This is a genomic window from Amycolatopsis sp. NPDC049253 (assembly GCF_040678995.1).
Lineage (GTDB): Bacteria > Actinomycetota > Actinomycetes > Mycobacteriales > Pseudonocardiaceae > Amycolatopsis.
The window spans coordinates 55,371-111,687 of sequence record NZ_JBFAQX010000009.1; the positions used below are offsets into that span (position 1 = coordinate 55,371).

The window sequence follows — 56,317 nt, forward strand, 5'->3', positions numbered from 1 at the left end:
GAAGAACCGCGCCTTCACCGACGAGTGCAGCACGGGGTCGGTGAAGAACGTCGCGTCGTGCAGCGTCACGACCGAAGCCGCGCCGCTCGCGAGGGGCATCGTGTAGTGCGGCGAGTGCACGACGTCGGCCGCCAGCCGCCGCACGAGCCGCGGCAACGTCGCCTGTTCCCAGGTCAGGCGAGCTGTGCGGGTGGACGTCGCGGGCGACGCGGGCACCACGCGCGCACCGGGAGCCAGCCGGTCGTACAGCGACAGGTCACGGGGCTGGCACACAACCGTGAGCCGCGCACCGTCCTGGTCGAGCGCCGCGACGAGCGAGTCCACGTACCGGCCGACGCCACCCCGGTCCGCGGGCACCGCGGTCGCGTCGATCAGCACACGGGGATCACCGGTCACGTGAGCAGAGTACGGCGATCACCCTGCGCGCAGGTGAGGAACCGACGAACTGTGGTGCCCGCTGTGTTGTTCGCCTCGGCGCCGTGGTGCCGCCGAGGCGATGCCGAGCGGGAGATCGCACACCGGCACCCACGCGGACCAGCGGCGAACCTGCGCTCGCATCGGGGCAGCAGCTCACGGAGGGTGCTCACGCAGAGCGACGGTCCTCGCCGCACCGGTCCCAGCTCACTCCGGCGACCCGCCCGTGATCACGTCCGCTTCCGGTGCGCCGCCCACACGGCCTCCGCCGCGGCGCGCCACGTGAACTCGCGCGCGCGGTCGCGGCCGAGGCGCACCAGTTCCGCCGCGCGCGCCGGCGACCCGAGGACCTCGCGCAGCCCCGCCGCCAGCGCCACCGCATCACCCCGCGGAACGACCACCCCCGCGCCGCCGGCGACCTCCACCAGAGCCGGCACGTCGGTGTGCACCACGGGGACCCCGGAGGCCATCGCTTCCAGGAGCGGCAGCCCGAAGCCCTCCGCCAAGCTGGGTACCGCCAGCACGCTCGCGCCGCGCAGGGCCGTGGCCAGTTCGGCGTCGGTGACCTTGCCCAGCACGTGCACGTCCGTCAGGCCGCGCGAAGCGGCGAGCGCGACCGGGTCGATGTCGCCCCAGCCGGGCTGGCCGGCGAGTACCAAGGCGACATCGCCGACCGCGGCGACGGCGTCCACCAGCACGTCGATGCCCTTGCGCGGCTCGATGGTCCCCACCGCCAGCACGTACTTCGACGGCAGGTCCAGCGCCGCCGAACCCTGGGGCACCGTCACGCCGTGGGGCACCACGCGCACCGGCGCCGTCACGTCCACCAGCACGGCCAGCTCGTCGGCCACCGCCCGCGTCGGCACGATCAAGGTCGACGCCCGGCGCGCGGCGCGCGCGATCATCGACCGGTGCCAGCTCACGCCGCGGGCGGTCAGGGTCTCGGGGTGGGTCCACGGCACGGTGTCGTGCACGGTCACGGTCAGCGTCTTGCCCGCGGGCGGGCGCGGCGGGGCGAACGGCGTCGGCGCGTGCACCGCGTCGCCGCCCGGCCACCACCGCACGCCCAGCTGCCACAGGCCGACCAGGGCGCGTGGCGGTATCGGGAGCACGCGCGGCCCCTCGACACCTTCCACCACCGCGCTCGAAGTATCCGCGTGGCGCGCGACCACGCTCGACACCGTCCAGCCCGGCGGCGCGGTGCGCGCCAGCGCGGGCAGCAGTTCGGCGGTGTACCGGCCCGTACCACCCGGGACGGGGGCGAGCAGCTGCTCGGCGAGCACTACCAGTTCGGGCACGCCGCTATTCTCACCCAGGTGACCAGCGCGGAAACCGGCAGCACCGTCGTCGTGGTCACCTGGCGTGGCGCGGCTCACGTCGAAACCTGCCTCGACGCCCTCGCCGCCCAGACGCGTCCACATCGGACGCTCGTGATCGACAACGCCTCCGACGACGGCACCGCCGCCCTCCTGCGCCGCCACCCGTCGAAACCGCAGGTCATCCGGCTCAGGCGCAACACCGGCTACGCGGGCGCGATGGCCGTGGCCCTCGACCGCACGACAACCCCGCACATGGCCTGGCTCAACGACGACGCCGCCCCCGAGCCCACCTGGCTCGCCGAGCTCGAAGACACCCTCGCCGAACAGCCGCTGGCCGCCGCCGCCACGAGCCGACTGGAGCTGGCCGACGGCACCACCCAGTCGACCGGCGTCCGCCTCACCGCCGACGGCCACGGCGCCGACCTCACCGAACCCGCCGACGAGGTCTTCGGCTTCTGCGGCGGCGCCGCGCTCCTGCGGACCGACGCCGTGCGCGCCGTCGGCGGCGTGCCCGCGAGCTTCTTCTGCTACTACGAGGACACCGACACCGCGTGGCGCCTGCGCCTCGCCGGCTGGCACGTCGTCTCCGCCCCGAAGGCCCGCGTCCGCCACCTGCACGGCGCCAGCACCAAACCCGGCTCGCCGCTGTTCCACCGCTGGAACGAACGCAACCGCCTGCTGATGCTCCTCAGATGCGCCCCGGCCATGATCGCCGTGCGCGAGATCGTCCGCTTCGCCCTGATCACCGCACTGCTCCCCCTCCGCCGCGCCAAGCCCGGCGCCGCCAACTTCCACGTCGGCCTCCGCGCTCGCGTGCTGGCCGAAGTCGCGCTGAAACTGCCCGCCACCCTGCGCGCCCGCAGACGCACAGGCGAGATCACCACCCTCGGCCGAGGGGCGATCTGGGACGCCTGGGCGGGCCTTTAAGCTGGGCAAGGCCCGACATCACGGACAGGAGCTCGTTTTGGCGCTGGGGGAACCGCAACCGCTCGTCTCGGTGATCGTGGTGAACTACCGCGGCGCGGAGGACACGATCACCTGCCTTCGCGCACTGTCGGCCGACCTGGACTACGAGCACGTCGAGCTGATCTGCGTCGAGAACGCCTCCGGGGGCGACGACGCCGAGCGCATCCGCGCCGCCGTGCCGGACGTGAAGCTGATCGAGTCGCCCGTGAACAGCGGCTTCGCCGGGGGCTGCAACCTCGGTGCGAAGCACGCGGGCGGCACCGTCCTCGCGTTCCTCAACAACGACGCCCGCCCGGCGCCCGCGTGGGTCTCCGCGGCTGTCGCCCAGCTGCAGGCGCAGCCGACCGTCGCGGCGGTGGCGAGCAAGGTCGTCGACTGGGACGGCACCGGCACCGACTTCGTCGACGCGGGCCTGACCTGGTTCGGCATGGGCTACAAGCGCCACGCGGGCAGCCCGCTGGCCGACGTGCCCGAGGCCGAGCGCGACGTCGCCAAGGACGTGCTCTTCGGCACCGGCTCGGCGATGTTCGTGCGCGCCTCGGTGTTCGCCGAGCTCGGCGGGTTCGACGAACGATTCTTCATGTTCTACGAGGACGTCGACCTCGGCTGGCGGCTGAACCTGCGCGGCTGGCGCGTGCGCTATGTGCCGGAATCGCTGGCGTACCACCGTCACCACGGCACGATGTCGGCCGTCGACGCGCCCGAGACCGGCCGCGAGACCTTCCTGCTGGAACGCAACGCGCTCGCCGCCCTGTACAAGAACCTCTCCGACGAGTCGCTGGCGAAGGCCCTGCCCGCGGCGCTCGCGCTGGCCGTCCGGCGCGCGACCGCCCGCGGCGGGCTGGACCCCGAGCAGCTGAACCTCGAAAAGGGCGTCGGCCCGGTCGAGACGGGTGACCTCGCGGTGCCGCGGACGACCGTGGCGGGGATGCTGGCCATCGACCGGTTCGTGGAGATGATGCCGTCGCTGGCCGAGTCCCGCGCCGAGGAGCAGGCCGCCCGCGTCCGCACCGACGCCGACCTGCTTCCCTTGCTGCGCAAGGCTTTGGAGCCCGCGTATCCCCTGCCGGACTACCTGCGCGCCCACGACATCCTCGTCGAGGCCTTCGGCATCGAGGCCGTGTTCGGGCAGCGCCGCAAGATCCTCGTGCTCACGGGCGACTCGATCACCGAGCGCATGGCCGGCCCCGCGATCCGCGCGTGGAACATCGCCGCCACGCTCGCCGCCGAGCACGAAGTGCACCTGATGACCACCAACCCGCTGCTCTCGCCGCCGGCCGCGGCGTTCCGCATCAGCTCGGGCAAGTTCCGCGACCTCGACGCCCCCATCGAGTGGGCCGACGTGATCATCCTGCAGGGTCACGTGCTGGAGCTCGCACCGACGCTGAAGAAGCAGCACGCGAACAAGATCGTGGTCGCCGACGTCTACGACCCCATGCACCTGGAGCTGCTGGAGCAGGGCAAGGGCGTGGCCGACGATCAGCGCGCGCTCGACCTCGCGGGCGTCACGAAGGTGCTCGACGCACAGCTGGAACGCGCTGACTTCTTCCTCTGCGCTTCGGAGCGGCAGCGCCATTTCTGGCTGGGCCACCTCGCCGCGCTGGGCCGGCTCTCGCCGCGCCTCTACGACGCCGACCCGACCACGCAGTCGCTGCTGGCCGTGGTGCCGTTCGGCCTTTCGCCGCAGGAACCCGTGCGCACCGGCCCCGGCCTGCGCGCGTCGCTGGGCCTCGGCGAGTCCGACCGCGTGGTGCTGTGGGCCGGCGGCGTGTACAGCTGGTTCGACCCGCTCACGCTCATCCGCGCGATGGATCTGCTCCGCCAGAACCGGGACGACGCGCGGCTCGTGTTCCTGGGTATGAAGCACCCGAACCCCGAAGTCGCCGAGATGGACATCGGCGCGCGCACCATCCGCCTGGCCGACTCGCTGGGCCTCACCGACAAGCACGTGTTCTTCAACGAGCAGTGGGTGCCCTACGACGAGCGCCAGAACTGGCTGCTCGACGCCAACTGCGGCGTGACCACGCACTACGAACACGTCGAGACCACCTTCGCCTTCCGCACCCGCGTGCTCGACTACCTGTGGGCGGGCCTGCCGATCGTCACCACGGACGGCGACGCGTTCGCCGACCTCGTCCGCACCGAACGGCTCGGGGTCGTCGTGCCGGCCGAAGACGCGGAGGCGCTGGCGGCCGCGCTGGAGAAGTCGCTCTACGACGAGGAGTTCGCGGCCGGCTGCGTCGAACGGATCGCCGAGGTCGCGCGCCGCTACGCGTGGCCGGAGGCGCTGAAGCCACTGGTGGAGTTCTGCCGCAACCCGCGGCCCGCCGCCGACCGGCTGCCCGGCGGAGCGGACCTCACGACCACCGCCCCCGTCCGCGGCACGGCCCTGGTCCGCCGCGACGTCGACCTCGTCCGCGAGTACCTCGCGCAGGGCGGCCCGAGCGAGCTGGCCCGCCGCGTCGGCGGCCGCGTCGTGAAGGTCGCCCGGCAACGGTTGCGCCGTGGCTGACCGACCGTTGCGCGTGCTGCTCGACGGCACCCCGCTGCTCGGCTCCCGCACCGGCATCGGCCGGTACACGGCGGCGCTGAGCGAGGAACTGGCGTCGATGTCCGAAGTGGACCCTCGCGCCGTGGCGTTCACGTTGCGCGGCTGGCGAAAGCTGCGCGGGGTGCTGCCCCACGGCGCTCGGGCTCGCGGTATGCCGGTGCCCGCGCGGCTGTTGCGACGCGCGTGGCTGCGGTCCGAGCTCCCGCCGGTCGAGCTGTTCGCCGGCCCGACCGACGTCGTCCACGGCACCAACTTCGTCCTCCCCGGCCGCCTGCGCGCCGCCGGCGTGCTGACCATCCACGACCTGGCCTTCCTCGACGAACCCGGCGAGCTCGCGCCGTCCGACCGGACGCTGCCGGAGCTGGTGCGGCGCGGCGCCCACCGCGCCGACGTCATCTGCACCCCCACGGCGGCCGTCGCGGACTCGGTCGCCGAGCGGCTCGACGTCTCCCGGGACAAGATCGTCGTCACCCCGCTCGGGGTGAACCCGGCGTGGTTCACCGCGCGTCCGCCGGACGACGGCCAGCGCGCAAAGCTCCGCCTGCCCGAGAAGTACCTGCTGTTCGCCGGCGCAGCCGGGCCGCGCAAGGGCCTCGACTGGCTGGCCCGCACGCACGCGTCGGCACCCGATCTGCCCCCGCTGGTCTTCGCCGGGCCGGGTCCGTTCCCGCGGCTGCCCCGCTCCGGGCAGACGGGGTATCTGTCCGATGTGGACCTCAGGACCGTCGTCGCCGGGGCCGCCGCGTTGGTGCTGCCGTCGCGCGACGAGGGCTTCGGGCTGCCAGTGCTGGAGGCCATGGCGTCCGACGTTCCCGTGGTGTGCACGGACATTCCGGCGCTGCGGGAAGTGGCCGGTCCGTGTGCGACGCTCGTGCCCTACGACGACGTCGACGGCTTGGCGACGGCCCTGCGGCAAGCCGTGCTCGATCCCCACGCGACGGCCACGTCCACGGCCCGCCGCACGCACGCCGCCGGCTTCACCTGGCGCAACTGCGCGACACTGACCGTCGAGGCCTACCGCCGGGCCGCCAATCGCTGAACCCTCGGTGAGGGCGCACGCCGCGTGCGCCCTCACGAGTCAGCTCCGGAAGTACTCGGCCAGCGCCTCGCGCCACGGCCGCAACGGCGTCAGCCCCGCCTCGCGCCAGGACGCGTTGGACAGCACCGAATACGCGGGCCGCGGTGCCGGCCGCGGAAACTCCTCGGTCGTGCACGGCCGCACCCGCTCGGGATCCGCGCCGATCTCCTCGAAGATCGCCTTCGCGAACCCGCACCACGTCACCTCGCCCCCGCCGGTGCAGTGCAGCACTCGCGACGACGGCCCCTCACCGGCCGCGATCCGGCCGGCCAGCTCCACGAGCCCACCGGCCAGGTCCGCGGACCACGTCGGCGACCCGACCTGGTCGTCCACCACGGTCAGCTGGTCCTTCTCGCTCTCCAGCCGCTGGATGGTCTTGACGAAGTTGGTCCCGCTCTTGCCGTAGACCCAGCTCGTGCGCACCACCCAGGCCGACGCGCCGGACCCCAGCACCGCGTCCTCGCCGGCCGCCTTGGTCCGCCCGTACGCGCTCTTCGGGCCCAGCTCGTCCGTGACCTCGTACGGCCGCGAAGCGTCACCCGGGAACACGTAGTCCGTGGACACGTGCACCAGCGGCACCCGCCGCGACGAGCACACCGCGGCGAGCACCCGCGGCCCGTCGGCGTTGACCCCGAACGCGCGGACCTCGTCCTGCTCGGCCGCGTCGACCGCCGTGTAGGCCGCCGCGTTCACGACCACCGGGGCCGCGCCCGAGGCGGCGGCACGGGAGACCAGCGCGGCGAGCGCCCCGACCACCTCGCCGGCCGAGCGGAGATCCAGCTCCGCCGAAGCCGGCGCGACCACCTCCACCTCGGGACCCGCGAGCGCTGCCAGGTCGCGGCCGAGCTGGCCGGAACCGCCGGGGACGAGCAGAGCGAGCCGCACCGTCTTACCTCCACACGAAAAACTTCACGAGCACGAAAAAAGTTCAGGATGTGCCGAGCGCGGCGCGGCCCTTCAGCGGCTCCCACCACGCGCGGTTGTCGGTGTACCAGCGCACCGTACCCGCCAGACCGTCCTCGAAGGACACCCGCGGAGCGTAACCGAGCTCGGAGCTGATCTTGGTGATGTCGACGCTGTAGCGCCGGTCGTGGCCCTTGCGGTCTTCAACCGGCTCCACGCGCTCCCAGCCGACGCCCACCGCGTCGAGCAGCCGCCCGGTCAGCTCGCGGTTGGTGAGCTCCGTGCCACCGCCGATGTTGTAGATCTCGCCCGCCCGCCCGCCGTCGGCGACGAGCTGGATGCCGTGGCAGTGGTCGTCGACGTGGAGCCAGTCGCGCACGTTCAGGCCGTCGCCGTAGAGAGGCACTTTCAGCCCGTCGAGGAGGTTGGTGGTGAACAGCGGGATGACCTTTTCAGGGAACTGGTACGGCCCGTAGTTGTTCGAGCACCGGGTGACGCACACGGGCAGCCCGTGCGTGCGGAAGAAGGAGCGCGCGATCAGGTCCGAGGACGCTTTCGACGCCGAGTACGGCGAATTCGGCTCCAGCACGTGGTCTTCCGACCACGAACCGTCCGCGATGGACCCGTAGACCTCGTCGGTGGACACGTGCACGAACTTGCCGACGCCGGCCTCCAGCGCGGCCTGCAGCAGCGTCTGGGTGCCCAGCACGTTGGTGAGCACGAAGTCGGCCGAGCCCAGGATCGAACGGTCCACATGCGACTCCGCAGCGAAGTGCACCACCAGGTCGACGCCGCGCATCAGGTCCGAGACCAGGGGGGCGTCGCAGATGTCGCCGCGGACGAACCGCAGGCGGGGGCTGCCGGCGACCGGGTCGAGGTTCGCCTCGTTGCCGGCGTACGTGAGCTTGTCCAGCACCACGACCTCGGCGTCACGCAGAGTCGGGTAGGCACCCGAAACCACCTGCCGGACGTAGTGCGATCCGATGAACCCCGCACCGCCCGTGACCAGGACTCGCATCCTTCTCCACCCTTCGTGCCCGCTTCTCGTGCCCGACCGGGCAATCCGACCACCAGACTACGGATGACTCACACGAGACTCGGTAGAGTCTCCCGGAGGCACTCCGGTGCCCACGGGGGCATGGGTGGGGGAGGAACGCGTGACCGAGTGGCCTGGGTCGCCGCTGCCGTCGCAGCGGGTACCCGCAGCACGCGGCCGCGGCGTGCTCGTGGGGCTGCGCCGCGGTGGCAAGGTCGTGCTCTCGGTCCTCTCGATCGTGGTCCTCGCGCTGACCTGGTACGGCTGGCAGTTCATCGGCGACCCGCAGGCCGGGTTCACGACCACGCAGATCTTCGACCAGCCCGAGGCGCACGCCAGACCGCTCGACGGCGCCATCGACATCCTCCTCGTGGGCCAGGACAGCCGCACCGACGCGCAGGGCAACCCGCTGCCGCGCGAGGTGCTCGACATGCTCCACGCCGGCATCGCGGACGGTGAAAAGCAGACCGACACGATGATCCTGGTGCACATCCCCCAGAACGGTCAGCACGCCGTCGCGATCTCCTTCCCGCGCGACTCCTGGGTGGAGATCACCGGCGGCTTCGGCAAGCACAAGCTCAACAGCGCGTATGTGTACGCCTACAACGACACGTTCAAGACGCTGCAGAACCAGGGCGACACCGACCTCAAGGACGTCGACCAGAAGTCCAAGGTGGCCGGTCGCAAGAACCTCGTCGCCACGCTGGAGAAGTTCATCGGCAAGCCGGGCATGATCGACCGCTACGCCGAGGTGAACCTCGCGAGCTTCTACGAGATCACGAAGGCCATCGACGGCGTGGACGTGTGCCTGAACAAGGCCGTGAAGGAGAAGAAGTCCGGCGTGGACCTGCCGGCGGGCCGCCAGAGCATCTCGGGCGTGCAGGCGCTCGCGTTCGTGCGCCAGCGCTACGGCCTGCCCAACGGCGACCTCGACCGCATCGCGCGCCAGCAGGCGTTCCTCTCCGGCCTGGCCAACAAGGTGCTTTCCGGCGACGTGCTGACCAACCCGGCCAAGATCGCGCAGCTCGTGGCCGCGGTGAAGAAGTCCGTGGTGCTCTCCGAGGGCTGGGACCTCACCGAGTTCGCCGAGCAGATGCGCGGCCTGACGGGCGGCAACGTCGAGTTCCACACCATCCCCACGCAGGGCAACGCGGTGATCGGCGGCGCCGACGTGCTGCGCGTCGACCCGGCCCAGGTGCAGGCGGAGGTCGACCGGCTCACCTCCGACGGCACGCCCGACACCCCCACCTCGGCGCCGGCCACCCTGCCCGGCGCCGGCGCCGTCACGGTCGAGCTGTTCGACGGCAGCGGCGCCGACGTCGCCACGCAGACCCGCGCCCTGTTGCAGGGCAAGGGCTTCAAGCTCACCGGCGACACGAAGCTGTCCACCCGGTCGAGCACGGTGGTCCGCTACAACCCTGCCGACGACGCCGCGCTCACGCTCGTCCGCCAGGCCCTCGGCGGCGACCTCGAGGCCGAGCCGGACTCCGACGTCACCGCCGGGCACGTGCGCGTACTGCTGGGCAAGGACCGCCTCGGCGCCGGTGCCGGATCGGGGTCGGCGGTCACGACCACCCCGACGAAGCCGAGCACGCCGCCCGCACCACCCGCTCCGCCGATTACGGCCGGCGGAGTGCCCTGCGTCAACTAGAGTCGGGCACTCAGCGTGGTGGCCGGGGGCGGCCTCTAGGCTGGGCTATGGGGAGGTACGTGGGGTGGACGAGAACGAGGACAAGCCGGACCGGGCCGAGAGCTCGGAGCCGTCGGAGCCGCCAGCGCCGTCTTCGGAAGAGACTTCGAAAGAGGCTTCGGAAGAAACTGCCGAGCCGGCCGCAGCCGACGAGACCCCGGACACGGACAGTGACGAATCCACGGAGTCTTCCGAGTGGAAGCCGTCGCCCTACCCCCGGTTGGACCTGCCACAGCCGACGGTGCGGACCCCGCGTGTCCGTCCGGGCCGAGCCGGCCGGATCACCCGGCGGATCGCGCTCGGGCTCGTCTCGGTGCTGGCGCTGGGCGCCACCGGCTACGCGTACGTGACGAAGGACCAGCTGCAGAGCAACGTCCCCACCACCGACGTCCTCACCCCCCGCGCGGGCGAACCGCCGGCCCCGCCGGCCGACGACGGCGCCACCGACATCCTGCTCGTCGGCAGCGACGCGCGCACCGACGCGCAGGGCAACCCGCTGCCGCCGAGCATGCTGAAGTCGCTGCGCACCGAGGAGAAAGCGGGGATCAACACCGACACGATCATCCTGCTGCGCTTCCCGAAGGACGGCAGCAAGCCGTCGGGCGTCTCGATTCCGCGCGACAGCTGGGTCGACATCCCAGGCCGCGGCCAGGCGAAGATCAACTCGGCGTATGGCGTGGCGAAGGCCCAGTTCGCCGAGGCCGAGCGCGCCAAGGGCGAGCGGGACCAGGCGAAGATCGAGCGCGACTCCGACAGCGAGGGCCGGCGCGTACTGGTCCAGACCGTGCAGGACCTCACGCAGATCCGGGTGGACCACTACGCCGAGATCAACCTGCTGGGCTTCTACCTCCTCACCGAGGCCCTCGGCGGCGTGAAGGTGTGCCTGAACCACTCGACGTCGGACAAGGACTCGGGCGCGGACTTCCGCCGCGGCGTGCAGACGGTGTCGGGCGGCGAGGCGCTGTCGTTCGTGCGCCAGCGCAAGAACCTGCCCCACGGCGACCTCGACCGAATCGTGCGGCAGCAGGCGTTCCTGTCCTCGGCGCTGCACCAGGTGCTGTCGGCGGGCACGCTGACCAGCCCGTCGACGATGAGCAGCCTCATGGACGCCGTGCACCGCTCGATCACGCTCGACGACGGCCTCGACGTGCTCGACTTCGCGCAGCAGGTGAAGGGCGTGGCGTCCGGCGACCTGAACTTCACGACCGTGCCGGTGATCACGGCCAACGGCCGCAGCGCCGACGGGCAGAGCATCGTCGAGATCGACCCGACGGCAGTGCGCAAGTTCGTCGCCGGCCTGGTCGGGCGCACGCCGATGGGCGGTGGCGGGGCCGCGGCCGGCGCGCCCGCCCGGCAACTGCAGTCGGGCATCCCCGGCGTGCCCTGCGTCGACTGAAGCCCCGGCTAGCCTGGGCGGCATGAGCCTCACCGAACAGCTGCTGCGCCCGCTGCTGGCGTCGCCCGCGAAACCGCTGATCACGCACTACGACGACCAGCTCGGCAGCCGCGTCGAGCTGTCGGTGGCGACCACTCTGAACTGGGCCGCGAAGACGGCCAACTGGCTCGTCGACGAGTTCGACGTCGAGCCGGGCGACGACGTCGCCGTGCAGCTGCCCGCCCACTGGCAGACCGCCGGCATCCTGCTCGGCGCCTGGTGGTGCGGCGCCCGCGTCGTCCCCGAGCCGAACGGCGCCCGCGTGGTGTTCATCGGCCCGGACGCTTCCGTCGACGCCCCGGCCGTCGCGGTGGTCTCCCTCGACCCGATGGGCCGGGGGCTGTCCGCTCCCCCGGCGGGCGGCGCCCTCGACTACCTCACCGAGGCACGGATGTCGGGCGACCAGTTCACGCCGCTGTCCCCCATCCCCGGTGACACACCGGCTCTGGGATCGTCCACTGTGGACGAGATCTTGGCGGAGGCCCGTGCACGGGCGGAGAAACTGGGCCTGAGCGCCTCCGACCGCGCCCTGTCCACCCTGGACTGGACGATCCCCGACGGTGTCCTGGACGGCTTCCTCGTGCCCCTGGCCGCGAGCACCCACCTCGTCCAGGTCACCCACGCGGACCCGGCGAAGCTCGACCGCAAACGCGACGCCGAACGCACCACCACCGACCTCGGCTGACGTCCCTGCCGGGCACCTGCAGGAGAACCTCCGCAGGTGCCCGGCACGGAAACGCCGTGGTCAGACGGTTTCCAGCTCACCGACCTGCGCCACCCGGGCCTCACGCTTGCGCCAGAACAGGACGTGGTCCAGCGACAGGCGGCCGCCGTTGAAGCCGAGGGCGAGGGCGGCCAGGCCGAGCACCAGGACGAGCTCGTAGCCGCCCGTGCCGGTGAGGCCGTTGGCCGCGTGGACCGAAAGCAGTGCGCCCGCCATGTCCACGACGTAGCCGACCGCGATCAGCGGCAGCAGGAAGCCGGCGACGAACGCGATCGAGCCGAGCACCTCGAGGATGATCACGAAGACCGCCGCGATCGTGGGCAGCGGCACGCCGACCTGGCCGAAGAAGTCCGCGGTGGCGCCGACCCCGCTGTTCCACTTCTGCAGGCCGTGGGCGAAGAACACCACGGCCACGCCGATGCGGCCGAGCAGCAGTGCGACGTCCTTGACTCGAGCGAACATGAAAACTCCTGATCGGTGATCTTCCCACTGTCCCGGCCCACAGTAGGTCGGCGGGCGCCGCCGAAGCCCGCTTCGGCGAGTGATCGACAGGAAACCGACAGGCACCGGAAAATACTCGCTGTACGCGCCCGTCACCGAGCGGTAGCGTGCCCACCGCCCTGTTCGAGACGGTGAGGAGACCCCGATGCGCCGACAGTCCGACCGACCCCAGTTCGGCCTGTCCATCGCATCGATGAGGACCTCACCCGCCCATGACCCCGCAACTCAAGACGCTCACGCTTGGCATCCTCGCGCACGTCGACGCCGGTAAAACCAGCCTGACCGAGCGACTGCTCTTCGAGACCGGCGTGATCGGCCGGCTCGGCAGCGTCGACTCCGGCGACACCCAGACCGACTCCCTGGAGCTCGAACGCCGCCGCGGCATCACCATCAAGTCGGCCGTGGTCGCCGTGACCACGGGCGAGCACCGGCTCACGCTCGTGGACACCCCCGGCCACTCCGATTTCATCGCGGAGGTCGAACGTGCCCTCGGTGTGCTCGACGGCGCCGTGCTCGTGGTGTCCGCGGCCGACGGCGTGCAGGCGCAGACCCGCGTGCTCATGCGGACCCTCACGCGCCTCGGCATTCCCGTGCTCGTGTTCGTGAACAAGATCGACCGCGTGGGCGCGCAGGAAACCGCCCTGCTCGACGCCCTGCGCGCGAGGCTTTCCCCGCGTTGCGTCGCACTCGACACCGTGACCGGGCTCGGGACGCCGCAGGCGAAACCCGTTCCGCTGCCACCCGGCGAGGAGCTGGCCGAGGCGCTGGCGGACGACGACGAGTTCCTGGCGTCCTATGTGGAGGGACGCGAACCGGACTACCAGGCGGCCCTGGTCCGCCAGGTCGCGCGCGCAGCCGTGCACCCGGTGGTTTTCGGCTCGGCGATCACCGGCTCGGGCGTGGCCGCGCTCGTTTCGCGCGTGCGGGAGCTGTTCCCGGCAAGGGAACGCGTCGAGGCCGGAGAGCTGGCCGCCACCGTGTTCAAGATCGAGCGCGGGCGGGCCGGGGAGAAGATCGCGTACGTCCGCGTGCGGTCGGGTTCGCTGAGCCCGCGCCGGCCGGTTCCCTTCCACCGCCGCGAAACCGATGGCACGGTCACCGAGCTGACCGGCCGCGCCTCCGCGGTGCGCGTCTACGAACACGGCGCCACCCCGGTCGACGGCCCGGCGTGCGCCGGCGACGTCGCCCGCGTGTGGGGCCTCAAGGACGTGCGGATCGGCGACCACCTGGGTGAGCCCGACGACACGGCCGCGCCCGGCTTCTTCGCCCCGCCCAGCCTGGAGACGGTGGTGCGGCCCGTCGACCCGGACGACGCCGTGGCCCTGTACTCGGCGTTGGAACGACTGTCCGAACAGGACCCGTTGATCAGCGTCCGCCGCCACGAACACGAATTGTCCGTACGGCTCTACGGCGAAGTCCAGAAGGAGGTGGTCCGCTCGACGCTGGCCGAGGACTTCGGACTGGCCGCGGAGTTCGAGGAGTCCCGCATCCTGCTCGTCGAACGCCTCTGCCGGGCGGGCCACGCCGTGGGCCACCGGGCGCCTGACGAACGCGTGTACTTCTGGGCCACCGTCGGCCTGCGCGTGGAACCCGGCCCGCCGGCCTCGGGCGTCGCGTACCGGCTGGGGGTGGAGCTCGGCTCGCTGCCGCTGGCGTTCCACAAGGCGATCGAGGACACCGTGCGCGAACAGCTGCGCCACCGTCCGCGTCCGGTGATCGACTGCGTGGTGACCCTGACCGAAGCCGCGTTCTTCCCGCCGCTCACCACGGCAGGCGACTTCCGTGGCATGACCGCGCTCGTGCTCGCCGAAGCCCTGCGCGCAGCCGTCACCCGCGTGCACGAACCCGTGCACAGCTTCGAGGTCGAGGCCCCGGCGAACGCGGTGAGCGGCGTGCTCCGCAAGCTCGTGGAGCTGCGCGCGGTGCCCGACGAGCCGAAGGTCACGGCCACCGGCTGCACCGTCACCGGCACGATCCCGGCCGCGGCCCTGCACGAGTTCGAACAGGCGTTGCCCGCGCTGACGCAGGGCGAGGGGGTGTTCTTCAGCGAGTTCGCAGAATACCGGCCGCGCTGAGCGTCACCGTTTGTGCGCCCACGCCGCCCCGAAGCAGTACGCGCCGAAGGCGGCGAGTCCCAACGCGACGATCGTGAGCAGCGCGGTGCCGAACGGCTGCCCGGCCAACGTCCGCAGCGCCGCGTCGAGACCGCCGGCCTCACGCGCGTCGGACCGCAGACCGGCGTACCCGAGGAGGACGGCAACCAGGAGGAGCACCACGCCTTTCGCCACGTATCCGACCGTGCCGAGGCGGGCCACCCAGCGCCGGCTGCCCCGCGGCAGCTCACTGGTGTCGAGGTCTTCGAGGAACGACTGCCGCACGCCCTTCACGCCGGAAGCGACGGCCACCGCGGCCACGCAGCACGCCGTGATCACCACGAGCGCGGGCCCGGCGGGCAACGCGAGCACCTTCCCCGTGGCCTCCTGCTGGCGCTGGTTGCCCGCGGACGAACCGGCGCCGGCCGCGATCCGGATCGCGCTGTACCCCAGCGCGAACACCACGATCGCGCGGCCGCCCGAGCCGAGGCGCTTGCGCACCCGTTTGCCGCCGGACACCCACTCGTACCCGGTCGCGGCCATGAGCACCTGCCACAACCCGAACGCGATCAGCCCGACCGCGAGCACCCACAGCACCACGATGCCGAACGCGTTGGAGCCGATCTCCTCCAGCGCACCGTTCTGGTCCGCGGGTTCACCGCTGCCACCGCCGGACGCGATACGCAGCGCGAGATACGCGATTATCAAGTGCACCAGGCCATAACACGACATCCCGGCGCGGCCGAGCGTTTGCGCGACCTTGCTGCGGCGCGGGTTTTCGACGTGGGATCTCGCCGCGGCCGCGGCGGACTGTGGAGCGGTCATCGGGCACCTCCGTTCCCGGAGGCTTACCCGCGCGCGCCGGCCGTTACCCGCCCGGACGTGGATGGTGCCGGTGATTGGGCCGTTCGGCGCAACCGACTCGACTGTCGCGTGTGGACTCAGGCCGGCCGGCGGCGCACGGAGTCGAGCTCGGCCCAGCCGCCGTGGGTGGCCAGGAGCGTCAGCACCTGCTCGGCGTGGGCGGCGAAGCGCTGGAGGTCTTCGTGGAGCTTGGGCGCGCGGTCGGAGTCCAGTGGCGCGAAGTCGTCCCACCACAGCCCGATCACGGCGCTCGCGCACAGCGCCAGCGCCTGGATGACGTGCACGAACTCTTCCGACGGGTCGGCGGAGGTCTCGCGGTACACGGTCTCGATGTCGTCGCACGCGTCGAGCAGTTCGCGCAGCTGCTTGACCGCGTCGGCGGGGGTGCCGTCCCACGCCGCCGTGGGCCAGGCGCGGTCGCTCAGCTCGAGCCACAGGCGCCAGCCGGCGACCAGCTCGGCGTCGTCGCTCGGCTTCCAGGTGTCAGGGACCGGCCAGAACATGTCGACGACTGTGACACTCGGCCGCGGGCCTGCACAACCGGAATGGCACAACGGGACGAAAAGAGTTCGCGTTTGTACCTACTTCTGGAATCCTCGTTACGTGCTGATCCGCGACGCGACGGGCGAAGACTGGCCCGCCATCTGGCCGTTCCTGCACGACATCGCCGCCGCCGGCGAGACCTACGCCCTGCCCCGTGACCTGGGCGAACAGACCGCACGCGACTTCTGGTTGATGTCCCCGCCCGGCCGCACCGTTGTCGCTGGAAACGATTCAGATGACATTCTCGGCTCGGCGAAGATGGGGCCGAACCGCGAAGGACCGGGCTCGCACATCGCGACCGCGAGCTTTATGGTGGCGCCCGCTTCCGCGGGTCGAGGCGTCGGTCGCGCGCTCGGCGAGCACATGCTGGAGTGGGCACGCGCCGAGGGCTACCGCGGGGTGCAGTTCAACGCCGTGGTCGAGACCAACACCCGCGCGGTCGCCCTGTGGACATCACTCGGCTTCACCGTGATCGGCACGGTGCCCGGAGCGTTCCACCACCCGGTGCACGGGTACGTGGGGCTGCACGTGATGTACCAGTCGCTCAGCTGACCACCGGGGGCACGAACACGCACTTCGGGGTCTGCGCGTGCGCCGGGTCGAGGGCGTTGAGCACCTCGCGCTCGGCGATCGGGTCGTACGGGATGCCCAGGTGGTCGGTGAAGTCCGCCGAGCAGACGTCCTGCAGCACGATGTTCTTCACGTTCGAAGCCGGCTTGAGGAACGCGTTGGTGTAGGGCGTGACCACGTCGTCGTACTTGGTCTGGATCACGGTGTAGTCGATGCCGGGCACGGTGTCGCCGCCGGCGTTGAGGTCGGTCAGGAACGCCGAGCCGGTGGACTGCTCGTTGCACGACGCGCACGCCAAGCCCACGAGGTCACGCACTGGCGGGATGGCCTGCAGCGTGCTGAGCAGGCCGTACAGGCTCGTGCCGTAGTTCGACGGCGAGAGGCCGATGAGCTTGCCGATCTTCGAGGCGCCGCCGAGGTACTTGATCCAGTAGCGCGGGTTCATGCCGCCCTGCGAGTGGCCGACGACGTCGAGCTTCGCCGCGCCCGTGGCCGCCAGCACCTTGTCCCCGAACGCCGCGAGCTGTGCGGCCGTGCCCGCGACCGGGCCCACGGTCTGCAGGAAGCTGCCCGGCGAGCCGCCGAAGTTGCCGGCGAACACGCAGTAGCCGTGGTCCGCGAGCACCTTCGAGAGGTTGGCCCAGTTCTCGTACGCGTTGGCCGTGGTGCCGTTGGACAGCAGGACCGGGTTGGGGTGTTCGGCCGTCGGCTTGCAGTTCCAGTCGTTGGCGCCGGGAGGCGCGATGGTCGGCTGCACCACGGAGTACAGCGCGGCCGAGATGATGTTCGGCTGGACCGGACCGGTCGGCTCTTTCACCGCCGCGTCCGCGGTGCCGGTACTCAGGGCGACCGCTCCCAGAGCCGCCACGAGAACCACGACCCGGCGCCCGAACGCGCGCACACCCATCCGCTCCACCTCTCTGTGAACCGATGGTGACCCCAGTCACCTGATCAGTTAACGCGTTGAGAGAGGAACGGAAACTCCTCCAAGTGGGTTACTTGCCCGCAGCGTGGGCTTCGAGGAACTTCTTCAGGTGCGGGTACACGTCCGACGCGTGGGTGAGGCTGAGGAAGTGCGCACCGCTCACGACCGTGACCAGCGGTTCGGCGTTGGGCAGCGCGGCCACGAGCGACTCGGCGCGGGCCATCGGGTACTCGTTGTCGCCGCTGCCGTGCAGCACGAGCACCGGCATCTGGATCTCGCCCGCGCGTTCGAGCACGCTGTCGCGGCTGACGAGCGTCTCCATGATCCGCTGGAACTTCTCCCCCGGGACCTCGAGCCACTTCGTCTTCCAGGCGGACGCCTCGTAGTCGCCGAGGCAGAAGGTGGCGACACCGTCGACCAGCGGCTCCGGCCCGGCGTCGAGCCAGGCGGCGATCAGGTGCCGGTAGACCGTGGCGGTGCCCTCGGCTTCCTTCTCCGCGGACGTGCCGAGCACGGCCAGCGCGGTCACGCGTTCGGGCTGGAGCAACGCCATGCGCAGGGCGATGAACCCGCCCTGGCTGGTGCCGATCACGGCGGCGCGCTCGATGCCGAGGTGGTCCAGTACACCGAACGCGTCGCGGCCGACGTCCCAGTAGTCGAAGTCCGCGTCGGCCGGAGTGCCGCCGTGGCCGCGTTCGTCGATCGCGATGAGCCGGTAGTCCGCGCCGAAGGACTGGACCTGCGGCTCCCACATGTCGATGTCCATCAGGAAGCTGTGCAGCAGCAGGACAGCGGGGCCGTCACCGCCGTAGTCGACGAAGTGGACCTGCTGCCCACCGTTGACGGTCACCGTAGCCATCCGACACCTCCGCGTTGGGGACCAGCATGGCACATGTCTCACGTGCGCCCGGATCGGGCAAGAGGCAGGGAAACCCTCACCCGAATGCCCGACGGTGGCACGGTTTCCCGGCGCGGCGCGGGTCAGTGCACGGCGGCGTGCGCGGCGAGGAAACCCTTGAGGTGCGGGTTGACGTCGGCGGCGTGGGTGAGGCTGAGGAAGTGCGCGCCGTCCACGATCGTGACCAGCGGCTTGGCGTTCGGCAGGCCGTTGACGAGTTCCTCCGCCTTCTCGACGGGGTACGCGCGGTCGGCCGCGCCGTGCAGGACGAGCGTCGGGGTCTGGATCTCACCGAGGCGGTCGAGCAGGCTGTCGCGGCCGGCGAGGACGCCGATCAGCCGGCGGGCGTGCTCACCCTGATAGCGCTCGCGCCACTTGGTCTTCCACCCCGCGGCGTCGAAGCTGTCGCCGAAGCAAATGGCGGCGACGCCGTCGATCACGCCGTCGGGGCCGTCCTGCGCCCACACGTCGCCGAGCTGCCGGTAGACGGCCGCGACCTCATCGGGCTCGGCGTCGGCCGACGTGCCGAGCACGGCCAGCGCGGTCACGCGCTCGGGGGCGAGCAGCGCCATGCGCAGGCCGACGAACCCGCCCTGGCTGGTGCCGATCACGGCGGCGCGGTCGAAGCCGAGGTGGTCGAGCACCGCGAGCGCGTCGCGGGCGACGTCCCAGTAGTCGAAGGGCCCGTCCGCCGGGGTTTCGCCGTGGCCGCGCTCGTCGATCGCGATCAGCCGGTGGTCACCGCGGAACGCTTCGACCTGCGGGAGCCACATGTCGACGTCCATCAGGAAGCTGTGCAGCAGCACGACGGCCGGGCCGTCGCCACCGTGGTCGACGTAGTGGACCTGTTGCCCACCGTTCACGGTCACCGTGGCCACACCGCACCTCCGCATTGAGACAGTCAGACGTTTTGTCTCACGTTCAGGGTGTTTTGGCAAGCGGACTCGGCCATACTGCGCGGATGGCCGGCCCTCCCTCCACCGACGACGTCGTCCGAGCGGCGACCGAGGCGTACCTGCGCGGCCGGCCGATCGACATGTCGGCACTCGCGACCGAGCTCGGCTTGAGCCGCGCGACGCTGTACCGCCGCGTCGGCAACCACGAGCAGCTGCTCGGGCGTGTGCTCGCCGACAGCACCGAACGGACCTACCTGGCGATCGAGGCCGACGTGACCGGTCCCCCGGGCCTCGCGCGCACGCTGGTGGTGGTGGAGCGGTTCATGCGCACCGTCGTCACGCTCGCGCCGCTGAAGGACCTCGCTCGGCGCGACCCCGCGCTGTTCGCGAAGGTGATCATGTCACCCGGCGAGGTCGAGTCACGGGCGGCGCGCCTGTTCACCGAGCTGCTCGACCGCAACGGCCTGCGTTTCGACGCCCCGACGGCGGCCGTCGCGCAGGCCGTGATCCGCATCGGCGACTCGTTCATGTACTCCCAGCTCCTCGGCGGCGAACCGCGGCTCGACGACGCCGTGCAGGTCATCGGGCTGCTGCTCGCCACCGCGAAGTGACGCGCCGCCGTTTCGCCAGCTCGGTGATCAGCGTCGGCTGATCAGCGGCGGCGCAGGCGCTTGTCGAGAATCGCCGGCGTGGGGTTGATGTAGAAGTCGCCCGAGTGCACGTCGACCCCCGGCGGCACGATCTCGTCGATGCGGTCGAGCACGTCGTCGCTCAGCTCCACGTCGGCCCCGGCCAGCAGGTCGGTGAGGTGCTCGGGCCGGCGCGGGCCGATCAGCACCGACGTCACCGCCGGGTGTGCCCGCACGAACGCGATCGCCAGGTGTGGCACGGAGATCCCCGTGTCGGCGGCGAGCTTGGTCAGCTCCGCCACGGCGTCGGCCTTCGCCCGCACGCCCGGCCGCGAGAGGTCGAACATCTGCGCGCCGCGGCCGGCGTTGCGGTGCCCGGCCGTCGGGTCGGCGCGGCCGGAGAGCCAGCCGGAGTTGAGCGGGCCGAACGTGAGCACGCCCATGCCGTAGCGCTGCGCGGTCGGCAGCACGCGCTGCTCGACGCCGCGTGTGAGGATCGAGTACGGCGGCTGCTCGGTGCGGAACCGGTGGTGGCCGCGGCGGTCGGCCATCCACTGCGCTTCCACGGTCTCCTCCGGCGAGAAGAACGAGCTGCCGATCGCCCGCACCTTGCCCTCGCGCACGAGGTCCGACAGCGCGCCGAGCGTCTCGTCGATGTCGGTGTCCGGGTCGGGCCGGTGCAGCTGGTAGAGGTCCACGTAGTCGGTGCCGAGGCGGCGCAGGCTGTCCTCCAGCGCGCGCTTGACCCAGCGCGGTGAGCCGCCGCGCTGGTTCGGGTCCTCGCCCATGGGCAGGCCGAACTTCGTCGCCAGCACCACGTTGTCGCGCCGCCCCGCGAGCGCCTTGCCGACGATCTCCTCCGACTCCCCGGCCGAGTAGACGTCGGCCGTGTCGAGGAAGTTGATGCCGGCGTCGATCGCCCCGTGGATCATCCGCACCGACTCGTCGTGGTCGGTGTTGCCCATGGCGCCGAACATCATCGTGCCGAGCGCGTATTCGCTCACGGAGATGCCGGTGCCGCCGAGAATGCGTCGTTTCATGGTTCCCACGCAACCACCGTTCGCGCCCGAGGTGAGAGGACTCCCTCGACCGGGGGTCCAGCAGACCCCCTCTCGGGGCGGCGATCGGCCTTACGCTGGGTCGCATGAGCGAGCAACTCCGGGACTTCCTGCGCTCGCGCCGCGCGAAGATCACCCCCGCCGACGCGGGCCTCACCCCGCACCCCGGCGCCCGGCGCGTGCCCGGCCTCCGCCGCGAGGAGGTCGCACAGCTCGCCGGCGTCAGCGTGGACTACTACGTCCGCCTCGAACGCGGCCGCAACCTCAACGTCTCCGAGTCCGTCCTCGACGCCATCTCCCGCGCCCTGCAGCTCAACGACCTCGAGCGCACCCACCTGTTCACCCTCGCCAAGCCCACGCGCTCCCGGCCGCGGCCCCTGCCGCCCCAGCGCGTGCGCCCGGGCCTGCAGCTCGTGCTCGACAGCCTCCACCACGTGCCGGCCATCGTGCTGGGCCGCCGCATGGACGTGCTCGCCGCCAACCGCCTCGCCGGCGCCCTCTACACCGACTTCGACGCCCTCGCGCCTCGCTCCCGCAACATGGCCCGGCTCATCTTCCTCGACGACACCGTCCGCGGCCTCTACACCGACTGGGAAAGCGCCGCCCGCGGCGTCGTCGCCACCCTCCACCTCTACGCCGGCCGTTACCCCCACGACCCCGCGCTCGCGGAGCTCATCGGCGAACTCTCCCTGCGCGACCAGGACTTCCGCCGCTGGTGGGCCGACCACGACGTCTTCGAACGCACCCACGGCGTCAAGCACTACCACCACCCGCTCGTCGGCGAGCTGACCCTCGGCTACGAAGCCATGACCCCCGTCGACGACCCCGAGCAAACCCTCGGCATCACGACCGTCGAGCCGGGCTCCCCTTCCGAGGAACGCCTGCGCCTCCTGGCGAGCTGGATGTCACCGGCCAAAGTGGACGGTTAGCTTCCCCTCGAGTGCTCCTCCTCTCCCTGGGTCGCGACCAGACGTGCGCGCAACGCCTCCCACACCTCGGCGTCGTCGGGATCGAGCACCTGACCCCGCTCCCGCAACACCCGCTCCACTTCCGCCAGCAGCCGCACGGCCCCTGCGGCGTCCCCATCCCGCTCCGCCAGCACGGCACTCGCGAGCACGCCGTACGGCACCAGGTCACCGACGCCGTGCTCCCCCGCGTACCGCCGAACTCCCTCGAACAACTCCCGCGCCCGGTCGACGTCGCCCGCCTCCAGCTCCACGTACCCGAGGTTCAGCTGCTCCCAGACCACGAGATCAGCCAGCCCCGCCCCCTCCCGCAACGCGATGCTCCGCGCGAACAACTCCCGCGCTTCCTCCGGCTCGCCCCTCATCCGAGCGACCGCCGCCAGCACATGCACTGGCCCCCGCTCCAACGCGGAATCACCATCCCGGCGCGCGACCTCGAGCGCCTCCACGGCCAGTTCCCGGCACCCGGCCAAGTCCCCACTCCGCACGGCAACCCTGGCCAACATGCACAGCGCCTCGACCTCGCCGGCGGCGTCACCCGCGGCCTTCGCCCGCCCGAGCTCCGCGCGACTCAACCGCTCGACAACCGCCGTCTGCCCTCACCGAAACGCAGCGAGCGCTTCTTCCGCAAACGCCATCCCTCTCCCGCCCAGCGACCGACCCACCGGAGGCCACCCGGCCGTCGCGGAGACTCATCCAGTGCTCCTCGTGCAGCACAGTGCTCCATCAGCACCGCTGTCACCCAGCGTGCCTCAAGCGGCGCTGCGCGTCAAGCACTACACTGCTCCTCGTGCAGGATCACCCGGAACCGCAGCGCGAAGCGCCCGGCGACGCCATCGGCGCCCAAGCCGAGCGCGCCTTCGCCCTGAACTTGCGGGCGCTGAGAGAAGAACTGGGCGTGTCCCAGGCAGGGCTGGCGAAGAAGCTGGAACGAGTGGGCATCCAGCTCGACAGCACGGCCATCACCCGCATCGAGAAACACGCCGACGGGACCACCGGGCGGACAATTCGTCTCAGCGAAGCCGTCGCCATCGCGAAGGTCCTCAACACATCGCTCGCGAACATGGTCCTGCCCGCGCGCTCGAGCCTGTTCGAGCAACTGTCCCACGCGACAGAAGAGCTGGAATCCGCGACCGACGCCGCCGACACCGCCAACCGTCACCGCGACGATGCCGAGGAAAAAGTCCGCACGCTGCAAAGCCGCTTCGTCGAGCGTGAAGTCCCCAGCCTGCAAGAGATCCTGCGCTACACCGCGCGAGATCTGCACCGCCTGGCCGACGCCTGGAGCGAACAGCGGGAATCGTTCAAACACCAGCGGATCAACCTGGCGAAGAACGCCGACGCGACCGACCCCGAAACCGAGTCGAGACTGCTGCAGCTCGAAGAAAAAGAACTGATCTGCCTCGACGTCCTCTACCGGATCGAAGACGCCGCCAAGATCCGCGCCGGCTGGCGACGCCAATGAAAAAGCCCGCGCACCCGGAGAAGGGTGCGCGGGCCGACAACCAGGAAACTCAACCCTTGAGCAGCGCCCGGGCCATCACCATGCGCTGGATCTGGTTGGTGCCTTCGTAGATCTGCGTGATCTTCGCGTCGCGCATCATGCGCTCGACCGGGAAGTCGCGGGTGTAGCCGGCGCCGCCGAACAGCTGCACGGCGTCGGTGGTCACCGACATCGCGATGTCGGACGCGTAGGCCTTCGCGGCCGACGCCATGAAGCCCGCGCGCTTGTCGCCGCGCTCGGAAGCGGCGGCGGAGGCGTAAACGAGGTGGCGGGCCGCCTCGATCTTCGTGCCCATGTCGGCGAGCATGAACTGCACGCCCTGGAACTCGGAGATCGACTTGCCGAACTGCTTGCGGTCCTTGACGTACGCGATCGCGGCGTCCAGGGCACCCTGCGCGATGCCCAGCGCCTGCGCGCCGATGGTCGGGCGCGTGTGGTCGAGCGTCTTCAGCGCGGTCTTCAGCCCCGTGCCCGGTTCGCCGATGATGCGCTCGGCCGGGATCGTGCAGTTCTCGAAGTAGATCTCGCGCGTCGGCGAGCCCTTGATGCCGAGCTTGCGCTCCTTCGGCCCCACGGAGAAGCCCGGGTCGTCCTTGTGCACGACGAACGCGGAAATACCGTTGGACTTCTTCTCCGCGTCCGGGTCGCTCACGGCCATCACCGTGTACCACGAAGATTCACCCGCGTTGGTGATCCACGCCTTCGTGCCGTTGAGCACCCAGTGATCACCGTCGAGCTTCGCCCGCGCACGCATCGACGCGGTGTCCGAGCCGGCTTCGCGCTCCGACAGCGCGTACGACGCCATCGCCTCGCCCCGCGCGATCGACGGCAGCACGATCTTCTTCAGCTCTTCCGAGGCCGACAGGATGATCGGCTGCGTGCCCAGCTTGTTCACCGCCGGGATCAGCGACGCCGACGCGTCGACCCGCGCGACCTCCTCGATCACGATGCAGGCGCCCACGGCGTCGGCACCCTGGCCGTCGTACTCCTCACCGATGTGCACGGCGTTGAAGCCCGACTTGGTCAGAGCCTCCAGCGCCTCGGTCGGGAACCGCTCGTTCTCGTCGACCTCGGCCGCGTACGGCGCGATCTGCTTCTCGGCCAGAGCCCGGACCGCGGCCCGCAGCTCCTCGTGCTCCTCGGCAAGCTGGTACAGGCCCTCGGCCACTTCCGTCACCTTCTCTGCAGCAATGGGGAGAGTTTTGTCGATGTTAGCGCTCGTTCACGCCGGGCGCGCAGCTCGTTCTTGTGTCCTTGGCCGCACTCTTCGTAAGGTCGGGTGATGGCCATCACCGCGTCGACGCCGCCGCCCGGATTGCCCGCTTCCCTCACTTACCCCGAAGTTCCAGTGGGTTCGATACTCGCCGGCGCCGCCGCCCGCTTCGGTGATCGCACCGCGTTCGCCATGGGCGACGACAGCCTCACCTTCACCGAAACGTATGCAGGCGCGTGCAAGTTCGCCAACGCCCTGCTCGCCCGCGGCATCGGCCACGGCGACGTCGTCGCGATCCACCTGCCCAACTGCCTCGCCTACCCCGTCGCCTACTACGGCACCCTGCTCGCCGGCGCGACCTTCAGCCCGACGAACCCGCTGCTCCCGCCCGACGACCTGGCCTTCCAGCTCACCGACTGCGAAGCCGCCGCCGTGGTCACGTTCGGGCCGGTCGCGGGCACCGTGGCCGCCGTAGCGGACCGGATCCCGGCCCGGCTGACCATCGTCGTCGCGCCGAGCGCGCCGGCCTGGTCCGACGACGTCGTGGAGTTCAAGCAGTTCTTCGCCGAAGCGCCGGCCACCCGGCCCGACGTGGCCATCGACGTCCACCACGACCTCGCGCACCTCGCCTACACCGGCGGCACGACCGGCCGGTCGAAGGGCGTGGAGCTCACGCACCGCAACATCGTGGCCAACACGCTGCAGAGCGCGTGCTGGAGCAGCGGTTCCGTCCCGGCGCTGGACACGCACGGTGACGTGATCCTCGACCAGATCGGCAGCGAGGACGAGTGGCCCGGACGCCTCGGCACCGGTGTCGCGATCAACCTGACGCCCTGGTTCCACGCGATGGGCGTGATCGCCGGCCTCAACGCCGTCCTGCTCAGCGGCTCCCACACCGTGCTGCACGCGCGCTTCGACCCGGCCGCGTACGTCGCCGACGCCGAACGCCTGCGCGTGACGTCACTCGGCGGCGCGCCCGCGCTGTTCGCCGCGCTGCTGGCGACGCCCGCGTTCCACACGGCCGACCTGTCGTCCGTGCGCAGCATCGGCTCCGGCGCGGCGCCGATGAACCACGAGATGATCCGCGCGCTCCACGAGCGCTTCCCCGGCGTCGTGATCGCCGAGGGCTACGGCCTGACCGAAATGACGATGGGCGCGGTGATCTCGCCGTCGTACCGCTCGGGTGTGCGCAAGGTCGGCTCCGTCGGCGGGCCGATCTTCGACACGGAGGTGAAGATCGTGGGCCTCGACGAGGCCCCCTTGCCCGCCGGCGTCGAGGGCGAAGTGTGCCTGCGGGGGCCGCAGATGATGCGCGGATACCGCAACCGGCCGGACGAAACGGCCGCGGCGCTCGTCGGCGGCTGGCTGCACACCGGCGACATCGGCGTGCTCGACGAGGACGGGTACCTGTCCATTGTGGACCGCAAGAAGGACATGCTGCTGTACAAGGGGTACAACGTCTTCCCGCGCGAGCTCGAAGAGCTGCTCATCGCGCTGCCGGGCGTCGCGACGGCCGCGGTGGTCGGCCGTCCGCAGGCCGACGTCGGCGAGCTGCCCGTCGCGTTCGTGGTGGGGCAGCCGGACGCCGGCCTGACCGCCGAGGGGCTGATCGCCGCGGTGAACGAGAAGGTGGTGCCGTACAAGCGGATCCGGGAGCTGTACTTCGTCGACGAGATCCCGGTGTCGGCGGCCGGGAAGGTGCTGAAGCGGGAGCTGCGCAGGCAGCTGCCCTGAGCTACTGGCCGGCCTTCTCGCGCAGCGCCGCGTCCTTCTCCAGCACCAGCGTCTCCAGGCTGGACTGGAACTCCGCCAGCTTCGACTGCAGCTGCAGGTCCGAAGCCGCCAGGATGCGCACGGCGAGGAGGCCGGCGTTGCGCGCGCCGCCGACGGAGACCGTGGCGACGGGGATGCCGGCGGGCATCTGGACGATGGACAGCAGCGAGTCGAGGCCGTCGAGGTACTTCAGCGGCACCGGGACGCCGATGACGGGCAGCACGGTGGCGGAGGCGACCATGCCGGGCAGGTGGGCCGCACCGCCGGCGCCGGCGATGATGGCGCGCAGGCCGCGGGAAGCGGCGGACGTGGCGTAGTCCAGCATGCGCTGCGGCGTGCGGTGGGCGGAGTAGACGCCGACCTCGTACTCCACGCCGAACTCGGCCAGGGCCTGGCCGGCGGCCTCCATGACGGGCCAGTCGGAGTCGCTGCCCATGATCACGCCCACCTGCGGCGCCATATGTGTTCCCTTCAGTGGACTCAGTGGATCTCAGTGGATCTCGTAGCCGTCGAGCCAGACGGCGTGGGACAGCCAGTGGGCTGACAGCAGCGCGCGGTTGCGCAGGTCGTCCATGTTCTCGCCGACGAAGTTGACGTGGCCGAGCTTGCGGCCGGGCCGGTCCTGCTTGCCGTACAGGTGGATCTTCACCTCGGGGTAGCGCGCGAACAGGTGGTGCACGCGCTCATCCGGGCTCATCTGCGGCGCGACGTCGGCGCCGAGCACGTTGGCCATCACACACGCCGGCGCGACGAGGTCGGTGCGGCCCAGCGGGTAGTCGAGCACGCCGCGCAGGTGCTGCTCGAACTGCGACGTGCGCGCGCCGTCCATCGTCCAGTGGCCGGAGTTGTGGGGGCGCATGGCGAGCTCGTTCACGAGCAAGCCCCGCTCCGTCTCGAACAGCTCGACGGCCAGCAACCCCGTGACGTCCAGCATCGACGCGATGCGCAACGCAAGGTCCTGCGCTTCGTGCACGCGCTCCTCGGACAGGCCGGGCGCGGGGGCCAGGACCTCGGTGTTGATGCCGCCGGTCTGCACCGTCTCGACCACCGGGTACGCGGCACCCTGGCCGAACGGCGAGCGGGCGACCAGCGCCGCCAGCTCGCGCTTCATCTCGACCTTCTCCTCGACCAGCAGCGCCGTGCCCGCGTCGAGCAGCCGCGGCACCACCTCGCGCGCCTGCTGCGCAGTGTCGAGCATCCAGACGCCGCGGCCGTCGTACCCGCCGCTGGCGGCCTTGAGGACCACCGGCCACCGGTGCGCCGCGCCGAAGCCGATCACGTCGTCCACAGTGGACACCTCGGCGAACGCGGGCCCGAGCACCTCCATGCCGGCCATCATCTCGCGCATCACGAGCTTGTTCTGCGCGAACCCGAGCGCCGACGGCGCCGGCCGCACCACGACGCCCTCCATCACGAGCGTCAGCAGGTGCTCGCCGGGCACGTGCTCGTGGTCGAACGTGAGCACGTCGACACCCTGCGCGAACTTCCGCAGCGCCTCGAGATCCGTGTGGTGCCCGATGACCACGTCGGACGCCACGAGCGCGGCCGAATCGTCCGCACTCGCCGACAGGACCCTCAGCGACTGACCGAGGGAGATCGCCGCCTGGTGCGTCATGCGGGCCAGCTGCCCACCGCCCACCATGCCCACCACGGGAAGACCGGTTCGTTTGTCCATAGCGCCGATCAGATTACTGGGCGAGACCTGGCGGAGCTGCGGGTACCGGCTCAGTGACCTGCGCCACCGGCACCCGCGCCCAGCCGCGCACGTCCGATTCGCTCCCCGGCCGCCGCCTCGGTACGCGCGGTCAAGTGCTTCACGACGTACTCGGCGTCGCGGCCGGCGCCACCGACGAGCATCGACGAGAACGCCCACTGGAACGACAGCCCCACGAAGTACAGGCCCGGTGCCGTGGTCGCCACGCCGCGCTCCTCGCGCGGCCAGCCCGACTCGTCCGTGACCGGCGGGTCGATCCAGGAGAAGTCCTGGCGGAACCCGGTGCACCACACGACGTTGGCGACGTCGAGCACCCGGCCGTCGGCGAGGACGGGCGCACCGGCGCGGACGCCGGTCGTGCGGTCGGCGACGTGCTCGACGCCCTCGCGGACCAGGTCGGCGCGCTTGATCCGGATGAGCGGCCCGCCGTGCGTCCGGATCTCCGACCGCATCTTCCGGCCCCACGGCGTCCGCATGGTCAGGATGTGCTTGGCCGCGAAGAACAGCACCGGGAAGAGGACCCGCGCCGGGCGCCGGTCGATGTCGAACGGGAGCTCCCCGCGGATCGGCCCGCTGAGCACCACCCGGTGACCCGCCCGGGCGGCCTCGAAGGCGATGTCGCCGCCCGAGTGCGACGCCCCGACGACCAGCACCGGCCCGGGCTCGAGCTGCGCCGGGTTGCGGTACTCGCTGGAGTGCAGCTGCTGGATCCCGGGGTCGAGCCCGCCGGCGAACTCCGGAACGCGCGGCGCGCGGCCGAACGTACCCGTCGCGACCACCACGTTGTCGCACGTGAACGTCGTGGTCCCGGTGCTCACTTCGAACCCGGCCCCGGTTCGCGACACCCGCGCCACGCGCTGCCCACCCCTCACGGGCAGCGCGAACCTGCGCGCGTAGGTCTCGAGGTAGCCGGCCATCTCGTCCTTGGTCGCGTAGTGCATCGGCGGCCCCGGGTAGGCCATCCCGGGCAGCCCCGCCGCCAAGGCCGGGGTGAACAACCGCAGCGTGTCCCAGTGGCAGCGCCAGTTGTCCCCGATCCGGTCGTTGCCGTCGAGGACCACGAAGTCGCGGTCCCGCCGCGCGAGGTGGTAACCGGCCGACAGCCCCGCTTGCCCCGCCCCGATGACCACGGTCTCGGTGCGCTCGTGCTCGTTCATGAGGTGCACCTCCTGACCAGCACGTTAGGAGCCGGTGGCGCGGACGGCATCGAACAGCCGTACCACTTCGCCCGGGGCGGGATGGTCCGTCCGTACCACTCAGATGAGGTGCTGCTGCACCGCGTGGGTGGCCGCGGCGGCGCGCGAGGGCACGCCGAGCTTCGCGAACACGTTCTGCAGGTGCCGGCGCACGGTGTGTTCGCTGATCACCAGCCGTGCCGCGATCTGCCGGTTCGACAGCCCCTCGGCCACCAGCGCCAGCACCTGCAGTTCCCGGTCGGTCAGCGAGGTCGGCGAGGCAGGCGGGCCCGGCGGAGTGCTGATGCCGGCGCCGAGGCGGTGCAGGACCTCGCGCGCGGTGGCGAAGTCCACTTCGGCGGCGTCGGCGTCACCCGTCTGCTGCCGGGCCCGGCCGATGAGCAGGCGCGTGCGAGCCCCGTCGTACGGCGCGTCCAGCTCGGCCCACGCGTCGCACGCGGCGCGAAGCTCGCCGAGCGCGGCCGAGGGATCGCCCTCCGCCAGCAGCACCGAGCCCCGTGCGTGCGCGGCCGTCGCCCGCAGCAGCGGCATCCCGATCTCGGCCGCGATCGCCGTCAGCTCGTCGGCCGCGCCGCGGGCGGCCCCCGGCTCTCCGGCAGCCAGCACGATCTCCACCTGCGCCGCGAGCATCCGGGCGCGCACGAGGTGGTCGTCCGCCGCCTCGACCACGGCGTGGCCGATGGCCGAGACAGCCGCCGCCGTCCGGCCCTGGGCCAGGCGCAGCAGCGCGCAGCCGGGTTGGGTGGGATGGCCGTACTCGCCGGCTTTCCGGTATCCGTCGTCGGCCGCGGCGAGCTCGCCGCGCAGCCGCCGCAGCTCGGCTTCCTGGTACAGCGCCATGCCGAGCGCCGGCTGCCGGCGTGGGCCCGACAGCCGCTCACCGGCGCGGCGGGCCTCCGCCAGCGCTTCCGGCCACGCGCCGAGCGCCTGCAGCACCTGCGAGCGGTGCACCAGGCACTGGCCGCGGAACAGCACCAGGTCCGGCTGCGCCGCGCACCAGGCGCTCAGCGACGCCGTCCACTCCTGCGCCCGGATGACGTCGAAAACCTCGTGGCAGCCTTCGATCGCGCTGCAGTAGACGACCCCGGCGGGGATCGGTGACACCTCGCCCGAGGTCACCGAGACCATCGCCTCGTCGAGCAGGGCCAGCCCTTCGGCGGTGCGGTGCAGCTTGATCAGGGCCCGGCCCTGCGCGTGCCGGCCCAGCGCCAGCAGGTCCGCGTCGCCGAAGCGGGAAGCGAACTCCACCGCGGAGGTGAACGCGTCGTGTGCGCCCCGCGTGTCGCCGCCGTGGATGCGCTGCAGGCCGACCGGGACCAGGAGGTAACCCCGTTCGACGCAGTCCAGCCCGTGGTCGTCGAGCAGCCGCCGGGCCCGCGCCAGCCAGCCGTTCGCCCGCGCCGGCTCACCGCGCAACAGCAAGGGCAGGGCCAGGAAGAACGCACACCGGGCAGCCTCGGCCGGGCAGGCGCCGCGCACGTACTCGAGATACGCGCGCTCCCGCGATTCGAAACTCTCGTCGTCGTGCCCGAGCAGATAAGCCGCCGTCGAAAGGCGTACGAGATCGTCCGCGGCCAGTGCCGCACGGCCTTCGGTGAGCCGTGTGTACACCTCCCGCCACGCCTGTCCGGCGAAGGCCCGCTCGGCCGCCTCGCCGTTCACCACCGCCATGCACCTCCCGGCAGTCGTTCCACTGTACGACGCGAATTCGGTGCTGGGGAGCGGCGAGGCTATTTCGCCAGCCTCGCCGCCGGAGAACTCAGCCGCAGCTCGCGCACCGCCAGGCCGACGATCGTGCCGGCCGCCGCGACGACGTAGGCGTTGCCCAGGATCGACCAGCCCAGGCCCCAGGTGAACTCGACGTCGGCGCCGTTCGGGACGAGCATGACGACTTCCGAGGCGAACAGGGCCGTGGCCGCGAGGGCCCACCAGAGGCGGCCCGTGGTGACGAGCAGGGCGATGAGCGGCACGGCCCACACCCAGTGGTGCGACCAGGAAACGGGCGACAGCAGCAGCCCGTAGAACGCCGTCACGAGCAGGGCGGCCACCGGTTCGCCGCGGCGGTGCAACCGGATCACGAGCCACACGGCGGGCACGGCGAGCACCGCGCCGACGGCGACGGCCACCGTGAGAGACCACGGGGCGAGGGCGGAGGCGCGGTTGACGAGGCCGTTGAGCGACTGGTTGAAGATCCACGTGACCGAGCCGACGCGACTGGGGTCGGTGGCGGACTTCGTCCAGAAGAACCACGCGTCGTGCGGGATGACGGCGAACATGACCGCTTCGAGGCCGACGAAGGTCGCCAGGGCGCGCAGGCCGTCTTTCCAGAGGCCGGTGAAGAACAGGTGCGGCACGAAGATCAGCGGCGTCAGCTTGATGGCCGCGGCGACGCCGATCAGCACGCCCGCCCAGCGTGCGCCGCGCAGCGAGAGCACCAGGACGTCGACGACCACGAACGCCATCAGGACCAGGTTGATCTGGCCCAGGAACAGCGTTTTCCACACCGGTTCCAGAGCCAGCGCCAACGCGGTGCCGCCGATGAGCCACCAGCGCGAGGGGTGCGCGACGACCGCGATCACCACCGTCAGTGACACCACCGACAACACCGTCACCACGCCCCACACCAGCCCGGCCGGCACGAGGGCGAGCGGCAGGAACAACGCGGCCGCGGCGGGCGTGTAGGTGAAGGGCAGGCGGACCCAGTCGGGCAGGGTCGTGAGGTCGCCGGTGGTGTAGAGCGGCTCGCCCTTGAGCAGCGTCAGCGCGCCGGCGCGGTAGACGGCGCTGTCGGCGCCGAGGTGCCGGTGGGTGAGCCAGACGACGGCTCCGAGGACGAATGCGAGGAAGGGAAGCGCCAGCAGGCGCGGGTCAATGAGCCGGCGTGGCGTCGGCACGGTCCGCGGCCTCCCCTGACCCCGAACCGGAATCCGAATCCGGCCCCGAGCCCGCGGCACGATCGCGCGCCCTCCGCTGCAGCCCCCACCGCACGATCAACGCGACCCCGAGCACCACCGGCGTCAGGATGTACGCGTCGCCGAGGACGTTCTGCCACACCTTCCAGTGCAGCTCCACGTTGCGGCCGTTGGGCAGGATCAGCAGCACGCAGCTGACGAACACGAACGCCACCAGCCCCGTGCCCAGCCAGCGTTTCCACGCCGTGGCGGGCGTCGTCTTCGGCAGGCGCGACACGAGCAGCACGATCAGCGGCGCCACCCACACCCAGTGGTGCGACCACGAGATCGGCGACATCAGCAGCGTCCAGAACGCCGTGACCAGCAGCGCGGCCAGCGCCTGGCCCTTGCGGTGGAAGCGGATCAGCAGCCACAGCGCCGGGATCGCCAGCAGCACACCGATGCCCATCGCGGCCTTCGACGCCCACGGCGCGAGGTCCGTGGCACGGTTCATCAGCCCGTTGAGCGACTGGTTGCCCGCCCAGTGCACCGGGCCGATGCGGCTGGTGTCGGGCAGCGTCGCGGTCCAGTAGCGCCACGCGTCGTGCGAGTTGATCAGGAACATCACGCCCTGCAGGACCACGAACGTCGCCAGCCCACGCAGTGCGTCCTTGCGGCGGCCGGTGATGAACAGGTGCCCCAGGAACACCAGTGGCGTCAGCTTGATCGCGGCCGCGACGCCCACCAGCACGCCGCCCCAGCGGCTGCCGCGCGCGCCGAGCACGAGCATGTCCAGCATGATCAGCGCCATCAGGATCAAGTTGATCTGACCGAGGAAAATGGTGCGCCACACGGGTTCCAGGCCGAGGAACACCACGAAGAACACGATTGTCGACCGCGCGGGCGAGGCCCACCACCGCGGCCCGTCCTCCTCCGGCCGCGGCAGCGCGCCGATCGAGATCCGCACCGACAGCGCGAGCGCGGCCAGCGACACGGCCGTGAGGAACCCCCACGCCACCTGCGTCGGCACGAGCGCCAGCGGAACGAAGAACAACGCAGCCGTCGGCGGGTAGGTGAAGGGCAGCAGCGCCCAGAACGGCTCGGTGGACAGCGTGTTGGTGTCGTAGAGCGAGTTTCCCTGCAGGAGCGTGAGCGCGCCGCCGCGGTAGACCGCGCTGTCGACGCCCAGGTGCCACTCGTGGGTCCAGCCCCAGATCCCGGCCCCGATCGCGATCAGCGGGATCACCGAGAGGATCAGGATCGACCGCGGCCGCATCGACAGCCTTGCGAGTGACTTGCGCAGGGCCAGGCGAGGCTGGTCAGCGCTCACCGGAACTTCGCCGTCGACGGCGGAGGGTACGGTCCTGGTCACCCCACCAGGAAATCATGAACGCGCCGGAGCAGGCCCGATGGGTCGGGCCGCGGCCCAGCGTCAGACCCGCGCGAGGTCCGCGAGCAAGTCGCACGCGCCGTCGTGCGAAGCGGGCAGCCGGACCGCCGAGACGCGCGGCCGGTTGACCTCCCGAAGCTGCGCGTCGACCGACAGCCGGTCGTTCAGGGCCCGCCGTAAAGCCACCCCCCGCGAAGCCAGCCGGCCGTCCCGGCGGCACAGCACCGCGACCACCGACGGCCCCAACGTCGCGTGGCTCTCGCCGGTGTCGAAGACCGCGCGCAACGCGTCGGCCACCAAGATCATCCCCGTGAGGCGGGGCCAGCCGGACACCGTGGTCAGGTCCATCGCCACCACCAGCAGCACGTGTTCGTCGACCGCGCTCGCCCGGTAGACCTCCGCGAGCCGCGTGCGCAGATACGCGGCGGAAGGCAGCCCGGTCAGCGGGTCGGTCACCTCCGTGTGCACCAGCTGGTCCGTCGCCACGTCCGCCCACGCCAGCGCGGTCACGCGCAGTAGCCGCGCGGGTGTCGCGTCGACATCCGGTGAGACGAAGCCGTCGACCGCCTCCGGGTCGGCGAGCACGGCGTGCAACGCGGCCAGGTCAGACAGCGTCTCCGCGAGGTTCGCGCCCGCCGCGGCCCGGGCACGGCCGAGGCCGGCCAGCGCCGTTTCGGCGCCCCCCGCGCCGTGGCGGACCACTGCGGCGCACACGGCGTCCACTTCGGGCAGTGCCCAGTCGCTCGGGAAGCGCCACCCCGCGGCGAGACTGGCGGTGCGCCACCTGGCCCGCAGGGCGCGCAGGTTCCGATCCCGGTCGAACCGGGCGCGGGACTCCTGCTCGCCGGCGGGACCGGACAGTGCCCCGGTCGCCGGTACGTCCACTGGCCACCGCTCCTTCCCGGTCGATGTCGATCTTGTCCTGCTCCACTCAGGGGACGTGACACCGCCGTCCGCGTGACGGCGTTCCGGGGTCTTTTTCGCAGGACCGCCGCAGCGACACACCCCAGACCCGGGTGAACTTGTTGCGCCGACGGAGTCAACACACCGACCACGAGGTGACGCGTATCGCCGCGTCCGTCACACTTGTGCTCGCGTTAGCGAGGTAGATCGTGGCTGGCCAGGCCGCGTGTGCCAGATGAAGGAGCCCCGTGTCCACCGTTCCCGCCGATCTGTCCGGTAAGAGCGACGCCGAGCTGATCGCCGAGGTCCGCTCAGGGAACATCGCCAGCTACGGGCCCCTCTACGAACGCCACAGCGGCGCCGCCCACAACCTCGCCCGCCAGCTCGCGCGGTCGAGCTCCGAGGCCGACGACCTCGTGTCCGAAGCCTTCTCGAAGGTCCTCGAGACGCTGCGCGGCGGCAAAGGTCCGGACACCGCGTTCCGCGCATACCTCCTCACGGCGCTGCGCCACACCGCGTACGACAAGACCCGCCGCGACCGCCGGGTCGACCTCAACGAGGACATGAGCGACGTCGGCGGTGCCGTCGGCGAGGCGCTCACGGTCCCGTTCTCCGACACCGCCGTCGCCGGGCTCGAGCGCACGCTGGCGGCGAAAGCGTTCGCGCGGCTGCCGGAACGCTGGCAGGCCGTGCTCTGGCACACCGAGATCGAGCAGCAGAGCCCGGCCGAAGTCGCGCCGCTGCTGGGCCTGACCGCCAACGGCGTGTCCGCCCTCGCCTATCGCGCCCGTGAGGGTCTGCGCCAGGCGTACCTGCAGGTCCACCTGCAGGAAACCGCCGCCGAACGCTGCCACGCCACCGCCGAGCGGCTCGGCGCGTGGACGCGCGACGGGCTGTCCAAACGCGAGCGTGCCCAGGTGGAGAGCCACCTCGACGAGTGCGAGAACTGCCGCGGCCTCGCGGCCGAACTCGCCGACGTCAACGGCGGCCTGCGCGCGATCATCGCCCCGATCGTGCTGGGCGGCGCCGCGTTGGGTTACCTCGCGACGATCGGCGCCGCGAAGGCGAGCGCGGCCACGGCGGGTGCCGCCGTCGGTGCCGGCGCCGCCGCGGCGGGTGGCGCCAAGGCCGGCGCCGCGGCCGCCGCTTCCGCGCCACGGCAGTTCGCGGGCGTCGCGGCTTCGGGCGCCGCCATCGTGGCGGCGGTGGCGGTCGCACTGGCCGCGGCCGGCTCGCCGCAGGAGATCCCCGTGGCCGCACAGGTCCCGCCGCCGGCCGCCGCGCCTGCGGTGCCGCCGGCCAAGCCCGCGCCTCCCGCACCGCCGGCCCCGCCCGCACCCCCACAGGCGCCGCCGCCCGCGGTCCCCGCGCCCCCGCCCGTCCAGCCGCCGCCCGCCGCGCCACCCGCGGCACCGCCTCCGCCGGCGGCACCCGCCGCGGCGAAGATGTCGGCGACCACACCTTCGGGTGATCTCGAACTCCAGCCCGGCGCCGGGCCGGTGAACCTGCCGATCACGGTCCGCAACGACGGCGGCAGCCCGTCCGACCCGGTGCAGGTCGCGTTGAACCTGCCGCCCGGGGTGTCCGCCGTGCCCGCGGGTGGCGGCGGCGGTGCCGTGAGCGGGTTCTCCCGCCAGGCCGATGCGCCGGAAACGACCCAGCTCAGCGTCGACTGCCCTGGCGGCACCGGCACCGTGACGTGCAAAACGGGCTCCGGCCTGCAGCCCGGCCAGACGGCGGTGCTCACCTTCCGCCTGCAGGCGGACGATTCCGCGCAGGGCGGCACCGTCACGGGTTCGGTCACGGCGGGCGCGACGATCAAGGTCGCCGTGAGCGTGAAGGTCACCGTGAAGTCCCCGCCCGACCTGCTCGCGCTGCAGGCCGACACCGACGGGCTCTCGGCGTTCCCGTGGACGCGCAACCCGCTCGTCTACGTCCGGGTCCGCAACACCGGTGACACCACGAAGCCGGTCACGGTCACGTTCGACCACGCGCTGTACCAGTCGTGGAGCCTCAGCGGCTTCCCGTGCCACTCGACGGACACGGGCGCCACGTGCACCACGCGCGGCGCGCTCGCGCCCGGCCAGCACGTGAACCTGTGGGTGCGGCTCAAGGGCCGTCCGGCGCACAACGCGGCCGTGACGGTGAACGCGACGCTCGGCAAGGCGGCGCAACAGGCCAAGGTGGCGTTCGGCTGCTGGCTCGGCATCTGCGACGTGCCGTACCCGACGACCGGAGTCCCGCCGACGCCGACTTCTTCCCCTTCTTCCTCGACGACGACCTCGGACACCCCCGAATCGTCCAGCTCGTCGAAGAAGCCTCCGCACCGGAAGCCGACCCCGTCGAGCACCCCGCCGGCGAAGCCGACGGACCCGGTCACCACCACCCCGCCGAGCACGCCGGCGACCACCACGAGCGCGCCCCCGACACCGGGAAGCGGCAACTCCGGCAAACCCGGCGAGACCCCGCCGTCGATCGAGCCCCGCGGCTTTTTCGACTGGCTGAGGGGGTAGCGTCGCCCCGGTGCGAGGGTTCCTGGCGAAGCACCGCGAGCTGCTGCGGTTCGCCGTGGTCGGCGGGATCAGCTTCCTGATCACCACGGCGATCACCTACGTCCTGAAGTTCACCGTGCTGCGGAGCAACCCGGTCACGGCGCTCATCATCGGCGTGCTGATCGCCACGATCTTCTCCTACGTCGCCAACCGCGAGTGGTCCTTCCGCACGCGCGGCGGCCGCGAGCGCGCCCACGAGGCCGCGCTGTTCTTCCTCATCAGCGGCATCGCGCTGGGGCTCAACGCGCTGCCGCAGTGGATTTCACGCTACGTGCTCGACCTGCAGATGCCGCACCTCACGCTGCTCGGGCAGGAGATCGCCGACTTCGTGAGCGGCATGATCCTCGGGACCCTGCTGGGTACGCTGTTCCGCTGGTGGGCGTTCAAGAAGTGGGTGTTCCCCACGGAGGGTGCCCGCCTGCGTGCGGTGAGGTCATCGGACGATGCGGACATTCCCGACAGGAAGGCCGCCTGACACCCACGGTGACCTCGGGTTCTCTAAACTGGCGGGCGTGACCGTTGTCGAGACCGTGCTGGCCCGCACGCCGGAGCCACTGCGCTCGGTGCTCATCAAGCACCGGGAGATGCTGAAGTTCGCGATCGTCGGCGGCACGACTTTCGTGGTCGACAACGGCATCTGGTACCTGCTCAAGCTCAGCGTCCTCGAGTCGAAGCCGACGACCGCGAAGGCCATCGCCATCATCGTGGCCACGATCGTGTCGTACGTGCTCAACCGCGAGTGGTCCTTCCGCACCCGGGGCGGGCGCGAGCGGACCCACGAGGCCGCGTTGTTCTTCGTGATCAGCGGTGTGGCCGTGGTGGTGAACCTGATCCCGCTGTACGTCTCGCGGTACGTGCTGCACCTCGAAGAGCCCTTCGTCTCGAGGTTCGTGCAGGAGTTCGCCGACTTCGCGAGCGGCTCGATCATCGGCATGCTGCTGGCGATGGTGTTCCGGTTCTGGGGCTTCAAGAAGTGGGTCTTCCCGGCCGAGCTGGGCGAACGTCGACGTGAGCAGGTCACGCGCCTGCCGCGGTAAATTGGTTGCTCTCAGACATGCACTTGTCTAGAGTCATGCTTGTTGTTGTTCCTTCTTGAGACGCCGTCCGGGGTCGACCGGGCCGGTGGGACGAATCCGAGGTGGTCGCCGAGCGCGAAGAGGACCGCACCCGTTCACGGGTGCCGGTTGGATCCTTTTCCCGTCTCGTGCCCTCGCCCGCCCTCGTGCGTTTTTCGTTCTGTCTCAAGGAGTTCTTCTCGTGATCCTCGTTCTCGGCGCCACCGGCAAAGTCGGCCGCGCCCTCGTTCCCGCGCTGCTGGACGCCGGTGCCTCCGTCCGCGCGCTCACGCGCGACCCGGCCCGCGCCCGCATCGACCCCCGTGCCGAAGTGGTGCGCGGCAACCTCGACGACGTCGATTCCGTGCCGCTGACCGGCGTCTCCCGGGTGTTCGTCCTGACCTCCGGCCACGGTGGTGACCCGGCCGCGCAGGAAACCGCGGTGGCCCGCGCCGCGGCCCGGGCCGGCGTCGCCCACCTCGTGAAGCTGTCCACCACGGGCGTCCACTTCGGACAGACGGACCCGATCACCGTCGCCCACGCCCGCGCGGAGCAGGCGATCCGCGAAGCCGGGCCGGCGTGGACGATCCTGCGCCCCGGCGCGTTCATGGACAACCGCCGCTTCTGGCTCCACTCCGCGCGCACCGACGGCGTCGTGTACATCCCCGAAGGCGACCCCGCGTCGGCCTTGGTGCACGTCCGCGACATCGCCGCCGTCGCCACGCTCGTGCTCACCACCCCCGGCCACGAGGGCGCGACTTACGAGCTGACCGGCGGCGAAGCCCTCACGCCCGCCCAGCAGGTCGCCATCCTCGCCGACGCGCTGGGCCGCCCGGTGCGCTACGTCGAAGAGCCCGAACCCGCCGCCCGCGCGCGCCTGCTCGCCCTGGGCTGGCCCGCTCAGGCGATCGACGGTTCGTTCGAGCTCAAGCGCCAGTCCGCCGGCCGGGAGGACGTCGTGTTCGACACGGTGGAACGGCTGCTGGGCCGCAAACCGCTGACGTTCGCCGACTGGGCCCGGGAAGCCGCCGGGCCGGGGACCGGTCCCCGCCCGCGGCCCTAGCCTCGGCCTCCGGAAGGGGGCGTGAGGTGGACGCGGAACCGGAGGTGCCCGAGGTCGTGCTCGTCATGGGCGGCATCTGGCTGGTGGGCACGATCTGGTACACCATCGCGAAGATCCGCTCGTCCAGGGCGTTTCGGCGACAGCAGGTACGTCAGATCGCCCGGGTCAGGGAAACCGAGCCGGGTCCCGCCGAGCTGGGTTCGCTGGTGTCGGTCCACCGCACGGCGGGCCGGCACCGGCGGCGCCGGGTCGCGTTGTGGGCCACGGTGATCGGCTTCGCCGGGTTCGCGGCCGTGCTCTGGTTCGCCTTCACCGCGCTCGGCGACGACTCGTACGACCACGTGGTGCCGATCGGGGGCTACGCGGCGCTGGCCGGGCTCGCGTTCGCCGTGCTGGTGAGCGGCGTGAGCGTCGGCGTGAGCGAGGTGCGGCACGGCGACGAGGAGTTCCGACCGCACGAAGGCGGTTTCGTCCACACCGACCGCCACGGCACGCGCACGGTCAAGTGGGCCGACGTCGCCTACGTGCACCAGCGCACCGGCGGCACGCGCTGGACGGCTGTCGGCACGGTCGAGCTGCGCGACGGCGGGCGGATCGGCGTCGCGGGCCTGGTCGAGAACGGCTCCTCGCTGCTCGAACGGGCGAAGCAGGCGGTTCACCTCGGCCGCTACCCGCGTCGGGCGCGCTAGCGCGGCACCGGCTCCGCCGGCCAGCGGACCTCGCCGACGTCGTCCGGGCGGGGCACCTTCAGGAACAGGCTGAAGATCGCCGGACGCTTGTTGGACAGCTCCAAGCGGCCGCCGTCGGCTTCGACGAGGGCGCGCGCCAGGGCGAGGCCGACGCCGGTGGAGCCGCCGCCGGAGAAGCCGCGTTCGAAGATGTGCGGGGCGAGCTCGTCGGGCACGCCGGAGCCGGTGTCGCCGACCTCGATGACCACCGTGGCTTCGGACTCGCCGCGGCGGGCGGCCAGCGTCACGGTGCCGGCGCCGTGGCGCAGGGCGTTGTCCAGGAGGACGCCGATGACCTCGCGCAGGCGGCCGGGAGTCGCGCGGGCCATGAGGCCGTCGGCGATCTTCAGGCGCAGGTTACGGCCCTCGACGCGCAGCAGCTGGCGCCACTCCTCGGCGACCTCCGGCAGCGTCGCGTGCAGGTCCACGGGCTCGGCGTCCACCTCGCGGGCCGCGCGGGCGGCGGCGAGCAGCTCGTCGAGGGCTTCGGCCAGGCGGTCGGCCTGCTCCTGCGCGGCGCGCGACTCCTCGACGACGTCGGGGTCACCGTGCACCGTCAGCGGTTCCAGCCGCAGCTGCAACGCGGTGAGCCGGCTGCGCAGCTGGTGCGAGACGTCGCCGACGAGCTGCCGCTCCCGCTGCACGAGCTGCGCCAGCGCCGAGGCCGACGTGTCCAGCGCCTCCGCGACCATGTCCAGCTCGGCCACGCGGTAGCGGCCCGGGTCGGGCCGGAAGTCGCCGCCGCCGAGGCGCGACGCGCGGTCCGCGACGTGCCGCAACGGTTTCGCCAGCCGGCGCGCGGTCACCGTCGCCACGACCGCGCCGGTGCCGACGGACAGCACCACCAGCAGCACCACCAGCAGCGTCACCTGCGTCTGCTTCGTGCGGACAGGACCCCTCGGGATCGACAGGACCACCTCGCCGTGGCGCGCCGTCGGCACGATCTCCACGACCGGGTCGGGCCCCGGGTTGACGCCGAGGTGCTTCTCGATCAGCCCGTCGCCGCGGACCTCCAGGAACCCGCCGTGCGGCACGCCGACACGGAACTGCTGGATGTCGATGTCGTCGCCGTTGGCGACCTGTGTGTCGACGGTCGCGGCGATCACGCGCGCGCGTTCGGCCAGGCTCTCGCGGTTGAGGTTCTCCACCAGCCGCCAGGCCGTGACGCCCAGCGGGATGCCGAGCACAGCCGCGGTCACGAGCACGGCCAGCAGGATCGCCATCAGGATGCGTCGGCGCATGCTCATCGCGCGGCGCTATTCGACGTTGAAGCGGAAGCCGACGCCGCGGACGGTCGCGATGCGCCGTTCACCGTCGGAATGGGTGGACTTGGCGGGGCGCCCGGCCGCCTCGTCGGCCGCGACGGCGAGCTTGCGCCGCAGCCAGGACATGTGCATGTCGAGCGTTTTCGACGTCTTCGACTCCAGGTCGTTCCACACCTCGGCGAGGATCTCGTCGCGGCTCACGACCTGGCCCGCGCGGCTCATCAGCACACGCAGGAGCTCGAACTCCTTGTTCGCCAGCTGCACCTCGTGCGTGTCGACGGTGACGAGCCGCGCACCGAGGTCCATGCGGACACCCCCGGACTCGAGCACCTCCGGCACCCGGCGGCGCAGCAGCGCGCGGATGCGGGCCAGCAGCTCCGCCAGGCGGAACGGCTTGGCCACGTAGTCGTCGGCCCCCGCGTCGAGCCCGACGACGAAGTCGACCTCGTCGGTGCGGGCGGTGAGCATCAGCACCGGCAGCTCGGTGCCGCCGGCGCGCAGTCTGCGGCAGACCTCGAGCCCGTCCATGCCGGGCAGGCCCAGATCGAGCACGAGCAGGTCGACGCGATGGGCGGAGGTGGCGCCCAGCACCGCCGGTCCGTCGGTGACGACCTCGACCTCATACCCTTCCCGCTGGAGCGCTCGGGACAGCGGCTCGGCGATGGTGGGATCGTCTTCGGCAAGTAGGACCATGCTCACCTCGCCAACCTTACGGCGAACACCCGTGAAACCATCGTGACCGTGCCTGGCTACGAGGATGATCTGACCCTTGCCACCCGGCTGGCTGACGCCGCCGACGCGATCACCACAGCGCGTTTCCGCGCGCTCGACCTCTCGGTGTCCCGCAAACCGGACCGCACCCCGGTGACCGACGCGGACACCGCCGTCGAGGACGCCATCCGTGCGATCCTCGCCACAGAGCGGCCCGGCGACGCCGTCGCGGGCGAAGAACGCGGCGGTACGGCCGGCGCGAGCGGCCGCGCGTGGGTGCTCGACCCGATCGACGGAACCAAGAACTTCCTGCGCGGCGTGCCGGTCTGGGCCACGCTGATCGCGCTGGTCGAGGACGGTTCGCCGGTCGTCGGCATGATCACCGCGCCGCTGCTGGGCCGCCGCTGGTGGGCTTCGCGCGGCGACGGCGCGTACAGCAGCGACACGGCCGGCGTGCGGCGGCTCGCGGTGTCGGCCGTGGCTTCGCTGGAAGACGCGTACCTCTCCACGACGGACCTCGACACGTGGACCGAGTACCACTCCCGCGAGAAGTACCTCGCCCTGACGGAGGCCTGCTGGGAGAGCCGCGCGTTCGGCGACTTCTGGCAGCACTGCCTCGTCGCGGAAGGCGCGCTGGACCTCGCGGCCGAGTGCATCGTGAACCCGTGGGATGTCGCGGCCGCGCAGGTGCTCGTGACGGAAGCCGGCGGGCGGTTCACCGACCTCACCGGCGCGGCGACCTACGAAGGCGGCTCGGCGTTGTCGAGCAACGGCGCGCTGCACGACGCCGCGTTGTCCGTGCTCAAGCGCTGACCCGGCACGTGCTGCCCGGCCCTGATCGGTTCAGTGTCCGGGCAGCACGCCGACGGCGCCGCGCGCGACCTGCGACCACGCGAGGCGGCCGAAGAGGTAGTGGCAGGCGACCTGCTCGGACGTGAAGCGCGCCCAGTCGTAGCGGTTGCCCTGTTCGCGCCAGAAGACTTCCCAGCCCTCGTCGTCGGCCGGCATGAGGCACCACGCGTTGTCGGCCTCGGTGCCGACGGAGACGACCTCCGCGGGCACGCCCAGCCGGTCGAGCCAGCGCCGGATCGACTGCGTGTTCATCGCGCCTCCCGCGTGACGTCGGTCAGGAACCCCAGGGTGACCAGCTCGTCGGCGGCCAGCACGGCACGGTAACGGATCCCGCCGCCCGGCTGTCCGAACCACTCCGACGCGGTCGAGGTCCACATCGGCACCGGCTTCACCACGCGGTAGCGCCGGTAGCCCGCGTGGCGCGCGGACTCGGGCAGCGAGCGCTGCGCGAACGGCGTGCCGTCGGCGGCGAAGAGGCGGCCGTGTTCGTCGCCGAAACGGTCGAGCAACGTGTTTTCCGGGAGTACCGCGGCGGTTTCTTCCTGAACCGGTGGCCAGCCCGGGTCCTCGGCGCCCGGCTCGTAACCCTCGAACAGCGCGGCGGGCGGCTGCGGGTCGGCGGGCGGCGCGGGCGTGCGTCGGAGGCCGCGCGAGACGTACTCGAGCGTCGCGGTGTCGTCGAGCAGCGCCGAGTCCGGGTGGTCGAACGGCCCGGACCCGTTGTCCGGCAACGGCAGTTGCAGCGCGGGCCGGTCGGCGGCCACGGGCAGGTGCCCGATCGGGAACATGTGGACCAGGAACAACGCCAGCACGCTCTCGCGCTCGGTGCGCAGCGCGCCCATCGGCGGCGGTGGGGGCGGCGGCGCCGGGTACGGCGCGGGCCCGCGGAAGACCTGGTCGTGCGCCCGGCTCGGAAACGGCAGGCGCGGCGCAGGCTGTGCGGGCGGGAAGCGGGTGCCGGTCGGGGGTGTCGGGACGTCGTCGAACCCGCCGTCAAGCAAACCGCCGTACTGCGCGGGCAGCCGGATGGGCCCGGTGGCCAAGTCGGTGTCGACCGGTTCGGCGTGTTCGGACACGGACACCCTCTTCTCGGTTGCTCCGGCTTCAGGAAAGACGTCCGCCGCGCCAGCCGGTTCCACACAATTCCCCGATAGGGGGAACTTCCGCGCGGCACCGGACAAGGTGGTGATTCCACCTTATCCGGCGGGGGGCGATCTTCCGCCGCACCAACGCCCGCGCCGCTCCGCGTCGTTCGACGAGCTCGAAATCCGCGCGGGTGAACAGGCCTAGGGTCCCGTGGTACAGATCCGCGGGCGGGCGGTCGCCGGAGGCCACGGGGTAGCCCTCGACGACGTCGGCGCCGTGCTCCGCCGCGTACTCGACGGCCGCGTGCAGGAGCTCGGCCGCCAGCCCGCGCCGGCGGCCGCGGCGGTCGACGTAGAAGCACGTGACCGCCCAGACGTTCCCGGGTTCGGCCGAAAGCCGCCACGGCAGAGCGCGCCAGCTGCGGGTTGTCCGCCTTCGGCGATACCGCGACCCAGCCGAGCGGCTCACCGTCGACCACGGCCAGCAGACCCAGCGGCCCGCCGGATTCGGCCTCGCCGCGCACGTGCGCCTTGCGCCCGTCGCGCCCCGCAGCCTTGAACTCCGGTCCGGTCAGGCGGAAGAACGCGCACCAGCAGCCGCCCTGCACGCCGCCCGGCCCGAGGAGCCGCTCGAACTGCGGCCACGAAGCCGCGTCAAGCGGGACGAACTCGGGCAGGTCAGCCCGCGAGGGCGTTCACGACCCGCGAGGGAGACGGCCGGCCGAGCCGCCCGGCCATCCACACGCTCGTGTCCACGAGCTTGCCGAGGTCCACGCCGTGCTCCACGCCGAGGCCCTCCAGCAGCCACACGAGGTCCTCGGTGGCGAGGTTGCCCGTGGCCGATTCGGCGTACGGGCAGCCGCCGAGGCCACCCGCCGAGGAGTCCACAGTGGACACCCCGGCGCGCAGCGCGGCCTCGGTGTTGGCCAGGGCCTGGCCGTAGGTGTCGTGGAAGTGCACGGCCAACGTGGAAACGTCCACTCCGGACTTCTCGAACTCCTGGACCAGCCGCGTGACCTGGCCCGTGGTCGCGACGCCGATGGTGTCGCCCAGCGACAGCTGCGAGCAGCCGAAGTCGAGCAGCCGCTTGCCCGCGCGCACGACCTGCTCGGCCGGCACCACGCCTTCCCACGGGTCGCCGAAGCACATCGACAGGTAGCCACGCACGGCCAAGCCCTCGGCTCGCGCCCGCGTGACGACGGGCTCGAACATGGCGAACTGCTCGTCGAGCGTGGAGTTCAGGTTCTTCTGCGCGAAGGTCTCGGTGGCGCTGGCGAAGATCGCGATGTCGGACACGCCGGCGTCGAGCGCGCGGTCGAGGCCGCGCTCGTTGGGCACGAGGACCGGGTAGCGCACGCCTTCACGGCGGTCGAGGCCGGCGAGCAGCTGTTCGGCGTCGGCGAGCTGCGGCACCCACTTCGGGTGCACGAAGCTGGTCGCCTCGAGCGTGGTGAGGCCGGCGGCGGCCAGGCGGTCGAGGAACTCCAGCTTCACCTCGACCGGGACGACGGCGGACTCGTTCTGCAGGCCGTCGCGCGGACCGACCTCCCAGATCGTCACGCGCTGGGGCAGGCCTTCGGCGGGGACCCGTTCGGGCAGGCCGACTTCGCGGGCGCCCACGTCAGCGCCGCCGTCCGCGCGGCGGGTGGTTCGTCGGCGGCAACGGCTCGGTGTCCTGCGGGCCCGGCTGGCCCGGTGCGCCGCGGTAGTCGTCGTACGGGTTGTCGTTGACCTCGCGGTAGATCACCGTGTGCACGCGCTCGACGTGGGGGATGTCGTCGAACCTCAGTGGCTCGTCCGAGGCCGACTCGATGATCAGCGTGCCGCAGCCGAAGACCCGGTCCAGCAGGCCGTGCTCGAACTGGACGCTGTTGATGCGCGACATCGGGATGTCGATGCCGGTGCGCTTCACCACGCCTTCGCGCGCGATCAGCCGGTCGGTGGTCACGATGAAGTGCGTGGTCCGCCAGCGCACCAGCGGCGCGAGGAACAGCCACACCACCAGCACGAGCGCCACCACGCCGATGGCGATCATCGCGACGTTGTTCCACGGCGGCGTCGCGTCCTGCGCCAGCAGGATGAGCCAGACGGCGGCCGCGATCGTGATCACGAAGGCCACGAACGGGAAGATCAGCATCTTGAAATGCGGGTGGCTGTGCACCACCACTTCCTCGTTCTGGCTGAGCAAATCGTCCGGATAGGCCACGGCGGACGCTCCCCTGGTGTGTGCCTGTGCTGTGTCGGCGCGTTGTCTGCGCCGGTCGACTCACCGTACCGGCGCGAGGGCGTTCGCGGCGCCCGGACACCGCGTTTCAGGTCACGCCGGGCGCACGTGCACCACGTCGCCGGCGGACACCGTCACGCGGCGGCCGTCGGCGGCGTCGACCAGCAGCTGCCCGGTCGCGTCGAGGTCGGCGGCGCGGCCGGTGAGGACGCGGTCGCCGGGCAGCTCGACGCGCACTTCCTGACCGAGGGTGGCGCAGTGGGCGCGGTAGTCGTCGAGCAGGCCGGCCGCGGTGAGGTCGCCTGCCGAGGCGCGCCAGCGGCGTTCGAGGTCGTCGAAGCGGGTGAGCAGGGCGAGCGCGACTTCGGTGCGGTCCGGATCGGCGGCGCCCTGCTCGGCGAGCGACGTCGCGGGCAGGCCACCCGGGCCGGCCGGTACGTCTTCGCCGAGCGGCAGCACGTTGAGGCCGATGCCGAGCACGACCGCCGGCTCGCCGCCCGCGACGGCCTCGGCCAGGATCCCCGCGCACTTGGCGCGGCGGGGCCCGGCGAGCACGTCGTTGGGCCATTTGAGAACGGCGTCCACCCCCAGCTGGGCGGCAACCCCGCGCACGGCGAGCCCCGCCACCACGGACAGTGAGCCGAGCGCCGCGAAGGGGACTCCCGTGGGCCGCAGCGCCACGCTCAAGTAGAGCCCGGCACCCTTCGGCGAGCTCCACGACCGCGCCCGCCGGCCGACGCCCGCGGTCTGCTGCTCGGCGAGCCGCACCGTGCGGTCCGCACCCCCGTTTTCCAGGGCTTCCCGCAGGTCGGCGTTGGTGGACCCGGTGGTCTCCACCACGTCCACCCGGGAGTACCGATCGCCGAGTCCCTCGCGCAGTCGCGCTGCGTCCATGCCTGACATGTGCCCAGAATATGAGAGTCCCCCTAACGTGCAAGCGACTCGCTCGTTACGCAGAGGTGCGCTCTTCTAGATTGGACGCCGTGACGCCGCCTGACCCCGAGCACAGCGTTGTGCCCGATTCGAAAGCCGTGCCGGAGTCGAAAACCGGGCCGGAGGAAAAAGCCGCGCCCAAGTCCTGGGCGCGCGGTGCGTTCCACCGGGGACTCGTCGCGCTGCCGCTCGTGGCCGGCCTCGTCACCGCGGGCTGGCTCGTGGCCGACCGTGACCAACCCGCGCCGCAGACTCCCGTCGCGACCGCCGCCACGGCTCAGGCCGGGCCGTCGGTGCTCGAGGTGAGCGCGCCCGTCGCGGCTCGGGAACCGGGGCAGGGCGCCTCCGGTGGCGGCGGCAAGACGCCGTTGCAGCAGTGGGCCGAGTCGCTCGCCGGCCCCCTCGACATCCCGGCCGACGCGCTGATCGGCTACGCCAACGGCGAGCTCGCGCTGCGCTCCGAAGACCCCGGCTGCCACCTGTCGTGGGTGACGCTCGCGGGCGTCGGCGAGGCCGGCTCCGACCACGGCCGCCATGGCGACAACCCGATGGGCCTCTCGCCGGCGGCGTGGAAGAAGTACGGCACGAAGATCCCCGGCATCGACAAGCCGGCGCTGACCGACCCCAGCTCCGCGTCGGTCGCCGCGGGCCGCGCCCTGTGCGCCGGCGGCGCCGACCTGTCCGCGGGCACGGGCTGGTGGAAGGCGATCGCCGCATACGCGAGCAAGGACACCGAGCTGTTCCGCCAGCGCGTGCTCGGCAACGCGCAGCTCTACGCCACGCTGTCCCTCGACCCCGCGAAGGCGAACAGCCCGGCCGTCCGAGCCACCCGCTTCGCCCTCGGCCAGCTCGGCCTCCCCTACGTCTGGGGCGGCAACGGCCCCGACGCGGGCGCCGCGGGCTTCGACTGCTCCGGCCTGACGAAGGCGTCCTACGACAGCGCCGGCGTCGCGCTGCCCCGCACGGCCGACAGCCAGTTCCGCGCCCTGCCCCCGGTCACCGGCGAACCCCAGCTGGGCGACCTCGTCTTCTACGGCTCCCCCGCCACGCGCATCCACCACGTCGGCCTGTACCTGGGCAACGGCCTGATGATCAACGCGCCCACGGAGGGCCAGGCCATCCAGATCCACACCTACCACTCCCGCGGCGACGACTACGCGGGCGCGGGCCGCCCGGCCTGACCACCGTCACCTCAGCCGGCCTGGCGACGGGCGGGCTCGGTCAGCCGCGGCGCTGCGGGCCGGGTCCAGCCCGGCCGGGCCGAGCGGTGGCGGCCGGTCGCCCGCCGGGAACGCGAAGGACCTGCGCCTCCTCGCGGCCGCGTGTTTCCCCGAACTGGGCTGAGCACCCAGCTCGGGGCCACTCAGCCGAAGACGAGCCGCTTTCCCTCCTTGCCGGGTTCGAGCAGCTCGAACTTCAGGCTCAGATCGGTGCGCTCCAAGAGCTGCACTTGCTGGGTGAACGGCTCACTCGTGGCGTAGCCGGTCTTCTCGAACTTCCACTCGTCCCTGAACCACGCGCGCAGCGCCGCGAGAAGACGTTCGTCCATCCCCGACTCCATTTCGGGCAGCCGCGCCCAGAAGAAGACGACGGCGTCGACGTCCGCCCAGTCGTCGTCCCCGACGGGAACCACCGTGGACTTCGCGAGGAACGTTGCGGTCGGGGGGAAGACGTAGACGCAGCCGACGCACCTGGTGCCGGCCGAGTCGAGCACCGTGTAGTTGAACGCGCGGTGCGCGGCATGGCGTTCTGCCATGTCGACGACGTCTTTTCGGTTCTCCGCCACCGTGAACTCGTCCTCGGGCCACGTCGACTGCCGCCACAACCGCAGGGGTTCCCGTGTTTCCATCACGGCCGCGTAGTCCCGCTCCGTGTCGCCGACGACGATCGGCCGCAAGACGAACTCGTCGGTCTTCAGCTCCGGGGGAACCGGTTCGGTCGATTCGGTGAATGGCACGGCCGGCTCCTTCGACGAGTCCCCCTGGGTACTGATCACCGTACGACGGGGTTCAACCGAGTTACGGCGCCCGGAACCGCGTCACCAGTCCGAGGGGACCAGCTGCTCCTGCGGTTTGCGGTCGGCGTGCATGGTCCACAGCAGCTCGGCCAGATCGGCCGGGTCGGCGGCCGGGAAGGCGGCCTCGGGCTGGCCCGACGCGCGGTAGCGGTCGTCGAAGGGCGTGCCGGTGATGCGAGCGCCGATGTGGAGCTGGCCGACGAACACGCCCTGGTCGGCGACCTCCGCGGCCAGCGCCTGGAGGTAGTGGCGTTGCGCGGCCAGGAGCGTCGCCCAGCCGGTCATGCCGGCCCGGCCGGAGACGGCGGCGGCGCCCTGTGCGGTGAGGATCGCGCCCTCGCCGCGAGCGAGCATGGCGGGAAGGAACTCGTGCACCACGGCGAGGAGGGCGTCGAACGTGAGTGGCATCAGTTCGTGCAGCCGGGCGGCGGTGAGGGAGACGGCGGCGGTGAAGTCCGGGTCGCCGGGCGAAGGGGCGTAGTAGACGACGTCGGGGTCGCCGACGACCGCGCGGATACGCGTGGCGAGAGCGGGAATCGAAGCGGTTTCGGACAGGTCGGCGGGAAGCACGTGTGCGGTGCTGCCGCCGGCGGTCAGCTCCGCGGCGAGCTCCTCCAGCGGGCCTGGGCGGCGAGCGACGAGGACGACGTCGTAACCCTCCTTCGCATAACGGCGGGCGATGGCGCGCCCGACTCCCGGGCCGGCTCCGAACACGACTAGTGACTTGGTCATGGTGATCAGCCAACTCCACTGACGCCAGACGATCCATGGTCGAGGGTCCAGATTTCCTTTGCGATCGTCTACCCTTCGAGTGCATGGACGTGCTCACCGACCTTCTGCACCGCGCTCGCGCGAGGACCGCGCTGGTGCGCCAGCTGATCCAGCGCCCGCCGTGGTCGATCGCCTACGAGGACGCGCCCGCACTCACCGTGATGGCCACACTCGGCGGCCAGGCGTCGATCCGGGTCGGCGGCGAGCCGGTGCGCCTCGAAGCCGGGGACATCGCGCTGGTCACCAGCCGCGACTACACGATCGCCGACGACCCGGGCACGGCGGAGCAGGTCACGATCCGCGGCAACCGCAAGTACCTGCCCAGCGGTGAACCCACGACGGAGCACTGGTTTCTCGCCCCGCGCACGTACGGCGACGGGCTGCCCGGCGCGAGCGTGCTGCTCCGGGCCGCGTACGAACTCCACGGCGAGGTCAGCGATCGGCTTCTCGCCCTCCTGCCGGAGCTGGCCGTGGTGCCGGCGGGACCGCGCACGGGCGCGACGCTCGACCTGCTCGCCGCCGAGGTCTCCCGCGACGAACCGGGCCAGGACGCCGTGCTCAACCGGCTGCTGGATCTGGTGCTGGTACAGGCTTTGCGGGCCTGGTGTGCCGAGTCGCCGACTCCGCCGTCGTGGTACCGCGCACTGGCCGACCCGGGCGTCGGCGAGGCGCTGCGGCTGCTGCACGGCGACCCCGCGCGCCGGTGGACGGTCGGCGAGCTGGCCACCGAAGTCGGCCTGTCCCGAGCCGCGTTTGCGGCCAGGTTCGCGACGCTCGTCGGCGAGCCGCCGCTCACCTACCTGACCGGCTGGCGCATGACGCTGGCCGCAGACCTGTTGCGGGACACGGAAAAGACCATCGCCCAGGTCGCCCGCGAGACCGGTTACACGGACGCGTTCGCGTTCAGCGTGGCGTTCAAGCGCGCCCGCGGCGCCAGCCCCTCGGACTGGCGGCGGACCATTGCAAGCTAGCTTGCTAGCATGCTAGCCTCGTGAATGTGGGCGACGAGGACGTGAAGCAGTTCAACGTGTACCTGCCGGTCAGCCTGATCAAGCAGGTGAAGATCCGCGCGATCGAGACGGGCTCGTCGCTGTCCGCGCTGGTCGCAGAGGCGCTGCGCGAATACCTCGGACAGGAGGACGAATGACCACCGAAGGCATCGAGGCCGTGGTCCTCGAAACGCACAACTGGGGCAAAGCCGCGAAGTTCTTCCAGTCGCTGGGGTTCGAGCTGGAGTTCGAGACCGACCACCACTCGGGACAGTTCCGCGGCAAACAGGGGCCGTCCGTGTTCATCGCCGAGGTGCCGGAGACGCAGGAGACGCGCACGCGGCTCGTGCTCAAGGCGCCCGGCGCGGCCGAACCGGGCCCGGACATCGAGGTCGTGACCCCGTACGAACCCACGCACTACGGCACGGAAGAGATGACCGTGCGCGATCCCGACGGTCGCTTGTGGACGCTGAAGGCGTGAGTGTCGACAACACCGCGCTGCGCACCGCGTTGTGGCGTGCGCTGCACCTCGAGGTCGACGCTGCGCCGCACGTGTTCGAGGACCGCATCGGCCTGGAGCTCGCCGCGCCCGACGCCGGCTGGCGGCAGCGCCCGGACATGGATCCCGTCACCACGCAAGGGTTCCGGGCGAGCATGGTCGCGCGGGCACGGTTCGTCGAGGAGCTGGTGCTCGAACGAGAAGCACCCCAGTACGTGATCCTCGGCGCCGGCCTCGACTCCTTCGCCCAGCGCCGGCCCGGGAAAACGACCGTCTTCGAGATCGACCAACCCGGCACGCAGGCGTGGAAACGCGAGCGGCTGCAAGCCCTCGGCCACCCGCTGCCGACGCTGGTGCCCGTCGACTTCGAGTCCGGCCAGTCCTGGCCCGCCGAACTCGAAGCCGCGGGCTTCGACCCGGCGCGACCCGCGGTTTTCGCGTCCACGGGCGTGAGCATGTACCTGTCGAAGGCCACCACCGCGGACACCCTGCGCGCCATCGCCGGCCTGGCGGAAGGCACCACGCTGGCCATGACCCTCCTGCTGCCCCAGGACCTGGTCGACACCGCCGACCGTCCTGGCCTGCGCGCCGGCCAGGACGGCGCGAAGGCCGCCGGCACCCCGTTCGTCAGCTTCTACCGCCCGGAGGAACTGCAGGCGATGGCCCGGGACGCGGGATTCGCCGACGTCCGCCACGTCTCCGGAACCGCCTTGGCCGAGCGGTACTTCACCGGCCGCGCGGACGGGCTGCGGCCGTCCACCGGAGAGGACTTCCTGGTCGCTCGGGTCTGATCGGGCCACACACCGCGCCAACCGGACGAATGCGCTACTCCACCCCCTTGTTGTTCATTTTCCGACCACGCGCCGGACTCCGACCGGGCACGCCCCGGCCCGCTGGCGTCCCCATCATGAGTCGCCCTTCCCCCCGACCCAGGAGGACTCATGATCCGCAAGCGGATCGTGGCCGCGCTCGCCGCGGCGACGCTGGCCGCGGCCGGCGTGGTGACGGCGGCCGTCACCACCGCCGGCGTTCCGGACGTGGCGCCCGCCGCCGCGGCCGTGCCGGCGTTCGACCACATCGTGCTGGTGATGTTCGAGAACAAGAAGGCCTCGTCCATCACCTCGTCAGCCGCCCCGTACTTCACTTCCCTCGCCGGCCAGGGCGCGAAGTTCACCAGCTCCTTCGCCATCACCCACCCCAGCCAGCCCAACTACGTCGCCCTGTTCTCCGGCGCCACCCAGGGCGTCACGAGCGACTCCTGCCCCGCCAACCTCGGCAGCAAGGCCAACCTCGGCCAGCAGCTGATCGGCGCCGGCAAGACGTTCAAGGGCTACTCGGAGTCCATGCCGTCCGACGGCTACACCGGCTGCGTCAGCGGCAACTACCAGCGCAAGCACAACAGCTGGGTGGACTTCTCGAACGTGCCGGCGGCCAGCAACGTCCGCTACTCTAGCTTCCCCGCCGACTACACGACGCTGCCCACGGTTTCCTTCGTGACGCCGAACATGTGCAGCGACATGCACGACTGCTCGATCGGCATCGGTGACACCTGGCTCAAGAGCCACCTCGACACGTACGCGCAGTGGGCCAAGACGCACAACAGCCTGCTGATCGTCACGTTCGACGAGGACAGCGGCACCTCGGTCAACCAGATCTACACGACGTTCGTCGGCGCCCACGTGAAGCCGGGCAGCTACTCCGAATCCATCAACCACTACACGGTCCTGCGCACCATCGAGGCCTCCTACGGCCTGCCGGGGATCGCGGGCGCGGCGAGCAAGTCGCCGATCCTCGACGTCTGGCAGTGATCCCTCCCGCGGGTGCGTCCATGGTGTCCACAGTAGACACACTGGGCGCACCCGCGGGCTCCAGAAGGGCGCGTGGCGTGTACCTCTCCACCATCGGCCGCAGCGAGCACAAGGTCTCCCGCGGGAAGATCGCCGCGAACGTGCTCGCGCTCGGCACCGTCAGCCTCGTCACGGACATCTCCTCGGAGATGGTCACGGCGGTGCTGCCCATCTACCTCGTCCTCAGCCTGCACCTGAGCCCCGCGATCTACGGCCTGGTCGACGGCCTCTACACCGGCGCGACGGCGCTGCTGCGGCTCGTCGGCGGCTACCTCGCCGACCGCGTGAGCCGGCGCAAGACCATCGCCGGGATCGGGTACGCGATCTCGGCCCTCGCGAAGCTGGGGCTCGTCGCGGCTGGTGCGTCGGCGGGCGCGATCGGCGCGGTGATCACCGCGGACCGCACCGGGAAGGGCCTGCGCACGGCCCCCCGCGACGCGCTGATCACCTTGTCGGCGCCGCAGGACATGCTCGGCCGCGCGTTCGGCGTGCACCGCGCGATGGACAGCGCCGGTGCGTTCGCGGGGCCGCTCGTGGCGCTGGGCGTGCTCGCGCTGGTCGGCACTTCGAGCACCGACGCGTTCGACGCCGTGTTCGTCACCAGCTTCTGCATCGCGGCGATCGGCGTGCTGCTGCTGATCCTCTTCGTGCGGGACCACCGCATGCCGCGCCCGGCCACCGGCACGGTGTCCCCTCGGGCGGCGGCAGCGTTGCTGAAGTCGGCGCCCGTGCGGCGGCTGCTGATCGCCGCGTGCGTGCTCGGCACGGCGACCATCGGCGACGGCTTCGTCTACCTGCTGCTGCAACGCCGCGAGGACATCGGCACGGGCTGGTTCCCGCTGCTGGCCGTGGGTACGAACCTCGCCTACCTCGTGCTGGCCGCGCCGCTGGGCTCGCTGGCCGACCGGTTCGGCCGGCTGCCGGTGGTGCTCTGCGGCTACGGCGCACTGGTCGTGGTCTACCTGCTGCTGGCCGGGCCCGTGTCGGGCTGGCCGCTGGTGGTGCTGTCGCTCGCGCTCTACGGCGCGTTCTACGCGGCCACCGACGGCGTGCTGATGGCGCTGGCGGGACCGGTCCTGCCGGAAGCCCTGCGCACGACGGGTATCTCCCTCATCCAGACCGGCTAAGCGGTGGCGTACTTCGTCTCGTCCGCGCTGTTCGGGCTGGCGTGGCAGGTGTGGGGCATCGGGCCGTCGATGGCCGTGGCGACCGGCGCCGCCGTGCTCGCGATCGTGGTGACGTTCGGACTCCTTCGGAAGGCGCGATGAAAACGCGGATCTTGGTGGCGGTGGCGGGCATCGTGGTGCTGGTCGCCGCGGCGGCGGTGTACGTCGGGATGGCGGCGGCGCGCAACCGCGACGTCGCGGCCACCGGCACGGTGTCCCTGGTTCCCGGCCCGCGGCTGCTCGTGCGCAGCACGGCCGACGCCTCGCGCGGCCACGTCGTGACGGTGTCGGCGGCGGATCCGGGCGGCCCGCGCGCGGTGTCGCCGGTGACCTGCGCGCGCGTCTACGCCGCCGCGGGCACCGGCCTGTGCCTGCGCCAGGACGGCGACCTGACCACGTATCAGCTGGCCGTGCTCGACTCCGGGCTCACGTCGAAGCGGGAGATCCCGCTGGTCGGCCTGCCCAACCGCGCACGCGTCTCGCCGAGCGGCAACCTGGTCGCGTGGACGGTGTTCGTCACCGGCGACTCCTACAACGGCGGCGTGTTCTCCACCCGCGCCGGCATCCTCGACACGCGCACGGGCGAGCTCGCGCCGACGCTGGAGGACTTCGCGGTGACGCTGAACGGCAAGCCGTACCAGGCCGTGGACCTCAACTTCTGGGGCGTCACGTTCACCCGCGACGACCACACCTTCTACGCCACGATGTCCACGGCCGGGCACCGCTACCTCGTCCGCGGCGACTTCCGGGCGCACACGATCGTGTCCATCCGGGAGAACGTGGAGTGCCCGTCGCTGTCGCCGGACAGCACGCGCATCGCGTTCAAATCGGCCATCGACGACGACCCCGCGAAGGGCTGGCGCCTCTCGGTTCTCGACCTCGCGTCGGGCCGGGTGACGCCGCTGGCCGAGACCCGCAGCGTCGACGACCAGGCCGCGTGGCTCGACGACCGGTCCGTCGCGTACGCGATCCCGCGCGGCACCCAGCACTCGGACGTCTGGACGGTGCCGGCCGACGGCAGCGGCGTGCCGCGCGTGCTCGTGCCGGACGCGGAGTCGCCGGCCGCGCTGGGCTGATCGTCACCCGGCCCCCGGCGGGTGTCAGACTTGTCCGGAAGAGCGGATCTGACATCCAGGGAGACCGATGAGCGCGGAGCCGGACCCGGCCGACGTGCTCGCCGCGGAGCTGGCCGCGCTGCGCGCGAGCGCCGGCAACCCGTCGTTCCGCAAGATGGCCGAACGCTCCGGCTGCATCTCCCACACGACCTTGCACGAGGCGGTGAAGGGCACGCGGTTCCCATCGTGGGAGACCACGCGGGAGTTCGTGAAGGCGTGCGGCGCGGAAGCGGAGCCGTGGCGGGCGCGGTGGGTGGAGCTCAAGGGCGTGCCGCCGGTGCCGGAACCCGTCGTGGCCCAGCTCGGCGCGGCGGAGCCGAGTGCTGCCGAGCCGAGTGCTGCCGACCCGGGTGCCGCGGAGCCGAGTGCCGCCGGGCCGGGCGTCGAAGGTGTCCGCCTCGCGCCCCCGCCGCGCAAGCGCGCCACCCGGCGGAACGCGCTGGTCGTGGCCGCTGCCGTGATCGCCGTGCTGGCGGCCGTGGCCGCCTTCGTCATCCCCGGCAAGCTGAGCACCCCGGCCGGCGACGCGAGCGCCCGCATCCCGGGCGACAACACCAAGTTCATCGCCGACGTGACGGTGCCCGACGGCACGGCGGTGCACGTCGGCGTGACCGTGCAGAAGGTGTGGGAGCTCGAGAACGCGGGCTCGGTCGGTTGGCACGAGCGCTACCTGCAGCGCATGGACCTGCCGCCGGCCCCGGGCACCTGCCGCACACCCGACCGCGTGCTGATCGGCGACACCGCGCCCGGCGAGCACGTGATGGTCAGCGTGCCGGTGACCGCGTCGGACGGGCCGGGCCGCT

At 71.7% G+C, this 56,317-nt stretch carries 56 protein-coding genes and 1 pseudogene (2 of these 57 only partly in view); 27 read left to right on the forward strand and 30 right to left on the reverse strand.

What is annotated here, in order from left to right; genetic code table 11:
* Positions 1-378, reverse strand: partial view of a glycosyltransferase family 1 protein gene (locus AB0K15_RS21680; RefSeq protein WP_364053829.1) — the start only. It extends 753 nt beyond the left edge of the window; only the first 378 of its 1,131 coding nucleotides appear in the window; the start codon lies at positions 376-378; its stop codon lies beyond the left edge, outside the window.
* A 266-nt stretch (positions 379-644) separates the two neighbouring features.
* Positions 645-1,712 carry a glycosyltransferase family 1 protein gene (locus tag AB0K15_RS21685; RefSeq protein WP_364053111.1) on the reverse strand — a complete coding sequence of 356 codons (1,068 nt, stop codon included), beginning with the start codon at positions 1,710-1,712 and terminating at the stop codon, positions 645-647.
* An 18-nt stretch (positions 1,713-1,730) separates the two neighbouring features.
* Here AB0K15_RS21685 and AB0K15_RS21690 point away from each other — a divergent pair, with 18 nt between their 5' ends.
* The 3 genes from AB0K15_RS21690 to AB0K15_RS21700 are packed head-to-tail and all read left to right on the forward strand — an operon-like array spanning position 1,731 to position 6,289.
* Positions 1,731-2,660, forward strand: a complete 930-nt coding sequence (locus AB0K15_RS21690; protein ID WP_364053114.1) for a glycosyltransferase family 2 protein — start codon at positions 1,731-1,733, stop codon at positions 2,658-2,660.
* A 37-nt stretch (positions 2,661-2,697) separates the two neighbouring features.
* Positions 2,698-5,211, forward strand: coding sequence for a glycosyltransferase (locus AB0K15_RS21695; protein ID WP_364053117.1), 2,514 nt, complete (start codon positions 2,698-2,700; stop codon positions 5,209-5,211).
* Positions 5,204-6,289, forward strand: coding sequence for a glycosyltransferase family 1 protein (locus tag AB0K15_RS21700; protein WP_364053120.1), 1,086 nt, complete (start codon positions 5,204-5,206; stop codon positions 6,287-6,289). The genes AB0K15_RS21695 and AB0K15_RS21700 overlap by 8 nt, the downstream gene beginning before the upstream one ends.
* Positions 6,290-6,328: 39 nt before the next feature.
* Here the strand turns inward: AB0K15_RS21700 and rfbD are convergent, their stop codons facing one another.
* On the reverse strand, positions 6,329-7,213 hold the full coding sequence (gene rfbD / locus AB0K15_RS21705) for a dTDP-4-dehydrorhamnose reductase (RefSeq protein WP_364053123.1): 885 nt from the start codon (positions 7,211-7,213) through the stop codon (positions 6,329-6,331).
* 43 nt (positions 7,214-7,256) lie between these two features.
* Positions 7,257-8,249: a dTDP-glucose 4,6-dehydratase gene (rfbB, locus tag AB0K15_RS21710; RefSeq protein WP_364053126.1), complete on the reverse strand. Its 993-nt coding sequence runs from the start codon at positions 8,247-8,249 to the stop codon at positions 7,257-7,259.
* A gap of 139 nt (positions 8,250-8,388) precedes the next feature.
* Here rfbB and AB0K15_RS21715 point away from each other — a divergent pair, with 139 nt between their 5' ends.
* The 3 genes from AB0K15_RS21715 (at position 8,389) to AB0K15_RS21725 (ending at position 12,077) form a co-directional block, all read left to right on the forward strand.
* Entirely contained in the window at positions 8,389-9,918 is a 1,530-nt protein-coding gene (locus AB0K15_RS21715) for an LCP family protein (RefSeq protein ID WP_364053128.1), read from the forward strand.
* Between the two features lie 280 nt (positions 9,919-10,198).
* A complete protein-coding gene (locus tag AB0K15_RS21720; protein WP_364053832.1) occupies positions 10,199-11,353 on the forward strand; it encodes an LCP family protein in 1,155 nt (384 codons plus the stop codon).
* A 22-nt stretch (positions 11,354-11,375) separates the two neighbouring features.
* Positions 11,376-12,077 carry a TIGR03089 family protein gene (locus AB0K15_RS21725; protein WP_364053131.1) on the forward strand — a complete coding sequence of 234 codons (702 nt, stop codon included), beginning with the start codon at positions 11,376-11,378 and terminating at the stop codon, positions 12,075-12,077.
* 60 nt (positions 12,078-12,137) lie between these two features.
* On the opposite strand, the gene AB0K15_RS21730 is transcribed toward AB0K15_RS21725, so the two are convergent.
* The gene (locus AB0K15_RS21730) at positions 12,138-12,578 is read right to left on the reverse strand and encodes a DoxX family protein (RefSeq protein ID WP_364053134.1); all 441 of its coding nucleotides are present in this window, start codon (positions 12,576-12,578) and stop codon (positions 12,138-12,140) included.
* A gap of 251 nt (positions 12,579-12,829) precedes the next feature.
* Between AB0K15_RS21730 and AB0K15_RS21735 the strand changes: the two genes are divergently transcribed.
* Positions 12,830-14,692: a translation factor GTPase family protein gene (locus AB0K15_RS21735; protein WP_364053137.1), complete on the forward strand. Its 1,863-nt coding sequence runs from the start codon at positions 12,830-12,832 to the stop codon at positions 14,690-14,692.
* Positions 14,693-14,695: 3 nt separating this feature from the next.
* Here AB0K15_RS21735 and AB0K15_RS21740 read toward each other — a convergent pair whose 3' ends face one another.
* A complete protein-coding gene (locus AB0K15_RS21740) occupies positions 14,696-15,535 on the reverse strand; it encodes a DUF1206 domain-containing protein (protein ID WP_364053140.1) in 840 nt (279 codons plus the stop codon).
* Positions 15,536-15,651: 116 nt separating this feature from the next.
* Complete coding sequence (locus tag AB0K15_RS21745; protein WP_364053143.1) at positions 15,652-16,077, reverse strand: hypothetical protein; 426 nt, start codon at positions 16,075-16,077, stop codon at positions 15,652-15,654.
* 100 nt (positions 16,078-16,177) lie between these two features.
* Here AB0K15_RS21745 and AB0K15_RS21750 point away from each other — a divergent pair, with 100 nt between their 5' ends.
* On the forward strand, positions 16,178-16,669 hold the full coding sequence (locus AB0K15_RS21750) for an N-acetyltransferase (protein ID WP_364053146.1): 492 nt from the start codon (positions 16,178-16,180) through the stop codon (positions 16,667-16,669).
* Here AB0K15_RS21750 and AB0K15_RS21755 read toward each other — a convergent pair.
* From AB0K15_RS21755 to AB0K15_RS21765, 3 genes are all read right to left on the reverse strand, one after another.
* Complete coding sequence (locus tag AB0K15_RS21755) at positions 16,662-17,594, reverse strand: alpha/beta fold hydrolase (protein WP_364053149.1); 933 nt, start codon at positions 17,592-17,594, stop codon at positions 16,662-16,664. The genes AB0K15_RS21750 and AB0K15_RS21755 overlap by 8 nt on opposite strands.
* Positions 17,595-17,682: 88 nt before the next feature.
* Positions 17,683-18,471 (reverse strand): alpha/beta hydrolase, encoded by a 789-nt coding sequence (locus AB0K15_RS21760; protein WP_364053152.1) that lies wholly within the window; start codon positions 18,469-18,471, stop codon positions 17,683-17,685.
* A 122-nt stretch (positions 18,472-18,593) separates the two neighbouring features.
* Entirely contained in the window at positions 18,594-19,388 is a 795-nt protein-coding gene (locus AB0K15_RS21765) for an alpha/beta hydrolase (RefSeq protein WP_364053155.1), read from the reverse strand.
* 83 nt (positions 19,389-19,471) lie between these two features.
* Between AB0K15_RS21765 and AB0K15_RS21770 the strand changes: the two genes are divergently transcribed.
* Entirely contained in the window at positions 19,472-20,017 is a 546-nt protein-coding gene (locus AB0K15_RS21770; protein WP_364053158.1) for a QsdR family transcriptional regulator, read from the forward strand.
* A gap of 41 nt (positions 20,018-20,058) precedes the next feature.
* Here the strand turns inward: AB0K15_RS21770 and AB0K15_RS21775 are convergent, their stop codons facing one another.
* Positions 20,059-21,075 carry an aldo/keto reductase gene (locus AB0K15_RS21775; protein ID WP_364053161.1) on the reverse strand — a complete coding sequence of 339 codons (1,017 nt, stop codon included), beginning with the start codon at positions 21,073-21,075 and terminating at the stop codon, positions 20,059-20,061.
* A gap of 104 nt (positions 21,076-21,179) precedes the next feature.
* Here AB0K15_RS21775 and AB0K15_RS21780 point away from each other — a divergent pair, with 104 nt between their 5' ends.
* Entirely contained in the window at positions 21,180-22,022 is an 843-nt protein-coding gene (locus AB0K15_RS21780) for a helix-turn-helix transcriptional regulator (RefSeq protein WP_364053164.1), read from the forward strand.
* On the opposite strand, the gene AB0K15_RS21785 is transcribed toward AB0K15_RS21780, so the two are convergent.
* Positions 22,019-22,564, reverse strand: a complete 546-nt coding sequence (locus tag AB0K15_RS21785) for a tetratricopeptide repeat protein (protein ID WP_364053835.1) — start codon at positions 22,562-22,564, stop codon at positions 22,019-22,021. The genes AB0K15_RS21780 and AB0K15_RS21785 overlap by 4 nt on opposite strands.
* Before the next feature lie 284 nt (positions 22,565-22,848).
* On the opposite strand from AB0K15_RS21785, the gene AB0K15_RS21790 reads away from it, so the two are divergent.
* Positions 22,849-23,523 carry a helix-turn-helix transcriptional regulator gene (locus AB0K15_RS21790; protein ID WP_364053167.1) on the forward strand — a complete coding sequence of 225 codons (675 nt, stop codon included), beginning with the start codon at positions 22,849-22,851 and terminating at the stop codon, positions 23,521-23,523.
* Positions 23,524-23,572: 49 nt separating this feature from the next.
* Here the strand turns inward: AB0K15_RS21790 and AB0K15_RS21795 are convergent, their stop codons facing one another.
* Entirely contained in the window at positions 23,573-24,739 is a 1,167-nt protein-coding gene (locus tag AB0K15_RS21795) for an acyl-CoA dehydrogenase family protein (protein ID WP_364053170.1), read from the reverse strand.
* A 105-nt stretch (positions 24,740-24,844) separates the two neighbouring features.
* Between AB0K15_RS21795 and AB0K15_RS21800 the strand changes: the two genes are divergently transcribed.
* Positions 24,845-26,509 (forward strand): AMP-binding protein, encoded by a 1,665-nt coding sequence (locus AB0K15_RS21800; protein ID WP_364053173.1) that lies wholly within the window; start codon positions 24,845-24,847, stop codon positions 26,507-26,509.
* A gap of 1 nt (position 26,510) precedes the next feature.
* On the opposite strand, the gene purE is transcribed toward AB0K15_RS21800, so the two are convergent.
* The 7 genes from purE to AB0K15_RS21835 all read right to left on the reverse strand — a co-directional run bounded on the left by purE (position 26,511) and on the right by AB0K15_RS21835 (position 34,624).
* Positions 26,511-27,008, reverse strand: a complete 498-nt coding sequence (purE, locus tag AB0K15_RS21805) for a 5-(carboxyamino)imidazole ribonucleotide mutase (RefSeq protein WP_364053176.1) — start codon at positions 27,006-27,008, stop codon at positions 26,511-26,513.
* A 30-nt stretch (positions 27,009-27,038) separates the two neighbouring features.
* Positions 27,039-28,223, reverse strand: coding sequence for a 5-(carboxyamino)imidazole ribonucleotide synthase (locus AB0K15_RS21810; protein WP_364053179.1), 1,185 nt, complete (start codon positions 28,221-28,223; stop codon positions 27,039-27,041).
* Positions 28,224-28,273: 50 nt separating this feature from the next.
* Positions 28,274-29,419, reverse strand: coding sequence for an NAD(P)-binding domain-containing protein (locus tag AB0K15_RS21815; RefSeq protein ID WP_364053182.1), 1,146 nt, complete (start codon positions 29,417-29,419; stop codon positions 28,274-28,276).
* A gap of 99 nt (positions 29,420-29,518) precedes the next feature.
* Entirely contained in the window at positions 29,519-31,129 is a 1,611-nt protein-coding gene (locus AB0K15_RS21820; RefSeq protein ID WP_364053185.1) for a LuxR C-terminal-related transcriptional regulator, read from the reverse strand.
* Between the two features lie 59 nt (positions 31,130-31,188).
* The gene (locus AB0K15_RS21825) at positions 31,189-32,316 is read right to left on the reverse strand and encodes a glycosyltransferase 87 family protein (protein WP_364053838.1); all 1,128 of its coding nucleotides are present in this window, start codon (positions 32,314-32,316) and stop codon (positions 31,189-31,191) included.
* Positions 32,317-32,326: 10 nt separating this feature from the next.
* Positions 32,327-33,721, reverse strand: coding sequence for a glycosyltransferase 87 family protein (locus tag AB0K15_RS21830; protein WP_364053188.1), 1,395 nt, complete (start codon positions 33,719-33,721; stop codon positions 32,327-32,329).
* A gap of 60 nt (positions 33,722-33,781) precedes the next feature.
* Complete coding sequence (locus AB0K15_RS21835; protein ID WP_364053191.1) at positions 33,782-34,624, reverse strand: GGDEF domain-containing protein; 843 nt, start codon at positions 34,622-34,624, stop codon at positions 33,782-33,784.
* A 266-nt stretch (positions 34,625-34,890) separates the two neighbouring features.
* Here AB0K15_RS21835 and AB0K15_RS21840 point away from each other — a divergent pair, with 266 nt between their 5' ends.
* From AB0K15_RS21840 to AB0K15_RS21860, 5 genes are all read left to right on the forward strand, one after another.
* Entirely contained in the window at positions 34,891-37,155 is a 2,265-nt protein-coding gene (locus AB0K15_RS21840) for a sigma-70 family RNA polymerase sigma factor (RefSeq protein WP_364053194.1), read from the forward strand.
* Positions 37,156-37,165: 10 nt separating this feature from the next.
* Entirely contained in the window at positions 37,166-37,669 is a 504-nt protein-coding gene (locus tag AB0K15_RS21845; RefSeq protein WP_364053197.1) for a GtrA family protein, read from the forward strand.
* Positions 37,670-37,706: 37 nt separating this feature from the next.
* Positions 37,707-38,231 carry a GtrA family protein gene (locus tag AB0K15_RS21850; protein WP_364053200.1) on the forward strand — a complete coding sequence of 175 codons (525 nt, stop codon included), beginning with the start codon at positions 37,707-37,709 and terminating at the stop codon, positions 38,229-38,231.
* 220 nt (positions 38,232-38,451) lie between these two features.
* On the forward strand, positions 38,452-39,312 hold the full coding sequence (locus AB0K15_RS21855) for an NAD(P)H-binding protein (protein ID WP_364053203.1): 861 nt from the start codon (positions 38,452-38,454) through the stop codon (positions 39,310-39,312).
* A gap of 26 nt (positions 39,313-39,338) precedes the next feature.
* A complete protein-coding gene (locus AB0K15_RS21860) occupies positions 39,339-40,001 on the forward strand; it encodes a hypothetical protein (protein WP_364053206.1) in 663 nt (220 codons plus the stop codon).
* Here the strand turns inward: AB0K15_RS21860 and AB0K15_RS21865 are convergent.
* Together AB0K15_RS21865 and AB0K15_RS21870 are read right to left on the reverse strand one after the other, a co-directional pair.
* Entirely contained in the window at positions 39,998-41,281 is a 1,284-nt protein-coding gene (locus tag AB0K15_RS21865; protein ID WP_364053841.1) for an ATP-binding protein, read from the reverse strand. The two genes, AB0K15_RS21860 and AB0K15_RS21865, sit on opposite strands and share 4 nt — an antisense overlap.
* A gap of 15 nt (positions 41,282-41,296) precedes the next feature.
* Entirely contained in the window at positions 41,297-41,998 is a 702-nt protein-coding gene (locus AB0K15_RS21870; protein ID WP_364053844.1) for a response regulator transcription factor, read from the reverse strand.
* Positions 41,999-42,040: 42 nt separating this feature from the next.
* Here AB0K15_RS21870 and hisN point away from each other — a divergent pair, with 42 nt between their 5' ends.
* Positions 42,041-42,829 carry a histidinol-phosphatase gene (gene hisN, locus AB0K15_RS21875; RefSeq protein WP_364053209.1) on the forward strand — a complete coding sequence of 263 codons (789 nt, stop codon included), beginning with the start codon at positions 42,041-42,043 and terminating at the stop codon, positions 42,827-42,829.
* A 30-nt stretch (positions 42,830-42,859) separates the two neighbouring features.
* On the opposite strand, the gene AB0K15_RS21880 is transcribed toward hisN, so the two are convergent.
* From AB0K15_RS21880 to AB0K15_RS21905, 6 genes are all read right to left on the reverse strand, one after another.
* The gene (locus tag AB0K15_RS21880; protein WP_220246333.1) at positions 42,860-43,120 is read right to left on the reverse strand and encodes a hypothetical protein; all 261 of its coding nucleotides are present in this window, start codon (positions 43,118-43,120) and stop codon (positions 42,860-42,862) included.
* Positions 43,117-43,944 (reverse strand): TNT domain-containing protein, encoded by an 828-nt coding sequence (locus AB0K15_RS21885; RefSeq protein ID WP_364053212.1) that lies wholly within the window; start codon positions 43,942-43,944, stop codon positions 43,117-43,119. Before AB0K15_RS21885 ends, AB0K15_RS21880 begins: the two co-directional genes overlap by 4 nt.
* A 28-nt stretch (positions 43,945-43,972) precedes the next feature.
* Positions 43,973-44,422: a GNAT family N-acetyltransferase gene (locus AB0K15_RS21890; protein WP_364053215.1), complete on the reverse strand. Its 450-nt coding sequence runs from the start codon at positions 44,420-44,422 to the stop codon at positions 43,973-43,975.
* Positions 44,423-44,631: 209 nt separating this feature from the next.
* Positions 44,632-45,573, reverse strand: a complete 942-nt coding sequence (locus AB0K15_RS21895) for a hydroxymethylglutaryl-CoA lyase (RefSeq protein WP_364053217.1) — start codon at positions 45,571-45,573, stop codon at positions 44,632-44,634.
* A gap of 1 nt (position 45,574) precedes the next feature.
* Entirely contained in the window at positions 45,575-46,159 is a 585-nt protein-coding gene (locus AB0K15_RS21900) for a PH domain-containing protein (protein ID WP_364053219.1), read from the reverse strand.
* A 111-nt stretch (positions 46,160-46,270) separates the two neighbouring features.
* Positions 46,271-47,080, reverse strand: coding sequence for a biotin--[acetyl-CoA-carboxylase] ligase (locus AB0K15_RS21905; RefSeq protein WP_364053222.1), 810 nt, complete (start codon positions 47,078-47,080; stop codon positions 46,271-46,273).
* A gap of 128 nt (positions 47,081-47,208) precedes the next feature.
* On the opposite strand from AB0K15_RS21905, the gene AB0K15_RS21910 reads away from it, so the two are divergent.
* Positions 47,209-48,291 carry a C40 family peptidase gene (locus AB0K15_RS21910; protein ID WP_364053847.1) on the forward strand — a complete coding sequence of 361 codons (1,083 nt, stop codon included), beginning with the start codon at positions 47,209-47,211 and terminating at the stop codon, positions 48,289-48,291.
* A gap of 182 nt (positions 48,292-48,473) precedes the next feature.
* On the opposite strand, the gene AB0K15_RS21915 is transcribed toward AB0K15_RS21910, so the two are convergent.
* Positions 48,474-49,067 carry a hypothetical protein gene (locus AB0K15_RS21915; protein WP_364053224.1) on the reverse strand — a complete coding sequence of 198 codons (594 nt, stop codon included), beginning with the start codon at positions 49,065-49,067 and terminating at the stop codon, positions 48,474-48,476.
* A gap of 81 nt (positions 49,068-49,148) precedes the next feature.
* A complete protein-coding gene (locus AB0K15_RS21920; protein ID WP_364053227.1) occupies positions 49,149-49,859 on the reverse strand; it encodes an SDR family NAD(P)-dependent oxidoreductase in 711 nt (236 codons plus the stop codon).
* 83 nt (positions 49,860-49,942) lie between these two features.
* Between AB0K15_RS21920 and AB0K15_RS21925 the strand changes: the two genes are divergently transcribed.
* The 8 genes and pseudogenes from AB0K15_RS21925 to AB0K15_RS21960 all read left to right on the forward strand — a co-directional run.
* A complete protein-coding gene (locus AB0K15_RS21925) occupies positions 49,943-50,869 on the forward strand; it encodes an AraC family transcriptional regulator (protein ID WP_364053230.1) in 927 nt (308 codons plus the stop codon).
* A 26-nt stretch (positions 50,870-50,895) separates the two neighbouring features.
* Positions 50,896-51,045 carry a CopG family transcriptional regulator gene (locus AB0K15_RS21930; RefSeq protein WP_364053233.1) on the forward strand — a complete coding sequence of 50 codons (150 nt, stop codon included), beginning with the start codon at positions 50,896-50,898 and terminating at the stop codon, positions 51,043-51,045.
* Entirely contained in the window at positions 51,042-51,368 is a 327-nt protein-coding gene (locus AB0K15_RS21935; RefSeq protein WP_364053236.1) for a VOC family protein, read from the forward strand. The genes AB0K15_RS21930 and AB0K15_RS21935 overlap by 4 nt, the downstream gene beginning before the upstream one ends.
* Positions 51,365-52,177 carry a class I SAM-dependent methyltransferase gene (locus AB0K15_RS21940; protein ID WP_364053239.1) on the forward strand — a complete coding sequence of 271 codons (813 nt, stop codon included), beginning with the start codon at positions 51,365-51,367 and terminating at the stop codon, positions 52,175-52,177. The genes AB0K15_RS21935 and AB0K15_RS21940 overlap by 4 nt, the downstream gene beginning before the upstream one ends.
* 150 nt (positions 52,178-52,327) lie before the next feature.
* The gene (locus AB0K15_RS21945; protein WP_364053242.1) at positions 52,328-53,194 is read left to right on the forward strand and encodes an alkaline phosphatase family protein; all 867 of its coding nucleotides are present in this window, start codon (positions 52,328-52,330) and stop codon (positions 53,192-53,194) included.
* Between the two features lie 77 nt (positions 53,195-53,271).
* Positions 53,272-54,501, forward strand: a pseudogene (locus AB0K15_RS21950) (MFS transporter).
* Positions 54,498-55,475: a hypothetical protein gene (locus AB0K15_RS21955; RefSeq protein ID WP_364053245.1), complete on the forward strand. Its 978-nt coding sequence runs from the start codon at positions 54,498-54,500 to the stop codon at positions 55,473-55,475. Before AB0K15_RS21950 ends, AB0K15_RS21955 begins: the two are co-directional and overlap by 4 nt.
* A 67-nt stretch (positions 55,476-55,542) precedes the next feature.
* Positions 55,543-56,317, forward strand: partial view of an NBR1-Ig-like domain-containing protein gene (locus AB0K15_RS21960; protein ID WP_364053248.1) — the 5' portion only. It continues 92 nt past the right edge of the window; only the first 775 of its 867 coding nucleotides appear in the window; its start codon is at positions 55,543-55,545; its stop codon lies off the right edge, out of view.

Coding starts and splice junctions, on each gene's coding strand:
- rfbB (WP_364053126.1), bottom strand. CDS start 8,249: ATGCGAGTCCTGGTCACGGGCGGTGCGGGGTTCATCGGATCGCACTAC.
- AB0K15_RS21725 (WP_364053131.1), top strand. CDS start 11,376: ATGAGCCTCACCGAACAGCTGCTGCGCCCGCTGCTGGCGTCGCCCGCG.
- AB0K15_RS21730 (WP_364053134.1), bottom strand. CDS start 12,578: ATGTTCGCTCGAGTCAAGGACGTCGCACTGCTGCTCGGCCGCATCGGC.
- AB0K15_RS21735 (WP_364053137.1), top strand. CDS start 12,830: ATGACCCCGCAACTCAAGACGCTCACGCTTGGCATCCTCGCGCACGTC.
- AB0K15_RS21740 (WP_364053140.1), bottom strand. CDS start 15,535: ATGACCGCTCCACAGTCCGCCGCGGCCGCGGCGAGATCCCACGTCGAA.
- AB0K15_RS21745 (WP_364053143.1), bottom strand. CDS start 16,077: ATGTTCTGGCCGGTCCCTGACACCTGGAAGCCGAGCGACGACGCCGAG.
- AB0K15_RS21755 (WP_364053149.1), bottom strand. CDS start 17,594: ATGGGTGTGCGCGCGTTCGGGCGCCGGGTCGTGGTTCTCGTGGCGGCT.
- AB0K15_RS21760 (WP_364053152.1), bottom strand. CDS start 18,471: ATGGCTACGGTGACCGTCAACGGTGGGCAGCAGGTCCACTTCGTCGAC.
- AB0K15_RS21770 (WP_364053158.1), top strand. CDS start 19,472: ATGGCCGGCCCTCCCTCCACCGACGACGTCGTCCGAGCGGCGACCGAG.
- AB0K15_RS21775 (WP_364053161.1), bottom strand. CDS start 21,075: ATGAAACGACGCATTCTCGGCGGCACCGGCATCTCCGTGAGCGAATAC.
- AB0K15_RS21780 (WP_364053164.1), top strand. CDS start 21,180: ATGAGCGAGCAACTCCGGGACTTCCTGCGCTCGCGCCGCGCGAAGATC.
- AB0K15_RS21785 (WP_364053835.1), bottom strand. CDS start 22,564: ATGTTGGCCAGGGTTGCCGTGCGGAGTGGGGACTTGGCCGGGTGCCGG.
- AB0K15_RS21800 (WP_364053173.1), top strand. CDS start 24,845: ATGGCCATCACCGCGTCGACGCCGCCGCCCGGATTGCCCGCTTCCCTC.
- purE (WP_364053176.1), bottom strand. CDS start 27,008: ATGGCGCCGCAGGTGGGCGTGATCATGGGCAGCGACTCCGACTGGCCC.
- AB0K15_RS21810 (WP_364053179.1), bottom strand. CDS start 28,223: ATGGACAAACGAACCGGTCTTCCCGTGGTGGGCATGGTGGGCGGTGGG.
- AB0K15_RS21815 (WP_364053182.1), bottom strand. CDS start 29,419: ATGAACGAGCACGAGCGCACCGAGACCGTGGTCATCGGGGCGGGGCAA.
- AB0K15_RS21820 (WP_364053185.1), bottom strand. CDS start 31,129: ATGGCGGTGGTGAACGGCGAGGCGGCCGAGCGGGCCTTCGCCGGACAG.
- AB0K15_RS21865 (WP_364053841.1), bottom strand. CDS start 41,281: ATGCGCCGACGCATCCTGATGGCGATCCTGCTGGCCGTGCTCGTGACC.
- AB0K15_RS21870 (WP_364053844.1), bottom strand. CDS start 41,998: ATGGTCCTACTTGCCGAAGACGATCCCACCATCGCCGAGCCGCTGTCC.
- AB0K15_RS21880 (WP_220246333.1), bottom strand. CDS start 43,120: ATGAACACGCAGTCGATCCGGCGCTGGCTCGACCGGCTGGGCGTGCCC.
- AB0K15_RS21905 (WP_364053222.1), bottom strand. CDS start 47,080: ATGTCAGGCATGGACGCAGCGCGACTGCGCGAGGGACTCGGCGATCGG.
- AB0K15_RS21920 (WP_364053227.1), bottom strand. CDS start 49,859: ATGACCAAGTCACTAGTCGTGTTCGGAGCCGGCCCGGGAGTCGGGCGC.
- AB0K15_RS21925 (WP_364053230.1), top strand. CDS start 49,943: ATGGACGTGCTCACCGACCTTCTGCACCGCGCTCGCGCGAGGACCGCG.
- AB0K15_RS21935 (WP_364053236.1), top strand. CDS start 51,042: ATGACCACCGAAGGCATCGAGGCCGTGGTCCTCGAAACGCACAACTGG.
- AB0K15_RS21945 (WP_364053242.1), top strand. CDS start 52,328: ATGATCCGCAAGCGGATCGTGGCCGCGCTCGCCGCGGCGACGCTGGCC.
- AB0K15_RS21955 (WP_364053245.1), top strand. CDS start 54,498: ATGAAAACGCGGATCTTGGTGGCGGTGGCGGGCATCGTGGTGCTGGTC.